Origin of the sequence: Nocardia sp. AB354 (genome assembly GCF_049538315.1) — a bacterium.
Classification (GTDB): Bacteria; Actinomycetota; Actinomycetes; order Mycobacteriales; family Mycobacteriaceae; genus Nocardia; species Nocardia nova.
This window is the reverse complement of sequence record NZ_JBMVFU010000017.1, coordinates 1-55,761: the sequence shown is the minus strand read 5'-3', so window position 1 is coordinate 55,761 and position 55,761 is coordinate 1. Positions and strand designations below refer to the sequence as shown.

The 55,761-nt window shown below is 67.8% G+C and carries 57 protein-coding genes and 1 pseudogene (1 of these 58 only partly in view); 43 read left to right on the top strand and 15 right to left on the bottom strand.

Annotated elements, in window-relative coordinates; genetic code table 11:
- The 8 genes from ACPCUW_RS23465 to ACPCUW_RS23430 all read left to right on the top strand — a co-directional run.
- Positions 1–529, top strand: the 3' portion of a protein-coding gene (locus ACPCUW_RS23465) for an NAD(P)H-dependent oxidoreductase (protein WP_195075168.1). It extends 35 nt beyond the left edge of the window; the window shows 529 of its 564 coding nt (coding positions 36–564); its start codon lies off the left edge, out of view; the stop codon is at positions 527–529.
- Between the two features lie 171 nt (positions 530–700).
- Positions 701–823: a type B 50S ribosomal protein L36 gene (ykgO, locus tag ACPCUW_RS23460; RefSeq protein WP_036504093.1), complete on the top strand. Its 123-nt coding sequence runs from the start codon at positions 701–703 to the stop codon at positions 821–823.
- A gap of 478 nt (positions 824–1,301) precedes the next feature.
- Positions 1,302–1,535, top strand: a complete 234-nt coding sequence (locus ACPCUW_RS23455) for a redoxin NrdH (RefSeq protein ID WP_030515663.1) — start codon at positions 1,302–1,304, stop codon at positions 1,533–1,535.
- A gap of 48 nt (positions 1,536–1,583) precedes the next feature.
- The gene (gene nrdI / locus ACPCUW_RS23450; RefSeq protein WP_051756104.1) at positions 1,584–2,087 is read left to right on the top strand and encodes a class Ib ribonucleoside-diphosphate reductase assembly flavoprotein NrdI; all 504 of its coding nucleotides are present in this window, start codon (positions 1,584–1,586) and stop codon (positions 2,085–2,087) included.
- 35 nt (positions 2,088–2,122) lie between these two features.
- Positions 2,123–4,228 carry a class 1b ribonucleoside-diphosphate reductase subunit alpha gene (nrdE, locus tag ACPCUW_RS23445; protein ID WP_423427200.1) on the top strand — a complete coding sequence of 702 codons (2,106 nt, stop codon included), beginning with the start codon at positions 2,123–2,125 and terminating at the stop codon, positions 4,226–4,228.
- 35 nt (positions 4,229–4,263) lie between these two features.
- Positions 4,264–5,025 carry an NUMOD3 domain-containing DNA-binding protein gene (locus ACPCUW_RS23440; protein ID WP_423427120.1) on the top strand — a complete coding sequence of 254 codons (762 nt, stop codon included), beginning with the start codon at positions 4,264–4,266 and terminating at the stop codon, positions 5,023–5,025.
- 349 nt (positions 5,026–5,374) lie between these two features.
- Positions 5,375–6,928 (top strand): magnesium transporter, encoded by a 1,554-nt coding sequence (mgtE, locus tag ACPCUW_RS23435; RefSeq protein WP_423427118.1) that lies wholly within the window; start codon positions 5,375–5,377, stop codon positions 6,926–6,928.
- Positions 6,929–7,229: 301 nt separating this feature from the next.
- Positions 7,230–7,898 carry an alpha/beta fold hydrolase gene (locus ACPCUW_RS23430; RefSeq protein ID WP_423427116.1) on the top strand — a complete coding sequence of 223 codons (669 nt, stop codon included), beginning with the start codon at positions 7,230–7,232 and terminating at the stop codon, positions 7,896–7,898.
- 27 nt (positions 7,899–7,925) lie between these two features.
- Here ACPCUW_RS23430 and ACPCUW_RS23425 read toward each other — a convergent pair whose 3' ends face one another.
- Entirely contained in the window at positions 7,926–8,324 is a 399-nt protein-coding gene (locus ACPCUW_RS23425; RefSeq protein ID WP_423427114.1) for a GNAT family N-acetyltransferase, read from the bottom strand.
- A 505-nt stretch (positions 8,325–8,829) separates the two neighbouring features.
- Between ACPCUW_RS23425 and nrdF the strand changes: the two genes are divergently transcribed.
- The 3 genes from nrdF to ACPCUW_RS23410 all read left to right on the top strand — a co-directional run bounded on the left by nrdF (position 8,830) and on the right by ACPCUW_RS23410 (position 11,190).
- Entirely contained in the window at positions 8,830–9,792 is a 963-nt protein-coding gene (gene nrdF, locus ACPCUW_RS23420; protein ID WP_030515669.1) for a class 1b ribonucleoside-diphosphate reductase subunit beta, read from the top strand.
- 328 nt (positions 9,793–10,120) lie between these two features.
- A complete protein-coding gene (locus ACPCUW_RS23415; RefSeq protein WP_064906124.1) occupies positions 10,121–10,624 on the top strand; it encodes a hypothetical protein in 504 nt (167 codons plus the stop codon).
- Positions 10,625–10,695: 71 nt separating this feature from the next.
- On the top strand, positions 10,696–11,190 hold the full coding sequence (locus ACPCUW_RS23410; RefSeq protein WP_423427113.1) for a hypothetical protein: 495 nt from the start codon (positions 10,696–10,698) through the stop codon (positions 11,188–11,190).
- A 16-nt stretch (positions 11,191–11,206) separates the two neighbouring features.
- On the opposite strand, the gene ACPCUW_RS23405 is transcribed toward ACPCUW_RS23410, so the two are convergent.
- Positions 11,207–12,283: an ABC transporter substrate-binding protein gene (locus ACPCUW_RS23405; RefSeq protein WP_423427112.1), complete on the bottom strand. Its 1,077-nt coding sequence runs from the start codon at positions 12,281–12,283 to the stop codon at positions 11,207–11,209.
- Positions 12,284–12,482: 199 nt separating this feature from the next.
- Between ACPCUW_RS23405 and ctaD the strand changes: the two genes are divergently transcribed.
- The 8 genes from ctaD (at position 12,483) to ACPCUW_RS23365 (ending at position 21,936) form a co-directional block, all read left to right on the top strand.
- Complete coding sequence (gene ctaD, locus ACPCUW_RS23400; protein ID WP_062963242.1) at positions 12,483–14,219, top strand: cytochrome c oxidase subunit I; 1,737 nt, start codon at positions 12,483–12,485, stop codon at positions 14,217–14,219.
- Positions 14,220–14,439: 220 nt separating this feature from the next.
- The gene (gene serB, locus ACPCUW_RS23395; protein ID WP_423427110.1) at positions 14,440–15,693 is read left to right on the top strand and encodes a phosphoserine phosphatase SerB; all 1,254 of its coding nucleotides are present in this window, start codon (positions 14,440–14,442) and stop codon (positions 15,691–15,693) included.
- On the top strand, positions 15,693–16,508 hold the full coding sequence (locus tag ACPCUW_RS23390) for an aminoacyl-tRNA hydrolase (protein ID WP_423427108.1): 816 nt from the start codon (positions 15,693–15,695) through the stop codon (positions 16,506–16,508). Before serB ends, ACPCUW_RS23390 begins: the two co-directional genes overlap by 1 nt.
- Before the next feature lie 192 nt (positions 16,509–16,700).
- Positions 16,701–17,531 (top strand): ABC transporter ATP-binding protein, encoded by an 831-nt coding sequence (locus ACPCUW_RS23385; protein ID WP_063015655.1) that lies wholly within the window; start codon positions 16,701–16,703, stop codon positions 17,529–17,531.
- A gap of 93 nt (positions 17,532–17,624) precedes the next feature.
- Positions 17,625–18,458: an NUDIX hydrolase gene (locus ACPCUW_RS23380; RefSeq protein WP_063015654.1), complete on the top strand. Its 834-nt coding sequence runs from the start codon at positions 17,625–17,627 to the stop codon at positions 18,456–18,458.
- A gap of 237 nt (positions 18,459–18,695) precedes the next feature.
- The gene (locus tag ACPCUW_RS23375) at positions 18,696–19,460 is read left to right on the top strand and encodes an enoyl-CoA hydratase-related protein (protein WP_423427107.1); all 765 of its coding nucleotides are present in this window, start codon (positions 18,696–18,698) and stop codon (positions 19,458–19,460) included.
- 36 nt (positions 19,461–19,496) lie between these two features.
- Complete coding sequence (locus ACPCUW_RS23370) at positions 19,497–20,474, top strand: class I SAM-dependent methyltransferase (RefSeq protein ID WP_030515679.1); 978 nt, start codon at positions 19,497–19,499, stop codon at positions 20,472–20,474.
- 187 nt (positions 20,475–20,661) lie between these two features.
- Positions 20,662–21,936, top strand: coding sequence for a THUMP-like domain-containing protein (locus ACPCUW_RS23365; RefSeq protein ID WP_423427105.1), 1,275 nt, complete (start codon positions 20,662–20,664; stop codon positions 21,934–21,936).
- On the opposite strand, the gene ACPCUW_RS23360 is transcribed toward ACPCUW_RS23365, so the two are convergent.
- Positions 21,920–23,365, bottom strand: coding sequence for a PQQ-binding-like beta-propeller repeat protein (locus ACPCUW_RS23360; RefSeq protein WP_423427103.1), 1,446 nt, complete (start codon positions 23,363–23,365; stop codon positions 21,920–21,922). The genes ACPCUW_RS23365 and ACPCUW_RS23360 overlap by 17 nt on opposite strands.
- 78 nt (positions 23,366–23,443) lie before the next feature.
- Here ACPCUW_RS23360 and ACPCUW_RS23355 point away from each other — a divergent pair, with 78 nt between their 5' ends.
- Positions 23,444–24,187: an acyltransferase gene (locus tag ACPCUW_RS23355; RefSeq protein WP_039779969.1), complete on the top strand. Its 744-nt coding sequence runs from the start codon at positions 23,444–23,446 to the stop codon at positions 24,185–24,187.
- A gap of 29 nt (positions 24,188–24,216) precedes the next feature.
- Here ACPCUW_RS23355 and ACPCUW_RS23350 read toward each other — a convergent pair whose 3' ends face one another.
- Positions 24,217–25,230: an RNA polymerase subunit sigma-70 gene (locus ACPCUW_RS23350; protein WP_423427101.1), complete on the bottom strand. Its 1,014-nt coding sequence runs from the start codon at positions 25,228–25,230 to the stop codon at positions 24,217–24,219.
- A 126-nt stretch (positions 25,231–25,356) separates the two neighbouring features.
- Here ACPCUW_RS23350 and ACPCUW_RS23345 point away from each other — a divergent pair, with 126 nt between their 5' ends.
- Entirely contained in the window at positions 25,357–26,010 is a 654-nt protein-coding gene (locus ACPCUW_RS23345) for a dihydrofolate reductase family protein (RefSeq protein WP_423427100.1), read from the top strand.
- A 10-nt stretch (positions 26,011–26,020) separates the two neighbouring features.
- The gene (locus tag ACPCUW_RS23340; RefSeq protein ID WP_423427098.1) at positions 26,021–26,560 is read left to right on the top strand and encodes a DUF1697 domain-containing protein; all 540 of its coding nucleotides are present in this window, start codon (positions 26,021–26,023) and stop codon (positions 26,558–26,560) included.
- A 228-nt stretch (positions 26,561–26,788) separates the two neighbouring features.
- Here ACPCUW_RS23340 and ACPCUW_RS23335 read toward each other — a convergent pair whose 3' ends face one another.
- Positions 26,789–27,454: a TetR/AcrR family transcriptional regulator gene (locus tag ACPCUW_RS23335; RefSeq protein WP_423427096.1), complete on the bottom strand. Its 666-nt coding sequence runs from the start codon at positions 27,452–27,454 to the stop codon at positions 26,789–26,791.
- A 95-nt stretch (positions 27,455–27,549) separates the two neighbouring features.
- On the opposite strand from ACPCUW_RS23335, the gene ACPCUW_RS23330 reads away from it, so the two are divergent.
- Positions 27,550–28,254: an SDR family NAD(P)-dependent oxidoreductase gene (locus ACPCUW_RS23330; RefSeq protein WP_063015649.1), complete on the top strand. Its 705-nt coding sequence runs from the start codon at positions 27,550–27,552 to the stop codon at positions 28,252–28,254.
- Between the two features lie 75 nt (positions 28,255–28,329).
- On the opposite strand, the gene ACPCUW_RS23325 is transcribed toward ACPCUW_RS23330, so the two are convergent.
- A complete protein-coding gene (locus tag ACPCUW_RS23325; protein ID WP_423427094.1) occupies positions 28,330–29,625 on the bottom strand; it encodes an NAD(P)/FAD-dependent oxidoreductase in 1,296 nt (431 codons plus the stop codon).
- Between the two features lie 111 nt (positions 29,626–29,736).
- Here ACPCUW_RS23325 and ACPCUW_RS23320 point away from each other — a divergent pair, with 111 nt between their 5' ends.
- Positions 29,737–30,594 carry a LysR family transcriptional regulator gene (locus tag ACPCUW_RS23320; protein WP_063015687.1) on the top strand — a complete coding sequence of 286 codons (858 nt, stop codon included), beginning with the start codon at positions 29,737–29,739 and terminating at the stop codon, positions 30,592–30,594.
- Positions 30,595–30,663: 69 nt separating this feature from the next.
- On the opposite strand, the gene ACPCUW_RS23315 is transcribed toward ACPCUW_RS23320, so the two are convergent.
- The 5 genes from ACPCUW_RS23315 to ACPCUW_RS23295 all read right to left on the bottom strand — a co-directional run bounded on the left by ACPCUW_RS23315 (position 30,664) and on the right by ACPCUW_RS23295 (position 34,885).
- Positions 30,664–31,311: a GTP-binding protein gene (locus ACPCUW_RS23315; RefSeq protein ID WP_081879507.1), complete on the bottom strand. Its 648-nt coding sequence runs from the start codon at positions 31,309–31,311 to the stop codon at positions 30,664–30,666.
- Positions 31,286–31,636 carry a DUF742 domain-containing protein gene (locus tag ACPCUW_RS23310; protein WP_423427092.1) on the bottom strand — a complete coding sequence of 117 codons (351 nt, stop codon included), beginning with the start codon at positions 31,634–31,636 and terminating at the stop codon, positions 31,286–31,288. The genes ACPCUW_RS23315 and ACPCUW_RS23310 overlap by 26 nt, the downstream gene beginning before the upstream one ends.
- The gene (locus ACPCUW_RS23305) at positions 31,633–32,061 is read right to left on the bottom strand and encodes a roadblock/LC7 domain-containing protein (RefSeq protein ID WP_051024835.1); all 429 of its coding nucleotides are present in this window, start codon (positions 32,059–32,061) and stop codon (positions 31,633–31,635) included. The genes ACPCUW_RS23310 and ACPCUW_RS23305 overlap by 4 nt, the downstream gene beginning before the upstream one ends.
- Complete coding sequence (locus ACPCUW_RS23300; protein WP_423427090.1) at positions 32,061–33,554, bottom strand: sensor histidine kinase; 1,494 nt, start codon at positions 33,552–33,554, stop codon at positions 32,061–32,063. Before ACPCUW_RS23300 ends, ACPCUW_RS23305 begins: the two co-directional genes overlap by 1 nt.
- Positions 33,555–33,832: 278 nt before the next feature.
- A complete protein-coding gene (locus ACPCUW_RS23295) occupies positions 33,833–34,885 on the bottom strand; it encodes an aminoglycoside phosphotransferase family protein (protein ID WP_423427089.1) in 1,053 nt (350 codons plus the stop codon).
- A 113-nt stretch (positions 34,886–34,998) separates the two neighbouring features.
- On the opposite strand from ACPCUW_RS23295, the gene ACPCUW_RS23290 reads away from it, so the two are divergent.
- Positions 34,999–35,406, top strand: a complete 408-nt coding sequence (locus ACPCUW_RS23290) for a DUF1707 domain-containing protein (RefSeq protein WP_423427088.1) — start codon at positions 34,999–35,001, stop codon at positions 35,404–35,406.
- Between the two features lie 99 nt (positions 35,407–35,505).
- Here the strand turns inward: ACPCUW_RS23290 and ACPCUW_RS23285 are convergent, their stop codons facing one another.
- Entirely contained in the window at positions 35,506–36,465 is a 960-nt protein-coding gene (locus ACPCUW_RS23285; protein WP_030515696.1) for an electron transfer flavoprotein subunit alpha/FixB family protein, read from the bottom strand.
- 41 nt (positions 36,466–36,506) lie between these two features.
- A complete protein-coding gene (locus tag ACPCUW_RS23280; RefSeq protein WP_030515697.1) occupies positions 36,507–37,292 on the bottom strand; it encodes an electron transfer flavoprotein subunit beta/FixA family protein in 786 nt (261 codons plus the stop codon).
- Positions 37,293–37,502: 210 nt separating this feature from the next.
- Here ACPCUW_RS23280 and ACPCUW_RS23275 point away from each other — a divergent pair, with 210 nt between their 5' ends.
- The 8 genes from ACPCUW_RS23275 (at position 37,503) to ACPCUW_RS23240 (ending at position 45,735) form a co-directional block, all read left to right on the top strand.
- Positions 37,503–38,318 carry a class I SAM-dependent methyltransferase gene (locus ACPCUW_RS23275; protein ID WP_030515698.1) on the top strand — a complete coding sequence of 272 codons (816 nt, stop codon included), beginning with the start codon at positions 37,503–37,505 and terminating at the stop codon, positions 38,316–38,318.
- Positions 38,315–39,886, top strand: a complete 1,572-nt coding sequence (locus tag ACPCUW_RS23270) for a 1,4-alpha-glucan branching protein domain-containing protein (RefSeq protein ID WP_423427086.1) — start codon at positions 38,315–38,317, stop codon at positions 39,884–39,886. The genes ACPCUW_RS23275 and ACPCUW_RS23270 overlap by 4 nt, the downstream gene beginning before the upstream one ends.
- A complete protein-coding gene (locus tag ACPCUW_RS23265; RefSeq protein WP_030515700.1) occupies positions 39,883–41,145 on the top strand; it encodes a glycosyltransferase family 4 protein in 1,263 nt (420 codons plus the stop codon). Before ACPCUW_RS23270 ends, ACPCUW_RS23265 begins: the two co-directional genes overlap by 4 nt.
- A gap of 51 nt (positions 41,146–41,196) precedes the next feature.
- Positions 41,197–41,838, top strand: a complete 642-nt coding sequence (locus ACPCUW_RS23260) for a PadR family transcriptional regulator (RefSeq protein WP_063014434.1) — start codon at positions 41,197–41,199, stop codon at positions 41,836–41,838.
- 46 nt (positions 41,839–41,884) lie between these two features.
- A complete protein-coding gene (locus ACPCUW_RS23255; protein ID WP_423427085.1) occupies positions 41,885–42,874 on the top strand; it encodes an ATP-binding cassette domain-containing protein in 990 nt (329 codons plus the stop codon).
- Complete coding sequence (locus ACPCUW_RS23250; RefSeq protein WP_423427084.1) at positions 42,871–43,632, top strand: ABC transporter permease; 762 nt, start codon at positions 42,871–42,873, stop codon at positions 43,630–43,632. Before ACPCUW_RS23255 ends, ACPCUW_RS23250 begins: the two co-directional genes overlap by 4 nt.
- Before the next feature lie 178 nt (positions 43,633–43,810).
- Positions 43,811–44,707: a GNAT family N-acetyltransferase gene (locus ACPCUW_RS23245; protein WP_305779937.1), complete on the top strand. Its 897-nt coding sequence runs from the start codon at positions 43,811–43,813 to the stop codon at positions 44,705–44,707.
- Positions 44,704–45,735, top strand: a complete 1,032-nt coding sequence (locus ACPCUW_RS23240; RefSeq protein ID WP_423427082.1) for a lysophospholipid acyltransferase family protein — start codon at positions 44,704–44,706, stop codon at positions 45,733–45,735. Before ACPCUW_RS23245 ends, ACPCUW_RS23240 begins: the two co-directional genes overlap by 4 nt.
- Positions 45,736–45,752: 17 nt before the next feature.
- Here the strand turns inward: ACPCUW_RS23240 and ACPCUW_RS23235 are convergent, their stop codons facing one another.
- Complete coding sequence (locus tag ACPCUW_RS23235) at positions 45,753–46,436, bottom strand: PAS and ANTAR domain-containing protein (protein WP_423427080.1); 684 nt, start codon at positions 46,434–46,436, stop codon at positions 45,753–45,755.
- Between the two features lie 731 nt (positions 46,437–47,167).
- On the opposite strand from ACPCUW_RS23235, the gene ACPCUW_RS23230 reads away from it, so the two are divergent.
- The 3 genes from ACPCUW_RS23230 to ACPCUW_RS23220 are packed head-to-tail and all read left to right on the top strand — an operon-like array spanning position 47,168 to position 50,435.
- Positions 47,168–48,382 (top strand): PP2C family protein-serine/threonine phosphatase, encoded by a 1,215-nt coding sequence (locus ACPCUW_RS23230; protein WP_245921578.1) that lies wholly within the window; start codon positions 47,168–47,170, stop codon positions 48,380–48,382.
- A 47-nt stretch (positions 48,383–48,429) separates the two neighbouring features.
- A complete protein-coding gene (locus tag ACPCUW_RS23225) occupies positions 48,430–49,992 on the top strand; it encodes a sensor histidine kinase (RefSeq protein ID WP_423427197.1) in 1,563 nt (520 codons plus the stop codon).
- The gene (locus tag ACPCUW_RS23220; RefSeq protein ID WP_030515710.1) at positions 49,989–50,435 is read left to right on the top strand and encodes a response regulator; all 447 of its coding nucleotides are present in this window, start codon (positions 49,989–49,991) and stop codon (positions 50,433–50,435) included. The genes ACPCUW_RS23225 and ACPCUW_RS23220 overlap by 4 nt, the downstream gene beginning before the upstream one ends.
- Before the next feature lie 36 nt (positions 50,436–50,471).
- On the opposite strand, the gene ACPCUW_RS23215 is transcribed toward ACPCUW_RS23220, so the two are convergent.
- On the bottom strand, positions 50,472–50,840 hold the full coding sequence (locus ACPCUW_RS23215) for an STAS domain-containing protein (protein WP_062963217.1): 369 nt from the start codon (positions 50,838–50,840) through the stop codon (positions 50,472–50,474).
- Between the two features lie 233 nt (positions 50,841–51,073).
- Here ACPCUW_RS23215 and ACPCUW_RS23210 point away from each other — a divergent pair, with 233 nt between their 5' ends.
- The 7 genes and pseudogenes from ACPCUW_RS23210 to ACPCUW_RS23180 all read left to right on the top strand — a co-directional run.
- On the top strand, positions 51,074–51,502 hold the full coding sequence (locus tag ACPCUW_RS23210; protein WP_063910781.1) for a hypothetical protein: 429 nt from the start codon (positions 51,074–51,076) through the stop codon (positions 51,500–51,502).
- Positions 51,492–52,289, top strand: a complete 798-nt coding sequence (locus ACPCUW_RS23205; protein WP_063014558.1) for an RNA polymerase sigma factor SigF — start codon at positions 51,492–51,494, stop codon at positions 52,287–52,289. Before ACPCUW_RS23210 ends, ACPCUW_RS23205 begins: the two co-directional genes overlap by 11 nt.
- A gap of 99 nt (positions 52,290–52,388) precedes the next feature.
- Complete coding sequence (locus tag ACPCUW_RS23200) at positions 52,389–52,886, top strand: ATP-binding protein (RefSeq protein WP_393527446.1); 498 nt, start codon at positions 52,389–52,391, stop codon at positions 52,884–52,886.
- Positions 52,887–53,073: 187 nt separating this feature from the next.
- The gene (gene msrA / locus ACPCUW_RS23195) at positions 53,074–53,541 is read left to right on the top strand and encodes a peptide-methionine (S)-S-oxide reductase MsrA (RefSeq protein ID WP_228794851.1); all 468 of its coding nucleotides are present in this window, start codon (positions 53,074–53,076) and stop codon (positions 53,539–53,541) included.
- Positions 53,542–53,547: 6 nt separating this feature from the next.
- Complete coding sequence (locus tag ACPCUW_RS23190; protein ID WP_423427077.1) at positions 53,548–54,051, top strand: nitroreductase family deazaflavin-dependent oxidoreductase; 504 nt, start codon at positions 53,548–53,550, stop codon at positions 54,049–54,051.
- 147 nt (positions 54,052–54,198) lie between these two features.
- The gene (locus tag ACPCUW_RS23185) at positions 54,199–55,491 is read left to right on the top strand and encodes a transcriptional regulator (protein WP_423427075.1); all 1,293 of its coding nucleotides are present in this window, start codon (positions 54,199–54,201) and stop codon (positions 55,489–55,491) included.
- Between the two features lie 117 nt (positions 55,492–55,608).
- Positions 55,609–55,761, top strand: a pseudogene (locus tag ACPCUW_RS23180) (aldehyde dehydrogenase); the annotation flags it as partial.

Genomic DNA, 55,761 nt, shown 5'->3' with positions numbered 1-55,761 from the left:
CTTGCGCGCCGGTTCGATCAACCGGCAGCTGGCCGAGGCTGCCGCCCAGACCGCACCGGAAGGTGTCGAGGTCGATATCTACGACGGTCTCGGAAATGTTCCGTTCTACAACGAGGACATCGACGTACCGGGTCAGGTGCCGGCACCGGCGCAGGCGCTGCGTGACGCCGTCGCCGCCGCCGACGCCCTGGTGCTGTTCGTCCCCGAATACAACGGAACGATCCCGGCCGTGCTGAAGAATGCGATCGACTGGGCCTCGCGGCCCTACGGCGCCGGTTCGATCAAGGACAAGCCGGTGGCCGTGATCAGCGCCTCGATCAGTCAGAACGCCGCGAAGTGGGCGCACGGCGACACGGTGAAGGCGGTAGGTGTGGCCGGCGGCACCGTTGTGGAGAGCGCGCACCTGCACTTCGGCACCATCGGCCAGCGCTTCGGCGAGGCGCATCCGCGCGACGACGCCGAGGCTCTGACCCAGCTCGCCGCCGCGGTCACCGAACTGGTCGCGGCGCGGGAATCGGTCAACGCCTGAGCCCGAGACGGTAACCGGCTCGAGCCGTTCCGAGGGGCCGCACCCGATGGTGTGGCCCCTCGGTGGCGTCGGGGGCCATCGGCTGCGAGGGGCGGCGACGTGACCGGCGTCCTAACGCTCCCGTAGCACACCTCTATAGGATATGAAAACCATTTCCAATAGGAGGTCGTCATGAAGGTCCGGAATTCACTGCGTTCGCTGAAGGACAAGCCGGGCGCTCAGGTGGTGCGACGCCGTGGCAAGACCTATGTGATCAACAAGAAGGAGCCGCGGTTCAAGGCTCGCCAGGGCTGATCCGGCTCGGCTGCGACACGCCGAAGTAGCCGCCGAATGCCGCGTTCGTTCCCCGGAACGGGCGCGGCATTCGATCGTTTCGGATGTGCCCAGACGGGCCTGTTGAGATCCCTGTGGCCGATGTGACGAGAGGTGGTATTGGGTTTGCTGAGAGAGAGCTGCGACATGAAATCGTGATCTGCGCCACTGTCGTGTCGGGTTGCGAATCAACTGTCCTGGTACTTACGGCCGTCGAATTTCATCTTTGTGGTTCGCAACATGTCGTGTTGTATGAATCTGTCGGCCACTAGGTGTAGTGTCTACGGCACTGGAAGGGGAGACGGATTCCGAGCCGATCACAGCACTGTGATCACCGGTGGTGCCCCTACTTCCAGGGGTTTGCGCAGTACCAGATGGATCGTGCTCAGTACGGATGCTCACAGCAGATGGCGTACCGATTCAAGGCTGCATCGGATAAGGCAAGGAGAGAGGGTCACCCATGAGTATCACGGTCTACACCAAGCCCGCTTGTGTCCAGTGCAACGCCACCTACCGCGCGCTCGACAAGGCCGGTGTGGAGTACGAGGTCGTCGATATCTCCGAGAACCCCGAGGCCCGCGACTATGTGATGGCGCTGGGATATCTGCAGGCCCCCGTCGTCGTCGCCGGCGACGAGCACTGGTCCGGTTTCCGTCCGGACCGCATCAAGTCCCTGGTGACCGCCGCGGCCTGATCCGCTCCGGTCACCGTTCGTCCGACGAGCAGAGTAAGGGGGAGTGGGATGGCTGGGTTGTCCGGGGAAGGAACCCAATCGACGCCCGCTCTGGTCTACTTCTCGAGCGCGTCGGAGAACACACACCGCTTCGTCGAACGGCTGGGTTTGCCGGCCGTTCGCATTCCGCTCCACACCGCCGATTCGCTGCGCGTCGACACGCCCTATGTGCTGATCTGCCCCACCTACGGTGGCGGCCGGCACGTGTTCGACGCGCAGCGCGGCGAGGGGGCAGCCGGTCGCTCGGACAAGGAATTCGTCCCCAGGCAGGTGGCGAAATTCCTCAACGATCCGCATAATCGTGCGCTGTTGCGCGGGGTGATCGCGGCCGGCAACACGAACTTCGGCGATACGTATTGCTATGCGGGAGAGGTCATCTCGCGCAAATGCGGGGTGCCGTACCTGTATCGCTTCGAACTGATGGGAACCGCCGAGGACGTCGAGCGCGTCCGAGAGGGATTGGGATTGTTTTGGCAACGACAACAGCACCGGCCGGAAAGACGGCCCGCCTAGAGCGCCCGGTCAGCACCGAGACCTCGACCGAGGGCCTGGACTACCACGCGCTCAACGCGATGCTGAACCTGTACGGACCGGGCGGTGAGATCCAGTTCGACAAGGATGTCGCCGCCGCCCGGCAGTACTTCCTGCAGCATGTCAACCAGAACACCGTCTTCTTCCACAACCTCGACGAGAAGCTCGACTACCTCGTGGAGGAGAACTACTACGAGCCCGAGGTTCTCGACCAGTACAGCCGTGCGTTCGTCAAGAAGCTGTTCCAGCAGGCCTACGCCAAGAAGTTCCGGTTCCCCACCTTCCTCGGCGCGTTCAAGTACTACACGTCCTACACGCTCAAGACCTTCGACGGGAAGCGCTATCTCGAGCGGTTCGAGGACCGGGTCTGCATGGTCGCGCTGACCCTGGCCGCCGGCGACGAGATCCTCGCCCAGCAGCTGGTCGAGGAGATCATCGACGGCCGCTTCCAGCCGGCCACCCCGACGTTCCTGAACTCGGGCAAGAAGCAGCGCGGCGAACCGGTCTCGTGCTTCCTGCTGCGCATCGAGGACAATATGGAGTCCATCGGGCGCTCCATCAACTCGGCGCTGCAGCTGTCCAAGCGCGGCGGCGGAGTCGCGTTGCTGCTGAGCAACATTCGCGAGCACGGCGCGCCTATCAAGAAGATCGAGAACCAGTCCTCCGGCGTCATTCCCATCATGAAGCTGCTCGAGGACTCCTTCTCCTACGCCAATCAACTCGGCGCGCGTCAGGGTGCGGGCGCGGTGTACCTGCACGCGCACCACCCCGACATCTACCGCTTCCTCGACACCAAGCGGGAGAACGCGGACGAGAAGATCCGCATCAAGACGCTCTCGCTGGGTGTGGTGATCCCCGACATCACCTTCGAGCTGGCGAAGAAGAACGAGGACATGTACCTGTTCTCGCCCTACGACGTCGAGCGCATCTACGGCGTGCCGTTCGCCGACATCAACGTCACCGAGAAGTACTACGAGATGGTCGACGACAAGCGCATCCGCAAGTCGAAGATCAACGCCCGCGAGTTCTTCCAGACCATCGCCGAGCTGCAGTTCGAATCCGGTTACCCCTACATCATGTTCGAGGACACGGTGAACCGGGCCAACCCGATCAAGGGCAAGATCACCCACTCCAACCTGTGCTCGGAGATCCTGCAGGTCTCCACGCCGTCGGTGTTCAACGACGACCTGTCCTACGCGGAGGTCGGCAAGGACATCTCCTGCAACCTGGGCTCGCTCAATATCGCCAAGGCGATGGACTCACCGGATTTCGGGCAGACCATCGAGGTCGCGATCCGGGCGCTGACCGCGGTCTCGGATCAGACCCACATCTATTCGGTGCCCTCGATCGAGCAGGGCAACAACGAATCCCACGCCATCGGCCTGGGCCAGATGAACCTGCACGGGTATCTGGCGCGCGAGCGGGTCCACTACGGATCCGAAGAAGGTGTGGACTTCACCAACATCTACTTCTATACCGTCGCCTATCACGCGGTGCGGGCCTCCAACAAGCTCGCCATCGAGCGCGGCACGGCCTTCGGCGGCTTCCCGGAATCCAAGTACGCCAGCGGCGAATACTTCGACAAGTACACCGAACAGGCATGGGAGCCGAAGACCGATCGCGTGCGGGAGATCTTCGCCGAAGCGGGCGTGCACATCCCGACCCAGGAGGACTGGCTCGAGCTGAAGGCCTCGGTCATGGAGCACGGCATCTACAACCAGAACCTGCAAGCGGTGCCGCCGACCGGGTCGATCTCCTACATCAACCACTCCACCAGCTCGATCCACCCGGTGGCGTCGAAGATCGAGATCCGCAAGGAAGGCAAGATCGGCCGCGTCTACTACCCGGCCCCCTACCTGACCAACGACAATCTCGAATACTTCGCCGACGCCTACGACATCGGCTACGAGAAGATCATCGACACCTACGCCGCGGCCACCCAGCACGTGGACCAGGGCCTGTCGCTGACCCTGTTCTTCAAGGACAGCGCCACCACCCGCGACGTCAACAAGGCCCAGATCTACGCCTGGCGCAAGGGAATCAAGACCCTGTACTACATCCGCATCCGGCAGATGGCGTTGCAAGGGACTGAAATTGAGAATTGCGTTTCCTGTATGTTGTGATGTGTAGCACATAGAAGACTCGATGCGGGGGGTCGATGGGTAAGCCGAAACATGGTGTCATCTACGGAGTTCGCCTCCGCACCGAGTACGACTATCGCTATATAGGGTTGACGACGAAGTCGGAGCATGTACGGCTCCGGCAACACTTCAAGGAAGCCGGTGCGGGTCGCAAGACGCCGTTTTACGACTGGCTGCGCAAACAGGACCGAGATGCCGTCATTGCGGATGTCCTGGACTGGGTATACGGCCTCCAGGATCTGGGACGCGCTGAGATCGCGTGGATCGCTTATCTACGGAAAGAAGGCCAGCCACTCCTCAACCTTTCCGAGGGCGGACTGGGGCCAGTAGGCGTGATCTGGACCGCGGAAATGCGGGAGGCCGCGCGGATTCGGTCGACCGGCCGTCAGGGTGTGAGTCGTTTCGGCGAAGAGAATCCGTTTTTCGGGCGTACGCATTCGGCGTCGCAGCGCGTGAAATGGTCGATGGACCGCAAAGGCTCTTTTCAGGGTGAAGCGAATCCCAACTTCGGGTTCGGCGCCGCGCACCCGGGATTCGCCCATGCTATGCCGGAAGAATCGCGTCGGCGTCTTTCGGAGATGCGCATGGGCGCAGGAAACCCGAACTTCGGGCGGACCGCCAGTGCCGAGACTCGGGCGAAGATGTCCGCCGTCCGGAAGGGGCGGCCGATGCCTTCGAGCAGGCGCAATGCCCACACGCGACATCACACGAACAAGGGTGTCTTCAAGGAGACATGTCGATATTGCGTCGAGGATACGGCCGATACGAAGGACGAGTGAGGGAGGCGGCGGCCGTACTGATCACCCCTCGCTCGGTACATGCGCGAAACCGAAGTTTCGAGGTTCGGCGCGGCGGCGGTTGGGGGTGTAGCCTGCATGCGGGCGCTGTGCGTCCGGGCGATGACCAGGCGACGATGCGGGTCATCGGGGTGCCGGGAGGGCATCGAAATTCTCTGACGGTGTAGTGCGGGCGATGAGGAGGTGGGTGGCTGTGCGTAGCGAACCCCCGAGTCGAAGGCCGCGCGGCGCCGTCCTCCTGTTCTGCCGGTAGAGCTTTCGGTGGCGAGGTCGGTGCCTCGCGGTGTGATCCGTGATCCCGTACCCACTCGCAGTATGCCGAGGTTCTGTCATGTCGACCGATCTGTTCTTTGCCGCGCCCGCACGCCCGGATGTCCCGGATGAGGGTCGTCCGGCCACCGAGTCCGGGCTGTACACCGCCGGAGCGGAAGCTGGTCGAGCGTCTGCCGACGAGAAACACGCCACCGAAGCGGGGGTGCACGACACGTGTGCCGCCGACGCAAGCGGACACGATGCGGCCCGCATGGCGGAAACGGCTGTCGCCGAACAGCATTCGGATCACGACTCGCTGCGCGACCTCATCGACGACCGCCGCGTCGACGCCGCGCTGACCTGGCTGGACGACCACGCCCCGCACCGGATCGCCGACGAACTCGCGCGCATGGACGCCGTGCACGCCGGCATCGCGTTCCGGCTGCTGGACAAGGACCGTGCGCTGGCGGTGTTCGAGGAGCTCGAGCCGGTGGACCAGCAGCAGATCCTGTCCGGGATGCGTGATCAGAGCTTCCGGGAACTGGTGGAGGGGATGGACCCCGACGACCGCGCCCGGATGCTGCGCGAGGCCCCCGCGACGGTCGCCAAGAAGGTGCTGGCCGGGCTGAGCCCGCGCGAACGGCGGATGACCGCGGCGCTGCTCGGCTATCCCGAGGGATCGGTCGGTCGCTACATGACTCCGGAAGTCGTTGCGCTGCACTGTGATCTGACCGTCGAACAGGCGCTGCGGGTGGTTCGGGCCAAGGGCGCGCACGCGGAGACGGTGTACACCCTGCCGGTGGTGGACGGCGGTCGCCGGCTCACCGGCGTGGTCGAGATGCGGGAACTGGTTCTCAGCGATCCGGAGACGATGCTGACCGAACTCGTCGTCACCGCACCGGTTTTCGCCCGCGCGACCGACGCCGCGGAGAAGGCCGCGCGGCTCATGCGCGAGACCAACCTGATCAACCTGCCGGTCGTCGACAGCGAAGACCGGCTGGTCGGACTGCTGACCATCGACGACGCGGTCGAGGTCATCGAGGCGGCCGACAGTGAGGATGTGGCGCGGCAGGCCGGCGCCAGCCCGTGGTCCGGGCACTACATGGCCGCCGGTGTGTTCCAGCTGGCCCGCTACCGCGCGATGTGGTTGCTGTTGCTGCTGGTCGCGGCCACCCTGACGGTCACGGTGACCGACGCGTTCGAGGCGACGCTCGCCCAGGCCGCGCATCTCGCGTTGTTCATTCCGCTCCTGATCGGCGCGGGCGGCAATGCCGGTGCGCAGGCGGCGACCTCGTGTGTGCGGGCATTGGCCGTCGGCGAGGTGCGGGTGTCGGATCTGCTGAAGGTCATCTGGCGTGAGTGCCGGGTCGGTCTGGTGCTGGGGTCGATGCTCGCGGTGGTCGGCATGGTGATCGGCGCGGCGTTCGTCGGCGCGCAGATCGCGCTGGTCGTCGGCATCACCCTGGTGATCATCTGTGGCTGGGCCGCGACCATCGGCGGCACGATGCCGTTGCTGGCCAAGAAATTGCGCATCGACCCGGCGGTGATCTCCGCGCCCATGGTGACGACGCTGGTCGATGCGACCGGGCTGGTTATCTACTTCACGACGGCGAAGCTCGTCCTCGGCATCTGAGTCGGGACCGCGGGCGGCGACGGTACCGTCCGCTGTCGACGACAGCCGTCCGCGATGCTCGCCGGGGGTACCCGTCGCCGGGGCGTGGTCGTACGAGCGATCCGGGAAGATGGGGCGAAACCGATTCGGCGGCAATGCTTTACGGTACGTCGTGAATGATCGGGCGACGTTGGCGGCGAACAGGTACTGGATGGCCTTCTCTCGGTAGCAAGCCACCCTCCCAGCCGGTGAGACTGTCTCCACGCGAAGTGATTCCGAGGTGGCGTGCCTCGATGCCGCAGTGGGAGAGAAGGAAAAGCGCATGACGACATATGTTCTGGTGCCCGGCGGGTGGAAGGGCTCCTGGTCGTTCGAGGCGGTGGTTCCGCTGCTGGAGCGCGCCGGTCATACCGTCCACGCCCTGACCCTGACCGGTCTGCGGCCGGACGACGATGACGCGACGGTCGCGACCGCCAACCTCGACACCCACGCCGACGACGTCGTGCGGTTCATCGACCGCGCCCACCTGACCGATGTGACGCTGGTCGGGCACAGCTACGGCGGGATGGTGATCGCCGCTGGCGCCGACCGTGCCGGCGGCCGGATCGCGCGCCTGGTGCATCTCGACGCGTACGTCCCCCGGGACGGCGAATCGTGCTGGTCGGCGATGAACGACTACTTCCGGCGGGTGATCGCCGACGGCGCCGCGAACACCGGTTATGCCGTCCGCCCACCGGGCAACGGCGATCCGCGCCGCCGCCCCCACCCGCTCGCCTCGTTCCTGCAAACAATCCGGCTCACCGGCGCATTCGCCCGAGTTCCCCGCCGGGAGTTCGTCTACTGCTCGGGCTGGGAAGACCGCACCCCCTTCGCCGAACAGCGCACCCGGCTCGAAGCCGACCCCGGGTGGGTGGTCCACGACCTCCCCACCGGCCACGATGCCATGCACGAGGCTCCGGAGGCCGTCGCCGAACTGCTGCTGAGCGAGTGAAATATGCATACATCGCCGATGCGCTCATCAGTTCAGTCGTAGGAGACCGGCGTCGGTGGCTCCGAAACCGCATGCATCGCGGTAGAAGCTGCGCAGATGTGGTTCGTAATCGACGTGGAGCCATTCGATTCCGAGCTCGCGCAGGTCGCTGACCAGGGCGTTCACCAGGCCGGATCCGATGCTCTGCCGACGGAGATCCGGGGCGACCGCGGTGTCGAGGAGGAACGCGTGGCTCCCACCGTCCCACGCCGCGTGCACGAACCCGACGAGTCGAGCACCCACGAACGCGCCGACCCATGACCGGCCGTGCCGTTCCAAGCGCGCCTTCCAGGGCACGACGGTCCGGTCACCGCCGAATGCATCCGCGTGCAGCCGCGAGAGGGCCTCGTCGTCGACGGCGAAACGTATGCGGAGATCAACGGTCATGAGGCATCCTCTCGGAGCAAGTGGCGCGATGAACCCGGGGGCGTCATCCCGGCAGGCGGTATCAACTGTGTTGTAGCGCGAACTTTTCGTGCAAACCTCCATGAGATTGTGAGAAAACCGCTGAAGCCGAGGAGGTTTGCACGATTAGTGCGCCGCCCGCATGCGTTCACCGCCGCCGGTCGGGGCGCTGAGCCCGGTCGGGAGCACCTGCCAGCCTCATCGATGTCCGCCGGAATGTGCTCTGCGGGGATCGACCGGCACGTCCCGGTATTGGATCGCATTAGCAAACTCTCGGCATCGTTGCTGCGATGGTGGCGGCGGCAGTAGCCTGTGCATCGCGCGCTCGTCATTCGCTCTCGGCCGCGGTGTGGAACTTCCCACCCCGGAACGCATTTGCCCAGGACATGGGAGACACAAGCCCTTGTGTTGTGCTGAGCGGCGGCCCACTAGGAGTAGTGTCCGAGCGTACAATGACCGGCGAAGCGGGAAGGGTGAGTGAGCGGGCGTGAAGCTGATCGATCGAGTGTCTGCGATCAACTGGAATCGGGTGCCCGACGAGAAGGATGCCGAGGTCTGGGACCGGCTCGTCGGCAACTTCTGGTTGCCGGAGAAGGTTCCGGTGTCCAACGACATTCCGTCGTGGAACACGCTGAACGCGCACGAGAAGCAGTTGACCATGCGCGTGTTCACGGGGCTGACCCTGCTGGACACCATTCAGGGCACCGTCGGCGCGGTGAGCCTGATTCCGGACGCGCGCACCCCGCACGAAGAGGCGGTGCTGACCAACATCGCGTTCATGGAGTCGGTACACGCCAAGAGCTACAGCTCCATCTTCTCCACGCTGTGCTCGACCCGCGAGATCGACGACGCCTTCCGCTGGTCGGAGGAGAACCCGAATCTGCAGCGCAAGGCCGAGATCGTGCTCGAGTACTACCGGGGCGACGAGCCGCTCAAGCGCAAGGTGGCCTCCACGCTGCTGGAGAGCTTCTTGTTCTACTCCGGGTTCTATCTGCCGATGTACTGGTCCTCGCGCGCCAAGCTCACCAACACCGCCGACCTGATCCGGCTGATCATTCGTGACGAGGCCGTGCACGGCTACTACATCGGCTACAAGTACCAAAAGGGGCTCGAGGACCTCACCCAGCCCGAGCGCGACGAACTCAAGAACTACACCTTCGAGCTGCTGTTCGAGCTGTACGAGAACGAGGTCGAATACACCCAGGACCTCTACGACGAGGTCGGCCTCACCGAGGACGTCAAGAAGTTCCTGCGCTACAACGCCAACAAGGCGCTGATGAACCTCGGTTACGAGGGCCTGTTCCCGCGCGACGAGACCGACGTCAACCCGGCCATCCTGTCGGCGCTGTCCCCGAACGCCGACGAGAACCACGACTTCTTCTCCGGCTCCGGTTCCAGCTACGTGATCGGCAAGGCGGTCAACACCGAAGACGAGGACTGGGAGTTCTGAACTCGGTTCGACCATGAAGGGCCCGGACGCAGACTTCTGCGTCCGGGCTTGTTCGTTCTGGGCTCCTGGGACCTTGCCGAGCCCAGCCGCGCGAGTCTCCCCTAGGAGGAGGCGGCAGGCTGAGGCTCGTGAACGACGAGACGATGCTGACGATCGGCGCGCCGGCCGAGCGGACGGGGCTGACGGTCAAGGCGATTCGGTTCTAGGCGGATCGGGGGATCGTGGCGCCGACCGGCCGTAGTCGCGGCGGATATCGGCTCTACGATGCCGAGGCCTCCGCACGCCGGGAACTGGTGCGAACGCTGGGGCTTCGACATCGTTGTCGTACATGAGCGCAATCGGTTTCGAGCACGCACGGTTGGTGCATATGGACCGCGGCACGCGACAGTGGGTGAGTGTCAAGGTCTTTCGCATCGACCCGGGAGCGTCAACGCCGGAGTTGCTGGCGGCGCTGCTCGCGCATCGGCAGTATCGCGACCACTACGCGGGGGGACTTCCCGAGGAACAGGGTGAGCACCGCATGCACGGGCCCTATCGCCTGGAATGCATCACCCTCGATTCGTTCCGGCCGATCGAGACCGAGGGCGCCGTGGCGATCGTGCGAGGGTGGGCGGCCGCGGGTAAGCCGGTGTCAGCCGGAACGCAACGTGATCTCGACATGTTGGTCTACCCGGCCCTCGCAACTCCCGAGCTGTACGAATTATCCGATTTGCATTCAACCGCTGAACACGACTGGGGATGGGTGGTGGGTCATCTCGCAGGCTTCCACGAACTGATCGCCATCGACAGAATCAGGTGCTCACTGGCGTTGCTGGTCGCCTCGGACGACTGACCGCCATGCATTGCCGCGCGGCGGGGGTGGGGTGGGTGTCGATCGGGCCGACCGCTCGGTATGATTCGAATATGTGTTCGAGTGCCGGGGGTGTGTCGTCGGAGGGGGCGGGCGATGGGTTCTCCGGCCGGGCGCCGCGACGGCTTCCGGACGGTGTCCCGCGGACCGAGGGGACCGAACCGCAGCTGCAGTATCCGAACGAGACCGGCTATTACTACCGGGTGCTCGTGCAGCCGCCGAAACCGGTGTGGGTGCGGTTGGATGCGATTCTCATCCGGGATCCGGGCGCGCCCCGGCACGTCAACGGGGCGGGGCTGGATATGACAGGGGAGCGGCCGGGGACATTGACCCACTGGGTCCCCTCGTTCAGTGGCGAGTGGCTGGGGCGGGTGAATTTCTCGGTCTGTTATGCGGACGGGCGGACGCCGCTGCACCTGACCGACCAGTTGGTGCCGGCCTACGCATTGCGTCCGCGGGCGGCAAGCGACGATCCGCGCCGCACCCCGGCGAATCCGTCGGATGCCGACGAGCGGATGGCCGGTGAAACTGGCCCCGAGCTGCGATGAACCGATACGCGCTCGCTCAGTCGGTGACGTACCCGTTCAGCGTCTTCCGTAGGTCGTCGAGGATCGCCCGCGCGGCGGTGAGCCCGGAACCGTGCCAGAGGTCGTCCTCGACGGCGAAATCGCGCTTGTCGGCGACGGCGCCGAGCTCTTTCCAGTCGTCGCCCTTCATGATTGATTCGCCGTGGCTCTGACCGTCGGGGCCGTCGAACATCAGATAGATGATGTCGCCCTCGATCTTGTTGCGGTCGCTCTCGGTGGCGAGGCTGTCCACCGTGAACGAGCGATCGCGCTGGGCGCCGGGCCGCTGCACACCGGCGTCGGCGAGCACCTGCCCCGCGAACGTGTCGGTGCCCTGAACCTGAATGTCCTTGGGGGAGAAGCGGATCACCGATGCCTGCGAGAAATTGGCCGCGATCGATGCTCCGGTTTCGCGGGCGTCCGTGCGGTAGTCCGCGAGCGCCTTCGCGCCGGCCGAACCGCGGCCCAGGGCGTCGGTGTAGGCGGTGAAATCGTCCTGCCAGCCGCGGTGGTCGACCAGTACGGTCGGGGCGACGCCGCGCAAGGCGGCGAGATCCCCGTCACCCGCGGCGCCCAGGATCAGATCCGGTTGCAACGCGGAGATTTTCGCCGGGTCCACCGCCCCGGAGGTCCCCACGCTCGGGATCTTCAGCACGCCGGTGCCCAGATAGTTCGGTTGCGGCGCCGGGCCGGGTTGCGTGGTCGCGCCGACGACCCGCTCCCACAGGCCCACGGCACAGACCGCGTCCAGCGCCGCGGTGTCCAGGACGACAATGCGTTTCGGATCCGCGGGCACCTGGGTGCCCGCCACCGTGCGCGTGCCCGACGCCTGATCGGGGGCGGTGGGCAGGGCGCAGGCCCGGGTGGTGTCGCGCTCGATGCCGACCACGCTCGCACCGCCGATATTCGTGGTGGTCCGGACGATCGAACTCGATGCGTCGTCACCCCCGGTGCCGCACCCGGTGACCAGGGCGACCACCGCGCCGACGGCCGCACCGCCGAGCGAGAGCCGGCGCGCACTGGTGCGCTTGCGGGTCTTGGGCTTTCGGGTGGAGACGCGTTCGCTCACCGGCATGCAGCGTAGGGTACATGCGCCCGTGTGCAGGGTCGTTGCGGCACCGTCCGCGCGGCGAATACGACAGAGAGTAGGACCCCGTCGGACGCCTGCGACGCCACGGTTTACGATGCCTCTAGCGCAAGCCACCGTCGTTTCGTCATGTGCCGGAACGCACGAGCGTGCGAAACGAGCAGAAGGCACACCTTCAGGAGGATCAGTGACTGCTGTAGAGCCCCAGCCAGTCCCCAAGCTGGAAGCGACACGGCCGTATCCGGCACGACTGGGCCCGAAGGGTTCGTTCATCTACAAGGCCGTCACCACCACGGACCCCAAGGTCCTCGGTGTGATGTACCTGGTGACCGCGATGTCGTTCTTCATGATCGGCGGCCTGATGGCCCTGCTGATGCGTGGTGAGCTCGCTCGTCCGGGTCTGCAGTTCCTGTCGCCGGAACAGTTCAACCAGCTGTTCACCATGCACGGCACGATCATGCTGCTGTTCTATGCGACCGCGATCGTGTTCGGCTTCGCCAACATCGTGCTGCCGCTGCAGATCGGTGCGCCCGACGTCGCCTTCCCGCGTCTGAACGCGTTCAGCTACTGGCTGTACCTGTTCGGCGCGACCATGGCGACCGCGGGCTTCATCACCCCCGGTGGCGCCGCCGACTTCGGCTGGACCGCCTACACCCCGCTGTCGGACATCGTGCACTCCCCGGGTGTCGGCGGCGACCTGTGGATTCTGGGTCTGGCCGTCTCCGGTCTGGGCACCATCCTCGGTGGTGTCAACATGCTGACCACCGTCGTCTGCCTGCGCTGCCCCGGTATGACCCTGTTCCGGATGCCGATCTTCACCTGGAACATCGCCGTCACCAGCGTTCTGATCCTGCTGGCCTTCCCGCTGCTGACCGCCGCGCTGATGGCGCTGGCCTACGACCGGCACCTGGGCGGCCACATCTACGACCCGGCCACCGGCGGTTCGCTGCTCTACCAGCACCTGTTCTGGTACTTCGGCCACCCCGAGGTGTACATCATCGCGCTGCCGTTCTTCGGCATCGTGTCCGAGATCTTCCCGGTCTTCAGCCGTAAGCCGATCTTCGGTTACACCACCCTGGTCTACGCGACGCTGGGCATCGCGGCGCTGTCGATCGCGGTGTGGGCGCACCACATGTACGCCACCGGCGCGGTGCTGCTGCCGTACTTCTCGTTCATGACCTTCCTGATCGCGGTTCCGACCGGTGTGAAGTTCTTCAACTGGATCGGCACCATGTGGAAGGGGCAGCTGACCTTCGAATCACCGATGTTGTTCTCGGTCGGCTTCCTGGTCACGTTCCTCTTCGGTGGTCTGTCGGGCGTCATCCTGGCCAGCCCGCCGCTGGACTTCCACGTGTCCGACACCTACTTCGTGGTCGCGCACTTCCACTACGTGCTCTTCGGCACCATCGTGTTCGCCACCTTCGCCGGAATCTACTTCTGGTTCCCGAAGATGACCGGCCGCATGCTGGACGAGCGCCTGGCGAAGTGGCACTTCTGGGCGACCATGGTCGGCTTCCACACCACCTTCCTGGTGCAGCACTGGCTGGGTAACGAGGGCATGCCGCGTCGTTACGCGGACTACCTGCCGACCGACGGTTTCACCGCCCTGAACACCGTCTCCACGATCGGCGCCTTCATCCTCGGTGCCTCGACGCTGCCGTTCATCTGGAACGTCTTCAAGAGCTACCGCTACGGCGAGGTCGTGACCGTGGACGATCCGTGGGGCTACGGCAACTCGCTGGAGTGGGCCACCACCTGCCCGCCGCCGCGGCACAACTTCTACGAGCTGCCGCGGATCCGGTCCGAGCGTCCGGCGTTCGAGCTGCACTACCCGCACATGGTGGAGCGCATGCGGGCCGAGGCGCACGTGGGCTGGGGCTCGAAGTCCCATCACGTGGCCGAGCTCGAGAAGGTGTCGAGCTAGTACCCCGCTTCGAAGAGAGCAGTCCCGGCGCGGCGGCCGTCCAGTGCGACGGCCGCCGCGTTCGGCGTTTCGGGGGTGCCGCGCCGGGTCGGCGGTGCGGCAGTGACCCCGGCGACCGGTGCGCGCCGGTGGCCGCACCCGACCTGAGAGAATGTCTGCTGGCCGTCGCGGACCGCGATCGCCGCGGAAGTGGAGCTGTGACGAAGAGATGGAGTTGCGCGTGGGCACGTCCGAGTCCGATCGTGGCACTGCCACCGAGACGACGGTGCTGATCACGGTCACCGGACCCGATAAACCGGGCGTGACCTCGGTGCTGCTGGCGGCGCTGTCCCGGCACGGCGTGAGCCTGCTGGATGTGGAGCAGGTCGTGATCCGGGGCCGGCTGACCCTCGGGGTGCTGGTGACGAGTCCGGGCGATCCGGAGGATCTGCAGGATCAGCTCGAGGACGCGATGGCGACCGTCGGCATGCAGGTCGACGTCGAGATCGGCGCCAATTCGGTCTCCGGGGCGCCGCTGTCCACACACGCGGTGGTGGTGCTCGGCAGTCCGGTGACCGCTCGCGCGTTCAGCACCATCGCGCGCACTCTGGCCGCCCAAGAGGTCAACATCGACTCCATCCGCGGTATCGCCGACTACCCGGTGACCGGTCTCGAACTGATGGTCACCGCACCGCCCACCGAGGACGCGCTGGCCGAGACCCGCCTGCGCACGGCGCTGGCCGAGGTCGCCGCGAAGGAGAAGGTGGACGTCGCCGTCGAGCGCGCGGGGCTGGCCCGGCGGGCGAAGCGGCTCATCGTCTTCGACGTCGACTCCACCCTGATCCAGGGCGAGGTGATCGAGATGCTGGCCGCCCACGCCGGTGTCGAGGAGGAGGTCCGCAACGTCACCGAGGCCGCGATGCGCGGGGAGATCGACTTCGCCGAATCGCTGCGTCAGCGCGTCGCCACCCTCACCGGACTGGATGAAACGGTGATCGATCAGGTCGCCGAGCGGATCGAGTTGACCCCCGGCGCGCGGACCACCATTCGCACCCTGCGCCGCCTCGGATTCCGGTGCGGTGTGGTCTCCGGCGGATTCCGTCAGGTGATCGAACCGCTGGCGCACGAGCTGGAACTGGATTTCGTGCACGCCAACACCCTCGAGGTGGTCGACGGCAAGCTCACCGGTCAGGTCATCGGCGAGATCGTCGACCGGCCCGGAAAGGCGGTGGCGCTGCGGCGTTTCGCGGCCGAGGCGGGCGTGCCGATGGAACAGACCGTCGCGGTCGGCGACGGGGCCAACGACATCGACATGCTCAACGCCGCCGGCCTCGGTATCGCCTTCCAGGCCAAGCCCGCGCTGCGGGAGGTCGCCGACACCGCGTTGTCGCATCCGTTCCTGGACGCGGTGTTGTTCATTCTCGGGGTCACCCGCGATGAGGTCGAGGCCGCGGACGCCCGAGACGGACTGCTGCGCCGAGTGCCGCTGAGCTGATGACCGAACCCGAGATCGACGCGCCCGAGGGCGCCGCACCGCCACTGCTGCTGGATTCGGGTTTCCGTGCCCGGCATGCGGAATTGGCGCTGGGTTACGGGGGTGGCGGCGATCCGGACGATCCCGCGCAGGTGCAGGCGATGCAGATGGTGCTGCACATACCGAAAGCCGAACCACCGCGCCGCAGTGCGGTACTCGAGGCCGCGGCCGCCGCGGCCGTGGCGCTCTGCCTGGACCCGCGGGTGGGTCCGGACGGTGAGTGGCAGGACCGCTATCTCGCGTGGAAGCGCTCGCGTATCCGGAAGGTCGCGCGCCGGGCCCGTGGCGCACAATGGCTCGCGGCCAGCGAGGTGGACGGCGTCACGCTCGAGGTGGACGGCGCCGAGGCGCGCGCCCTGGTGCCCGGTCCGGTCGGCGACATCGACCAGCGCATTCGCAGACTGCAGATCGGGGGCACCGATCTCGAATCGGACGAGCCCGGTCCCGTGGACCCGGAACTGCCCGTGCTGTGGGTGAATTCGGCCCTGAGCATGACCGTGGGCAAGGCGGCGGCGCAGGTCGGTCACGCGAGCATGTTGCTGGCCGGTGCGCTTCCGGTGGAACAAGCCTTCGCCTGGGCGCAGCGTGGATTCCGCTGCGCCGTCCGGGACGCGGAGCCGGATCTCTGGGCCCGCCTGTGCGCCCGAGTGAACGGTGGCGACGGGCTCGAGACGATCGCCGCCGTGCGGGATGCCGGGTTCACCGAAGTCGCGCCCGGATCGATGACGGTGATCGCGATGGCGCCGCCGATGAGCCCGCTCGACGACGCGGCGTAGCGCGGCGCGACCACCCACCGCACCGAGCCGAGGCCCGGCGTGCCGTGGCGTGTCGAGCGCCGTAGGGTGCTCAAACGTGCGGAATGTCACTGCGGCAATGGCCGATTCGGATCGTGGGGGAGCGGGTGGCCGACTATGACGGATAGCGTGCACACCGACCACGTTGGCAACGGATCGAGCGCGTCGGCAAAGATGGAGCTCGTGCCGCAACCGGATCCCGATCTGCTCATCGATTTCAACGAGGTGACCGTCCGGCGTTCGGGCCATACCCTGGTGGGTCCCGTCACCTGGCAGGTGGAGCTCGACGAACGCTGGGTCGTGCTCGGCCCCAACGGCGCCGGTAAGACGTCGCTGCTGCGGATGGCCGCCGCCGAGCTGTATCCGACCTCGGGGTCGGCCACGCTGCTGGGCGAAGTGCTCGGCAAGACCGACATCAGCGAACTGCGGCCGCGCATCGGCCTGTCGTCGGCGGCGGTGGCCAGCCGGATCCCGGTGGACGAGAAGGTGTCGGATCTGGTGGTGTCGGCGGGGTACGCCGTGATGGGCCGCTGGCGCGAGCGCTACGACGATGTCGACACCGACCGCGCCGTCGACATCCTGGAAAGCCTGGGCGCCGAACACCTTTCGGACCGCGCCTACGGAACCCTGTCCGAGGGCGAACGCAAACGCGTTCTCATCGCCCGCGCTCTGATGACCGATCCCGAACTGCTGCTGCTCGACGAGCCGGCCGCCGGGCTCGATCTGGGTGGCCGCGAGGAACTGGTCGAGCAACTGGGCGATCTGGCCGCCGACCCGGATGCTCCGGCGACCGTGCTGGTCACCCATCACGTCGAGGAGATTCCGCCCGGCTTCACCCACGCGCTGCTGCTCAACGAGGGCGATGTGATCGCACAGGGCCTGCTCTCGGACGTGCTGACCGCCGAGAACCTCAGCGAGGCCTTCCGCCAGTCCATCGCCCTCGATCGCATCGACGGACGGTATTTCGCGCGGCGCTCGCAGCGTTTCGGCCGCCACCGCGCCTGAGCCGGTTCCCGGCGCCTGTTCCCGCAGTGCGCACCGGTGCCGCATTCGGGCACCTGCTGCCGATCGGAACCAAGCGCGCGTTATGGTGCGATTGTGAGTGAATCTGTTGCGGAAACCCCGGCCGAGCCACCGGCGCCGAAGGACGCTTCGACCGTCGTGCTCGTGCGTGACGGCGCATCCGGACCGGAGGTATTCCTGCAACGACGGGTCAAGGCGATGGCCTTCGCGGCCGGCATGACCGTCTTTCCCGGTGGCGGTGTCGACCGCTCCGATGCCGACGCGGAAATCGGCTGGGCCGGGCCGGACCCGACGTGGTGGGGTCGTCGTTTCGGAGTCGACCGCGCTCGCGCGCAGGCGCTGGTGTGCGCCGCGGTACGGGAGACCTTCGAGGAATGCGGTGTGCTGCTGGCGGGCCCGACCGCCGACACCGTCGTCTCCGATACCGTCGCCTACCGCAGTGCCCGGGAGAAGCTCGAGCGCCGCGAACTGTCGTTCGGCGATTTCCTGGCGAACGAGAATCTGGTGCTGCGCGCTGATCTGCTGCGCCCGTGGGACAACTGGATCACGCCGGTGGTGGAACCGCGGCGCTACGACACCTACTTCTTCGTCGCCGTCCTGCCGGAGGGGCAGCGCGCCGACGGCGCGACCACCGAGGCGCACGAGGTGGCGTGGCGGACTCCGGCGCAGGCGCTGGACCGCTGGCGGGCCGGCGAGGACGTGCTGCTGCCGCCGACCTGGACGCAGCTGAGTTCGATCGCCGAATTCGCCTCCACCACAGAGATTCTCGCGGCCGAGCGCGCGATCAGCCCGATCATGCCGGTCTTCGAGCCGGTCGACGGTCAGCCGATGCTGCAGTTCCCGAACAACCACCGGTATTTCGCCGACATGCCGGACGCGTCCCGGTTGCAGGGTTCGAAGCGAGACTGAGCCGGCGGTACGACCGGACTCACTCAGCCACAGGGCAAGGGCCGAGTCGCGAGCTGCTACCCGGCGCCGATCGCGGTGCGGTGGGCTCGTCTCGGGGACCCGTTTCGCCTCGCGGGTCGGGTCGGCAGCGTCTCGTCGCACTACCGGCGGCCCGGACGGCGACGCGCCGGCGGTCCGACACCGGCGCGAACATCCCGACGTCGGAGGTGTCCCGGCACGCACAGTAGGCTCGCCGCCGTGGCCGAATTCGTGACCGTGGACCGTGTCGAGGCGGGAATCGCCGTACTGCGTTTCGCCCGGCCGCCGCTGAATCTCATCGATCTGCAGCTGGCGCTGGAGCTGGCCGCGGCCGCCGCGGACCTCGCGGCGGACGACGAGGTGCGGGCCGTGATCGTCTACGGCGACGAGCGAATCTTCAGCGCGGGCGACGACATGGCCGAACTCGCGCGCTGGACGCCCGCGCAGGCCGACGCCGTCGCCGCGGATCTGCAGCAGGCACTGGGCTGCCTGGCCCGGATTCCGCAGCCGACGATCGCCGCGATCACCGGGTACGCGGTCGGCGCGGGCCTCGAGCTCGCTCTGGGCGCTGACCGCCGGCTCATCGGTGACAACGTCAAACTCGGCCTGCCGCAGATTCGGGCGGGCCTGATCCCGGTGGCGGGCATCCGCCGGCTGGGACTGCTCGTGGGCCCCGGCCCGGCCAAGGATCTGGTGTACACCGGCCGCTACGTCGATGCCGAGGAGGCGCCGGCGATCGGGCTGGTCGACGAGGTGGTCGCGCCCGACGACGTCTTCGCCGCGGCGCTGCGGTGGGCGCGGCAGTTCACCACCGGCCCGGCGCGCGCGCTGGCCGCGGCGAAACGGGTCTTCGAGGCCGGTCCGCACGGCCTCGACCGCGCCCGCGGCGAGTGGGCGGAGCTGTTCGAAACCGAAGATCGCAGCGTAGGAACACGTTCTTATTCGGCGTCCGGTCCGGGCGTCGCGGAATTCCTGGGCCGCTGACCCACTCCGCGTGATCACTCGATACGCTGTGCCACCATGACCGCACGTCTTGACGACCCCGCGCCGAACCCGCACGCCACCGAGGCCGAGGTCCAGGCCGCGCTCACCGACAACAAGCTCGCGCAGGTCCTCTACCACGACTGGGAGGCCGAGACCTACGACGACAAATGGTCCATCTCCTACGACGAGCGCTGCATCGAGTACGCGCGCGGCCGCTTCGACGCCGTCGCGCCGAATGCGCCGCTGCCGTACGAGCGGGCCCTCGAACTCGGTTGCGGCACCGGCTTCTTCCTGTTGAATCTGATGCAGGCCGGAGTGGCGAAAACCGGTTCGGTGACCGACCTTTCGCCGGGCATGGTCAAGGTCGCCACCCGCAACGCGCAGAACCTGGGGCTGGATGTCGACGGCCGCGTCGCCGACGCCGAGACCATCCCCTACGAGGACAACACCTTCGACCTGGTCGTGGGACATGCTGTGCTGCACCACATTCCGGATGTCGAGCAGGCGCTGCGGGAATGCCTGCGGGTACTGAAGCCGGGCGGCCGTTTCGTGTTCGCCGGTGAGCCGACCACCATCGGCAACTTCTACGCCCGCAAACTCGGCCAGATCACCTGGAAGGTCACCACCGAGGTGACCAAGCTGCCGTTCCTGTCCGACTGGCGGCGACCGCAGGCCGAACTGGACGAGTCGTCGCGGGCCGCGGCCCTGGAGGCCGTGGTCGACCTGCACACCTTCGATCCCTCCGAGCTCGAGCGGATCGCCCGCAGCGCCGGTGCGGTGCAGGTGCACGCCGAGACCGAGGAATTCGCGGCCGCGCTGTGGGGCTGGCCGGTGCGTACCTTCGAGGCGGCGGTGCCGGAGGAGAAGCTCACCTGGCGCTACCGGATGGCTCAGTACAAGGCGTGGCTGGGCCTGAGCAAGCTCGACGAGAAGGTGCTGCGCCACGTGGTGCCGCGCCAGTTCTTCTACAACGCCATGATCACCGGCGTGAAGCCGGGCGCCGCCGGAAAGTAGTGGGCGGCAGGCTGTCTCGCGTGCGGACCGGCTACGCTGCCGGTCCGGCGCGGACCGTCTCGACGGGCGTGGGGTGCATGCTCCGGCCCTCGGCGGTGCCGGTGTCCTACCGGCGTGCGGTCTCTGCTCGCTCGATACTCGTTGCGGCTCAGTCGGTCTCGCCTGTGCGGCGGCCGGAGCCGCGCTGATGGGGTATTCGTTCACAGCGGAAGACGTCGGCTTTCTGGACAGTGCGGCGGGCCGGGACGCACTGTCCGTGGTCGGGGAACACGCGCTGACGCCCGCGACGATGCTGCGCGACCTCGAGGTCCTGCGCCGCGACTACGGCGAGCGTACGGCCGCGCTGGTGGAGACCGTGCAGCTGCGCCGGCGGGCGGCCGCCAAACTCGACGACGCGGCCGAATGGCTGTTCACCGACGACGCTCTGCAGCAGGCGACGCCGAGTCTCGTGGCCCGACATCGGGCCCGGCGGCTGGCGGGGCGTCCCGTCCACGACATCACCTGCTCGATCGGCGCGGAACTCGCCGCGCTGCGGCGGGAATGCCCGGCGGTGCTCGGCAGTGATCTGGACCGGGTGCGGCTGGCGATGGCCGCGCACAATCTGGCGGATGCGCCGAATGTCGCACTGGCACAGGCCGATGCGCTGCGGCCGTGCAGTGCCGGCGCCGTGGTGATCGCCGATCCGGCGCGGCGCGCGGGAGGCCGGCGCACCCACGATCCGGCTCAGCTGCAACCGCCGCTACCGCAGCTGCTGGCCGTCTACCGCGACCGCGATCTGGTCGTGAAATGCGCTCCCGGACTGGATTTCGACCGTTTCGCGCAGCGGCGCCCGGGCGCCCGACCCTTGCCCGCGCGAGCCGACCGGACGGCCGCGGACGGGTACGCGGGCCTTTCGTGGGACGGTGAGGTCGAGGTGGTCTCCCTCGACGGCGCCGTGCGCGAAGCCTGCCTGTGGTCGCGCGGGCTCACCGAATCCGGGGTGACCAGGCGGGCGACGGTGCTGCGCAGCGACGGTTCCTCGTGGTCGCTGACCGATGCCGAGCCCGACGACCTTCCCGACCGCGAGCCCGGCACCTGGCTCGTCGACCCGGACGGCGCGGTGGTCCGGGCCGGCCTGGTCCGCCACTACGCCGCGAGATACGGCCTGTGGCAGCTGGATCCGCGCATCGCCTATCTCACCGGCGAGACGGTGCCGGCGGATGTGCGCGGTTTCCGCATCCTGGACCGGCTGGAATTCCGGGAGAAGCCGTTGCGCGCCGAACTGCACCGCCGCGACTGCGGTCCGCTGGAAATACTGATCCGCGGCGTCGACGTCGATCCCGATGCCCTGCGGCGCCGGATCAAACCGCGTGGCAGCACCCCGCACACCGTGGTGATCACCCGGATCGGCCGCACCGCAACGGCATTCGTCTGCGAAACCCCGCGCGTGGGGCCGGCGGCGAACTCTACCGATCCGGTGTGAAGGCGAACAGCTCGCCGATCCGGGTGCCGACCACGACCTGGCCGTCGGGTCCGATCGCGGTGGACACCGTCGTGCCCTGCGCACCCGGCAGTGCGGCGGAGGCGATCGTCTTACCCGACTTCGTCTCGAAGGTCAGCAGATGCAGCGCATCGCCCATCGGCACCACGACGTAGCCGGTATCGCCGGCCGTCTGCACCGGACGGCCGCGCAGGGTGAGATCCTTACGTTCCCAGGCGATCTCGGCGCGGTCGCCGTTGTCGTGCAACGCCAGCAGATGGCCGTCGTCGCCGCCCGGAATCAGCAGCCCGTCGAGTTCGGAGATGCCGCCGCGCGGGGCGAAGCCCAGCGGCTGCGTCCATTTCGTACGACCGTCGGCGGTGTCGACGGCGAGCAGGCGACCGCTGTTGTCGCCCACGTACAGCGTCTTCCCGTCCGACGACAGCGTCGGGCTGGTCGCGCTGCCGTCGGTGAGGATGTCGACGCTCCAGTCCTGGGTGACCTTCTTGTCGGCGTAGTGCAGCGCCACCACGGACGCCGCGGGCGCGCCGGTCCGCCAGGCGGTCAGATAGAAGCGGCCCGAATTCGGATCGAGCGCCGACACATTCGCCACCGCGCACTGCGGACCGCCGACGGCGCAGTCGTCGATACCCTGCCCGTCCGCCGGGCGCGTGACATTCGGGTGCGCGAGGAAGTCGGGGTCGCCCAGCACCTGATAGGTCGACACCTCGCGGTCGCCGGTCTGCCGGTCCAGGACGTCGACCTGACCGGACTGCGAGACCGACAGCACGGTCCCGTCGTGGGTGAACTGCACCGAGACCGGAACGCCGGCAACGGGAGTGCGCCAGCGCGGCTGCCCCAGCGCGTTGAACGAGAACACCGCGCCGTCGTCACCGACGTACACATTGCTCGCCCCGTCGACCGCCGAGGCCGCGGCGACGGCATCCGGTCCCAGCGCATTGCAGAAGCGCTTGCGCCCGGTGGGCATCTGGAACGAGAAGATCATGCCGGTGGTACCCGGCTTGCCGACACAGTCGGTGGTGGTGCGGGAGGTGACGAACAACTGGCCGTCCGGGCCGATCGTGGTCGCATTCGCCAGCGGGCCGCCGATCGGTCGCGACCAGCTCAGACTCAGATGCCGGGCGCCGGTGACGGGACTCGCGCCGCTGTTGCGGGCATCGTGGAAGGCCGACTGCCAGCCCTTGCCGGAACCGACCTTGATGTCGTCGACGGTGCTGCTGCCGCATCCGGTCAGCGCCAGGAGGCCCAGGGCGCCCACCGCCGCGATCGCGCGCCACGGGACGCCGCCCCGAATTACCGAGTGGCGCAACGTCGTCGGGTGGTGTCCGCCGCGGTCGTGCTCGCTGCGCTCGGGTCGCCGACTGCCGCTTCGCACCTGCTGCACTCCCATCTGTTCGTAACGGGCCTGCACGAGACTACGCTGGTACCTCGATCAGGTGACCACCGAGGTAACCGTCGCCCGAGGAAAGGGAGCTGGCCCGTGACGAGCATGTGGGGCGCACCGTTGCGTTCGCGTTGGCGGGGTTCGCGCCGCCGGGATCCGGAGCAGGCGCGCTTTCTGACGATGGCGTCGCTGCGCTGGGTGCTCGCCAATCGGGCGTACACGCCGTGGTATCTGGTGCGGTACTACCGGCTGTTCAAATTCCGGCTGGCGAATCCGCATATCGTGCTGCGCGGCATGGTCTTCCTGGGCCGCAATGTCGAGATCCACGCCACCCCCGAGCTCGGCCGCATGGAGATCGGCAAATGGGTGCATATCGGCGACGGCAACGCGCTGCGCTGCCACGAGGGCTCGCTGCGCATCGGCGACAAGGTCGTCTTCGGTAAGGACAACGTCGTCAACACCTATCTCGACATCGAGATCGGCGAGTCGACCCTGGTCGCCGACTGGTGCTACATCTGCGACTTCGACCACCGGATGGACGATGTGACGATGCCGATCAAGGATCAGGGCATCGTGAAGAGCCCGGTCCGCATCGGCCCCGACACCTGGATCGCGGCCAAGGTGACCGTGCTGCGCGAGACCCGGGTGGGCCGCGGCTGCGTGCTCGGCGCCCATGCCGTCGTGAAGGGGGAGATCCCCGACTTCAGCATCGCCGTCGGCGCCCCCGCCCGGGTGGTCAAGAACCGCAAGAAGGCCTGGGACGACGCCGCCGAGGAGCGCGCCCGGCATGCCGCCGCGCTGGCCGATATCGAACGCAAGAAGGCGGGAGTCGGCGCCGGATCGGACTGATCCGCCGGACCCGTATTCCTCTCGTACCGCTATCGGCTCGGCAGCGTGCGCGCCAGCCCGAACCACGGCAGCACCGTGCTCTCGAATCGGGTCAGGGCGCTGATGCGCTCGCCGGCGAGCGACAGGACGTACAGGCCGGTGCCGTAACTGCTGCCGTCCGGGCCGCGCAGGTAGGCGCCGAACGCCGGTTGGCCGTTGGCCCGCGTCGGTACCAGGTCGAATCGCCGCCCGGCGGCGAAGATGCCGGCGCAGAAGCGGGTGGCGACCTCGCGGCCCACGTATTCGAACGGAATCGGCGGCATCGACATGAAGACGTCGTCGGTCAGCAGTCGCACGAGCGCGTGCACATCGGCCGATTCCCACGCGCGCGCGAATCTCGCCACGATCGCCTCCTCGTCGGCCGATCCCGGTGCCGGTGACCGGCCGATCGGCCGGCGCCGCTCGAGTGCCACCCGGGCCCGGGTGAGGGCACTGTTGACCGAGTCGACGGAGGTGTCGAGCATCCGGGCGGTCTCGGCCGCACGGAATCCGAGGACATCGCGCAGGACGAGGACGGCGACCTGGCGCGGCGGCAGCAGTTGCAGCGCGGTCACGAAGGCCAGCGAGACGGACTCGCTCAGCTCGTAGCGTGCCTCCGGGCCGGGCGGCGCCTGCTCGAGCAGTGCGTCGGGACAGGGCTGCAACCACACGACCTCGCCGAGCCGTGACGGCTCGGGCGGTTCGACGTTCGGCACGTCCCACTCCTTCGCCCGGCGCCGGCCCGCGGCCCGGCGCGCGTTCAGGCACCGGTTGGTGGCGATCCGGTACAGCCAGGTGCGCAGCGAGGAGCGCTCCTGGAATGCGCCGATGCCCTGCCACGCGGCCAGCATCGTGTCCTGCAAGGCATCCTCGGCATCCTGGAGCGAGCCGAGCATCCGATAGCAGTGCAGCTGTAGCTCCGTGCGGTACGGCGCGGTCAACGCCCGGAACGCCGCACCGTCGCCCGCCCGCGCCCCGGCCATCAGATCGCCGATCGCCACCATGTCGTCATCTCCGTCTGTCATGACACACCTCCACCGAATATCGACACCGCGGCGACGGTGAATGTGTCGGTCCGAACGCGACCATTTCGGCCGATGCGGCGGTGTCTGTCTCTGTAGCAGTCCCGCCACCCACAAGAGGAGTACGCCATGGCAAAGATCGTCGTCTTCGAGAACGTGTCGCTCGACGGAGTGACCCAGGATCCGACCGGTGCGGAGGGTTTCAGCGACGCGGATTGGCGTGCGGCGCTGTCGCCGGACGACCGCGCGGAATGGGCCCGGCTGATTCACGACGATGTGCTGGACGCGCAGGCGCTGCTGCTGGGCAGGCGCAGTTACGAATACTTCGCTGCCCGGTATCCGCTGCGCACCGGCGCGACCGCGGACCGCATGAACGGTCTGCCGAAATACGTTGTGTCCGCGACGCTGTCGGATCCCCAGTGGAACAACACGACCGTGCTGCGAGGTGATCTCGCCGAGCAGGTGGCGAGGTTGCGACACCTCGTCGACGGCGAGATCCGGGTCTACGCGAGCACCGAACTGGTGCACGCGCTGACCGGCCACGGCCTGGTCGACGAGGTACGACTGGCGGTATTCCCGGTGGTGATGGGCGCGGGGAGCCGGCTCTTCGCCTGCGCCGACGGCTCGGCACCGGTCTCGCCGCGCCCCTTGCGGCTCACCGGGGTTCGCGCGGTCGGCACGGGTCTCGTGCACCTGACCTACGCACGCCTGCCGGACGCGTCCGCCGGACAGCCCGATCGCCGGGACGGCCGAACCGGCATTCCTGTCGGTGACGCCGGGTAGCCTTCGGCTCATGAACCGGTATGCGGCCTGGTTGCGGGGGATCATGCCCAGCAACCCCAACATGCGCAACGAGAAGTTGCGGGCGGTCTTCGAGGGCCTCGGCTACGAGGGGGTGGGATCGGTGCTGACGAGTGGGAACATCGTCTTCGGCAGCATTGAAACCGATATCGCCGCAATGGAATCGCAGATCCAGGCGGCGTTGCAGGCGGAGCTCGGCATCGGCGGCGGCACCATCATCCGCAGCCGGGAGGAGCTGCAGAAGCTGGTCGACTCCGATCCTTTTCCCGGCCTCACACATGCGCGCGGCACCTATCTCACCGCGACCTTCGTGAAGGATCGAGCCGGGTCCGCTCCGCCGGAGCTGCCCGGCAACCTGGAGTCGGCCGTGCGCATCGTGCGCTTCGACGAACCGGCGCGGGCGCTGCTGGCGGTCATCGACAACTCGGTCGCGGGCACGCCGAACCACATGTCGTGGCTCGAGACCGTCTACGGCAAGGACATCACCACCCGCACCTGGCTCACGGTGCAAAAAGTGCTGGCCAAGCTGTAGTTTTTCCTTCCTGAGGTCTTGACTGGAGAAAAATCAGGAGGAAACTAGGTGATACACCGGAACACCGGAAATCATCACGGAGTCGAACGAGACGTCGAACGACTCGCGGAGATGGTTTCCAGGATCTGGCCAGGCCCCCGGCAAGTCAGTCGAATATCCGGAACCGACAGCGACGACTGAGGTTCAGGTATCGATGGAGACTACCGGGGACTGCTGTGTTCGGGGGTCTCAACCGAGAGTCATTGCCGCGCGGACCTGTTCGGGGTCGAGCGCGCGTCCCGGCAGGGGATGGGCGGCCTCGGCGCGTAAGCCGTCGAGCAGGACCGTCAGATGCCGGCGCCACGCCTCGGGGGCGACCTCGCGCACGCCGTCGGTCGCGCGCACCACCGACCACAGCAGGAGGCCGAGATCGGCTTCGGTGATGTCGCTGCGCAGCTGCCCGGCCTCCTGCGCTCGCGTCACCAACCGCTGGAACAGGGTGTGCCCCTGCTGTTTCGCCACCTCGATCGGACTGTCGGCGGGCAGCGAATACACGCAGATATCGGTGAAGCCGCGATCGCTCGCCTGCCACTGCGCCAGCTTCGTCAAGTGGTCGACCAGCCCCGTCCACGGGTCGGCCGTCCGCAAGGCCTCCTCCGCGCTGCGGCCCGACTCGACGACCAGGTCCAGTAACGCGTCGCCGATCAGCGCCTCGCGGGTGGGGAAGTGGTTGTAGAGCGTGCCGATGCTGACCCCCGCGTCGCGTGCGATCTGATTCAGCGAAGCGTCGAGGCCCTCGGCCGTGAACCGCCGCCGGGCCGCCGCGGCGATCTTGTCCCGATTGTCCCGGGCGTCCCGACGCCGCGGGCGCGCGCCGGCCGCCGTTTCCCCGGTACTCGCCACCTTCTCGACCATGACCTCACACTAACAACTTGAAAACCCACTCGACTTAGCCTTAACTTGAGAATGTACTCAACTTGAGTGCCTTCTCGAGTTATGGAGGTTCGGTCATGCCACATCTGGCAGTGTTCGGCGCGGGTCCCGCGCTCGGATTGTCGGCGGCGCTGCGATTCGGCCGTGCGGGCTATTCGGTGACGCTGATCGCGCGCAACGCGGACACACTCGAACGGTTGCGGGCGCGGCTGGCGGCCGAGGGGATCGAGGTGGACGTCCTGCTCGCCGACCTCACCGACGACGCCCGGATCGACTACGCACTCGCCGAATTGCGGAGTGCGCACGGACTTCCGGACGTGGTGGTCTACAGCCCGGGTGATGTGAGCCGGCTACCCGTCGATGCCTTGTCGCTGGACGCGGACACCCTGCGCACGTGGTTGCCGATCAACCTGACCACGCCGGTGCGCATCATGCACGCGCTACTGCCGGCGATGACGGCCCGCGGGTCGGGCGCCGTCCTCATCGCCCAGGGCGGAGCGGTGCGCGAACCGCAAGCGGCGCTGGCCAGTTCGAGCGTGCCGCAGTCGGCCTTGCTCAATTACCTGTACGCGATCGACCAGCAGGTCCGACCGAGCGGTGTGCGGGTGGGCGCTCTGCTCATCACCCGCCTCATCGAAAACAGTGCGGCGCAACAGTTGTTCGATTCCGGCCATTTCGCCTCGGTGGAACCGAACGACGTGCGGCGAGTCCATCCCGATGCTCTTGCCGAGGATTTGTTCGCCATGGCCACCACCGAGGCCGCCGTCGAGCGAGCGGCCTGAACCCGGGACCCGGGAGCCACGCGTTCCGGCCCGCATCGTTGTCGCGGGCCGGAAGGGGGATTCGGTCGGGTGACGCTACGCCGCTCGTCGATTCTCGGGAACCGGCGCCGCCTGCTGCGGCTTGTCGCTCTCGTCGAAGCCCGGGCGGCCGGTACCGATGAACGCCACCAGCCAGGAGAGGACCGCGACGAAGCGGTTACGGAAGCCGACCAGATAGAACAGGTGGACGGCGAGCCAGGTGGCCCAGGCGATGGTGCCGGTGAACTTCACGCGGTCGTTGAGTTTGGTGACCGCGCTGAACCGGCTGATCACCGCCATCGAACCCTTGTCCCAGTACACGAACGGGGTGCCGGGCTGCTTCTTGCGGCGGATGATGTCGGCGACGTGGCGGCCCTCCTGCATGGCCGTCGGCGACTGGCCGGGATAGCCGTTCAGCGAGGTCATATCGCCGATGGCGTAGATATCGGCGTGTCCGCCCACCGTGCAGTCCGGGTTGATGAGAAGCCTTCCGGCACGGTCGGTTTCGCAGCCGGTGGCCTCGGCCAGCAGTGTGGCGAATCCGCCGGCCGCGACACCCGCCGACCACACCACGGTCTCAGCGCCGATACCGCGCTCGACACCGTCCTTGGTCTTGACGGTCACCTTGCCGGCTTCGATGTCGGTGACGAAGGTGTCGAGCAGCACCTCGACGCCGTTGCGGCTCAACGACTTGCGCGCATACTCCGACAGGCTGCCACCGAACGGCGGCAGCACCGCGCCCGCACCCTCCACCAGGGTCACCGAAATCTCCTGGTGGTAGTGGCGTTTCGCAAGCTCCTTGAGCTGACCGGCGACCTCGACGCCGGTCGGGCCCGCGCCGACGACCACGAAGCTCAGCAGCCGTTCCCGGGTTTCCGGATCGGCCTTCGCCGCCTCGGCGAAGACGCGCTCGATCTGTGCTCGCAGCAGTTTGGCATCGTCGATGGTCTTGAGTGAGAACGTCTTCTCCGCGAAATCGTCGCGGCCGAAATACGATTGGGTGGCGCCGGTGGCCGCGATCAGCGAGCCGTAGCGAATCTTGCGTGGCCCCTGCCCGGTCTCGTAGGTGAGGACGGCGGCACCGGCGTCGATATCGACGACCTTGCCCAGCCGCACCTCCGCGCCCTTGTGCCGGCGCAGGATCTGCGCGATCGGCGGAGCGATGTCGGTGGACGGGAGCACACCCGTCGCTACCTGATAGAGCAGCGGCTGGAACAGATGTTCCGGCGTCGCCGAGATGAGAACGTAGTCGATCCCCGATTTGCTGAGCTGCTTCGCGGCGGCGAGCCCGCCGAACCCCGAACCCACGATGACCACATCGGTGGTTTCGATTCCCGCATCCACGTCTTGCATGACAGCCTCCTTCTGTCATGAGTAAACGCGATTCATGCCCTGGATGTTTCGGGGGTCAGGGCGCATAATATTGATGACTCTTATCTAGATCATTCATGAATGGAGATCTTGATGGAACTTCGTCAGCTCACCTACTTCGTCGCGGTGTGCGAGGAGTTGAGCTTCAGTCGCGCCGCTGTGCGCTGCTTCATATCGCAATCGGCTATCAGTCATCAAATCGCGCGACTCGAACATGATCTTGGTGTGCAGCTCTTCGAACGCTCCACGCGCTCCGTTGTCCCGACTGAGGCAACCGTTCGGCTACTTCCCCTTGCGAAACAAATGCTGAGCCTCGAATCCGCTATTCGCGCAGCTGTTCGCGACTCCGGGCCACGAATTCGCCTGGCAGCGAATATGTCTTTCGCAACAAGATCGCTATCCGCGATAGCCGGAGCACGCGAAGCGCATCCGGGTGCCGAAATCGAGTTCGTCATCAAGCCGTTCCGGCAGCGCATCGCTGCGGTCGCCGACGGCGATTGTGATCTTGCTCTCATCCGCGGCAGTGTCGAACAGCCCGGTCTGACGGTCGAACAACTGTGGGTGGAGGACCTCGTCATCGCCGCCTCGACCGCCCACCCGCTGGCCGGCCGCGGTGATGTGACATTGGCCGAATTGGGGAAATATCCGCTGCTGCTGCCCCCGGAGACGGAACAGGTTCTTCTGCACAACGTCGTCCGGCACGCGTTCGCCGAGATACCGACCCGCCCGAGCTACGGCCCGCCGATCCCGCCGGACCACACTGCGACGATGGAGTTGATCAATCGGCCGGACGCCTGGACGATCCTCTACGCCGATAGTGCCACCGAAGGGATCGCCACGCTGAAACTCGCCGGCCGGCCGCTGCGCATTCCGGTGTCGGCCGTACTTCGCGGCGATATCCGGCGCTCACCCATCCTGGTCACCCTGCTGGCCGCCCTGCACAGTTCCTGAAAGCGCAGCTCCTGAAAACGGAGCAACGCCGCACCGGAGGCCGGTACGGCGTTGCTCGGGGTGAAACGGTCAGGGACGCGGTTCGAGCCGGTGGAACAGGAATTCCACCAGCGTGATCAGCGATCGCAGGCAGGTGCCGCGGTCGCGGGCGTCCAACGCGGTCAGCGGGGTGCCCGGTTCCAGGTCCAGCGCATCGCGAATCTCGCTGAGCGGGAAGCGATGCGCACCGTCGAATTCGTTGATCGCCACGGAATACGGCACGCCGCGTTCCTCGAGGATGGAGAGCACCTCGTCGGCCTTGTCGATGCGCCGGGTGTCGACCAGCACCAGCGCACCGAGTGCGCCGTTGGCCAGCTCCTCCCACAACGGCAGGAACCGGCGCTGGCCCGGTGTACCGAACAGATACAGCGCCAGTTGCGGATTGAGCGTTATGCGCCCGAAATCCATGGCCACGGTGGTGGTCTGCTTGCCCGGGAGACCGGCCATATCGTCGATACCGACGCTGGCCTCGGTGATGGTCTCTTCCGTGCGCAGCGGACGGATCTCCGAGACGCTGCTGACGAACGTGGTCTTACCGACACCGAAATTGCCTGCTACCAACAGCTTCACCGACCGCGTGACCGTTTCCGGTACATAGTCGACCGTACGGTCGGTCACAGCGGCGGGTCGTTCGGACAGGGCGGTCGGGCGCTCAGACGGCGAGAGCGCGGAGCCCATTCAGTACCTCCTCGAGCAGGGCGACCTCCGGCACATAATCAGCCGGGGTCGGATTGACCAGATGGCCGCTGTCGAGCAGGTCCGATACCACGATCTTCACTACCGAGGGCGGCAGGTCGAGATATGCCGCCACTTCGGCGAGCGACAGTGCAGCGTGCCGACTGCAGACATTCAAAACCCGGCGCGCGTCCGGACTGGCACCGGGCGTCGGATCCTGTGCTGCCACAACAAGTGTCACCAGGTCGACCGAGCGAGTCGCACGGGTACGCCCGCCCGTGCGTACGTAGGCACGGACCAGGTCGGGATCGCGCCGGTGCTTGCTCATGCCCGATCGCTACCCGGCCTGTGGCGGGGCAGGCTGCCGAGTTCGCGGCCGACTCTCACGGCGAGTTCGTTCATCCGGTGCGCGACCATGCTGACGTCGACATCGGGCATGGTCGACACGCCGATCAGGGCGCCCTCACCGGCGGCGGTGATGAAGATCATGCCCTCGTCGTACTCGGTCATGTTCTGCCGCACCGTATTCGCGGGGCCGCAGAACTCGCTGAGAGCCTTACCCAGAGATCTCAGGCCGGAGGCCGCGGCGGCGAAGCGCTCGGCGTCGTCGAGGGAGATGGCGCCGACGTGGGCGATGCGCAGGCCGTCTTCGGACAGTAGTACGGCGAATCGGACGCCGGGAACGGTCAGATCCTCGAGCATCCACGACAGCTTGTTATCGCCGTCGGTCACAGTGGTGCCGGGTGTGGCCATCAGGATGTCATCCCTTCGGAGTTGTCATGTGCGGCTGCACGTCCGCTGGTGGAACCGGTCTGCCAGGCTTCGGCGATATCGACTCGGGGCAGGGCCGTATCGGTATGCGGCTGTCCCGTATCGGTGCGGGGCCCGCGGGCGGAGGCGGGCAAGGCCACGCTGCGCCGCCGCCGGCGCGGCAGCCCGCCCGGCGTGATCTCGTGCACCGTGGACGACTGACCGGTCGGTGTCGGGTCCGCGGCCGGCAGCGGTTCCGCCTCGGCGACCGGAGCGACCGCGGCAACCGGGGCGACCGCGGCAACCGGGGCTGCGGAGAGGCTCACCGGGGCAGGGGCGGCATTGGCGCTCCCGACCGCGGCGGGTGCCGCGGCGACCTCGATCGGCGTGGAAATCGGTGGCGCCGTAACGCTTTCGAGGTTGTCGGGCCGCGCGGCCAGCAGTCCCTCGGGTACGTAGACCATCGCGCGCATACCACCGTAGATATTGGGTCCGTCGATGTACACGGTGAAGCCGTAGCGGCGGGCCAGCGCGGCGATGCCCGGGAAACCCACCCGCGGGGTCGGGCCCAGTTGGTGGATGTCGACGGTGCGCTCGCCGGCGAGGACCTGGCGGGCCTCTTCCATCTGTTCGGGGTTCATCCGCACGCCGGCGTCGTCGATGATCACCGTCAGGCCGTGGTGGCCTTCCTGGAAGGTGACGTCCACGAAGGAGGTGGGCGGCGAGTAACGCAGCGCGTTGTCCAGCAGGGTGGCCATCGTGTGCACGAGCGGTTCGACCGCACGGCTGATGATCACCCGGTCGAGCTGCTGCGGCCGGATCCGGGTGAAGTCGCGGACGCGGCCGATGGCGCCGCCGACGATGTCGGTCAGCGACTGCTGCGGCCAGCGGCGGCCGGGCAGACCGCCACAGACGATCACGTACGACTGCGCCTGGCGGATCATCTGCTGGACGCTGTGGTCGATGCGGATCAGCGTCTCGTAGACGTCGTCCCCGCGGTGCTGGCGCAGTGCGGCGCTCACCACCTGGCCGACGTCGGCGCCCAGGCTGACCACGGAGGTGCCGAACGCGCGGACCGCGGCGCTGGTCGCCTCGCGGGAGGCGTTCTCGACCTGTTCGCGGATGCTGGCCTCGGTGGCGGAGATCGCCTGCTGCTTCTCGTATTCCAGCTCGTGGCTGGTGCGCTCATGGGTTTCGGCGGCCACTCGGTGCAGGTCGTCGGCGTAACGCTCGGTCAGCCGCTGCAGCAGCTGGGCGAAGCGAGAACCGCCGCGGTCGATGGCGGGCAATTCGACCGTCGATTCGGCGCGGCGCACCGAGTCGGCCACCAAACCCATTGTGGTGCTCGTGAAATGTTCGAGCTCGTCCTCGTGGGCGCGCAATTCCGCCTCGGCACTGCGGGCACGGGCGCGCTGCTGCGACGCGTAATACGCGGCGTACAGAGCTCCCGCGATCGTCAGTATCAGAATGGCGGCGAGGATCCACGAAAGAGTCACGGCGGTAGCTTGATTCATCAGTTCCCTCGGTGCCGGATTTCCGGCCGCTTCGTCCTTTCCAACTCGACGACCGCGATCGGCGCGGCCGGGATAACACTCAGGTCGGACGGCGGGAACGCGGCAGGCAGGATGATACTGCACCTAACCTGGAGGAGACCTCGAAGCGCTTACCGGACAGGCGAATTCAGCATCGACCCACCGGCGGGAGGATCCCGATCGGCCCCAGCACCCGACGACAGCAAAGATAGCAGCAATTCCGTGTGGCAGCGACCGATTCGTTATCTACGGCTCGGTAGGAATATCTTCATCGCCGGTGTTTCGCAATCGTCCTGTTTCGGTGCGGCTCGAGCCACCTCGAAAGATGGCGCAATTCCGCTCAGGGCGGTGGCGACGGCGAGGTGTAACCGCAGGTCAGCGGGCGCGTGATCGTCGACGGCCCAAGATATTTCCTCCATCGCCCGCAGAAACGCCCACCGGCACGCGCGGCCGGGGTCGACGCCGGTGGCCGCGGCCGTATCGGTGACCATTCGTTTCGCGTGCTCGGCGGTCGGCAAGCGCTGAATCCGAATCATGATCAGGAAACCGATATCGAATGCGGCCTCACCGAGATACGGCTTCGGGTCGATCAGCAGCCACGGCTCCCGTTCGGCGGCAACGATATTGCCCAGGTGGGTATCGCGGTTGACGAGGACCGGCGGTCCCTGCGGCCGGGCGAGTTCGGCGCATCGAGCCACCGCGGCGTCCAGTAGGGTGGACGGAACGGCGTGAACCAGTTCGGATTTCGGTTGCCCGAAGCGGACTGACCAGTCGGCGAGCGCAGCGGAAACGGTGGGAATGTCCGGATATCCGTCCGGCAGCGCGACGGGCGGGCGGCGCAGACGCCGGTACAACCGGCAGGCCACATCGACCTTGTCCGCATGTTCGGGCAGGCCTTCCAGGCTCGGGAATCCGGGCTGCGCCAGCAGTGGCGTGCCCGGCCGGGCACACTCGAGCAGGAGGGCGCCGCTACCGGGGTCGTAGTCGTGGAGGCGGACCGCTCCGTCGCCGTCGTAGCAGTACAGGCCGGCCGCCTCGCCGGCGTTCTCCTCGTCGACGACCGGAATCTTCAGCACCGCCACCGAACCGTCGGCGCGGCGGACGGGGGCGGCGTAGGAGTGGGTGCCACCGGCGAAGGCGGCGCCGAGCGAGGTCAGCTGCCACTGCGCGCACAGCGCCTCGACTCGCTCGGGAAGTTCGGTGAGCCAGGTCCGGCCGCGCGCGCCGAAGACCGTGCTCACGGTCTCGACGACCTCGGGTGGGAGTGCGATCGGTGGCCCGGTCGGAGTCGGCACGGCCTCAGCCTGGCCGAGGGCAGCGGAGGAGCGCAAGCGGATTATCGCCTGCCCCAGGTGGTTCCGGGTGATGTTCCCCCGCGTGTGGCGATGGTCGCCTCTAGGCTTGGGCCGTGGGAAACGAGCACGTGCGGGCTTCGGACGCGGACCGGGAGAAGATCGTCGAGCGGTTGCGCACGGCGATGAACGAGGGGCGATTGAATCTCGCCGAATTCGACGATCGGGTCCAGCAGGTCTACGCCGCGCGTACCTACGGGGAGTTGTCGCCGATCCTGTCGGATCTGCCCGCGGTGCGGGAGCGGGCGGGCGCCGCGCGGCCCGGGCGGGTGCCGCCGTGGGTGCTGATCATGTGGACGCCGTGGATCTTCGTCAACATCCTGTGCGTCGTGATCTGGCTGGCCACCGGCGCCGGGTACTTCTGGCCGTTCTGGGTCGCGGTGCCGTGGGGGCTGGCGCTGTGCATACCGACCGTCATCGGCATCACCGTCGGCGGGAACCAGGCGCAGCGGCCACCGGACTGAACAGCGCGGACCGAGCACGCGGACGGAACGCAGACGGCTCGCCGAACCGATACCGCGAGGTACCGATTCGGCGAGCCGTACTCCCTGCAGGGGTCTCGATCAGCCCTTGTGGGTCTTGACCGCCTCGGTCAGCTGCGGCGCGACGTTGAACAGGTCGCCCACGATGCCGTAGTCGCTGATCTCGAAGATCGGCGCCTCTTCGTCCTTGTTGACGGCGACGATGGTCTTCGAGGTCTGCATGCCGGCGCGGTGCTGGATCGCGCCCGAAATGCCCAGGGCCACATACAGCTGCGGCGACACGGTCTTACCGGTCTGGCCGACCTGGAACTGGCCCGGGTAGTAGCCCGAGTCGACGGCGGCACGCGAGGCGCCGACCGCGGCACCCAGCGCGTCGGCCAGCGGCTCGACGACCTTGTGGAAGTTGTCCTCGCTGCCGACGCCGCGACCACCGGAGACCACGATGGTGGCCTCGGTGAGTTCCGGACGGTCGCCACCGACGACGGGCTCGCGGGAGGTCACCTTGGTGACGCCCTCTTCCTGAGCCGGAACCTCGACGGTCACCTTCTCACCGGCGCCGGCCTGCGGAGCCGCCTCGATCGCACCCGGGCGCACCGAGATCACCGGCACGTCGCCGGTGGCCTTGGCGTCCACGGTGAACGCGCCACCGAAGATGGAGTGGACCGCGGTGCCGTCGGACTTGACGTCGATGACGTCGACCAGCAGGCCGGAGCCGATGCGGGCGGCCAGGCGACCCGACACCTCCTTGCCCTCGGCGGAGGCGGCGACCAGCACGGCGGCCGGCGACGCAGACTCGACCAGACCGGCGAGCACGTCGACCTTCGGGGTGACCAGGAAGCCCTCGACGTCGTCGGACTCGGCGACGTAGATCTTCTCGGCACCGGCCGAGGTCAGCGCGTCGGCCAGCTTGTCGGCGGTGCCGGGCGCACCCAGCACGACCGCGGCCGGGGTGCCCAGCGTGCGGGCGGCGGTGAGGAGTTCGGTGGTGACCTTCTTGGGGGCACCTTCGGCGTGCTCGACGAGCACGAGTACTTCTGCCATGTTGCTTCTCCTGAAGTCTGTGGTGATTGCGCTCGGTGGGCTCAGATGATCTTCTGGCCGATGAGGTACTGCGCGACCTGGTTGCCGCCCTCGCCCTCGTCGACGACCTTCTCGCCCGCGGTGCGCGGCGGCTTCGGGGTGACACCGGAGACTGCGGTGCCGGCATTGCCCACGCCGACGGTCGACGGGTCGATGCCCAGGTCGGCCAGCGTGAACGTCTGCACTTCCTTCTTCTTCGCGGCCATGATGCCCTTGAAGGAGGGGAAGCGGGGTTCGTTGATCTTCTCGGTGACCGAGACGATGGCGGGCAGGTTCGCCTCGAGCTTGAATACGCCCTCGTCGGTCTCGCGCTCGCCGGAGATCTTGTCGCCGTCGACGGTCAGCTTGCGCAGGTGGGTGAGCTGCGGGATGCCCAGGTACTCGGCGATGATGGCCGGCACGGCGCCGGCGCGGCCGTCGGTGGCCTCGTTACCGGCGATGACGAGCTCGATGCCTTCGATCTGGCCCAGCGCACCGGCGAGCACCCACGCGGTCTGCACGGCGTCGGAGCCGTGGATGGCGTCGTCCTTGACGTGGATGGCCTTGTCGGCACCCATGGACAGCGCCTTGCGGATGGCCTCGGTGGCGCGCTCGGGGCCCATGGCGAGAACGGTGACCTCGCCGCCCTGGGCTTCCTTGATCAGCAGAGCCTCTTCGACGGCACGCTCGTTGATCTCGTCCAGGATCGCGTCGGCGGCCTCCCGGTCGAGGGTGTAGTCACCATCGCTGAGCTTGCGCTCGGACCAGGTGTCGGGAACCTGCTTGATCAGTACGACGATGTTCGGCATTGGTCTTCGTCGACCTCCTGTTCTGGTGGCACGTGAGGTGGGGTCGCACGATCGGGTGGCCGTACGTCCACGTGAAAAGCTCCGTCACATCTAAAGCTCCGTCCGGGAGATTACCCTACATTAAGTTACTCACGGGTAACTTAGGGTGTGATGTTCTCCATGGCCGGTCCGGGCGCCGGTGTGATACAGACAACCGCTAACGTCGATCCAATGAGTGAGGCTGTCGTCTCCCCGGTGAGCGGGGAGTCTGCCGGGGTGGAGTCGCTGCCACTGACCGGCGAACGGACCGTGCCGGGTATCGCGGAGGAGAACTACTGGTTCCGCCGACACGAGATCGTCTACGCGCGCCTGCTCGAACGATGCGCCGGGGCAACGGTTCTGGAGGCGGGCTCCGGCGAGGGCTACGGCGCGAACATGATCGCCGACGTCGCCACCCGGGTGATCGGCCTGGACTACGACACCAGCGCGGTGGAGCATGTGCGCGCGGCCTACCCCCGGGTCGAGATGATCCAGGGCAATCTCGCCGACCTGCCGCTCGACGACGCCTCGGTCGATGTGGTGGTGAACTTCCAGGTCATCGAACATCTCTGGGACCAGGGCCAATTCCTGCGCGAATGCCTGCGGGTGCTGCGCCCCGGCGGGCAGCTGCTGATCAGCACGCCGAACCGGATCACCTTCTCGCCCGGTCGCGATACGCCCTTGAACCCCTTTCACACTCGCGAGCTGAACGCCGCCGAACTCGCGGAACTGCTGGAGCAGGCCGGATTCCGCGTCGACGTCATGGCCGGTGTCCATCACGGCCCGGCGCTGGTCGCTCTCGACGAACAGTGGGGCGGCTCGTTCATCGACGCGCAGATCGAGCGGGCGCTGGCCGGGGAACCCTGGCCCGCCGAACTGACCGCGGCGGTGGCCGGTGTGCGCACCGGCGATTTCGAACTGCGCCCGGCCCCCGGTTCGGCCGTCCCGGTGTGGGATCCGGAGATCGATGCCAGCCTCGATCTGGTCGCCATCGCGGTGAAGCCGTGAGCGATTCGCGGGCGGTGCCGGGCCGGTTCAGCCTGGTCCTGCATTCTCATCTGCCGTGGCTGGTCCATCACGGCCGCTGGCCGGTGGGTGAGGAATGGCTGTATCAATCGTGGGCGGCGTCCTATCTGCCGGTCGCCCGGGTGCTGAGAACCCTTGCCGCGGAAGGCCGTTCGCATCTGCTCAGCTTCGGCATCACGCCGGTGCTGGCCGCCCAGCTCGACGATCCGCACGCGCTGGCGGCCATGCACCACTGGCTGGGGAACTGGCAGATGCGCGCCGACGAGGCATCGATGGCCGGCAAGCGCGAGCTGGGCCGCTACGAACACGCTCTGGCCGCCGAGGCCCTCGCCGATTTCGAGCAGCGGTGGCGGCACGGCGGTTCGCCGGTGTGGCGGGAGCTGATCGACGCCGAGGCGATCGAACTGTTGGGCGGTCCGCTGGCGCATCCGTTCCAGCCGCTGCTCGACGCGCGCCTGCGTGACTTCCAGTTGCGCGAAGGCCTGGCCGACGCGCGGCATCGCTGGGGACGCACCCCGGCGGGGATCTGGGCGCCGGAATGTGGCTTCACACCGGGGATGGAAAGCGGCTATGCCGCAGCGGGTGTGACGCATTTCATGGTCGACGGTCCGGCGCTGCGCGGCGACACCACCCTCGGCCGGCCCGTCTGGGACAGCGATGTGGTCGCGTTCGGGCGGGATCTGCAGGTCAGCTATCGGGTGTGGTCGCCGAAATCCGGATATCCGGGCCAGGCCCACTACCGCGACTTCCATCACTACGACCACGAGACCGGTCTCAAACCGGCCCGCGTCACCGGCAAGCAGGTCGCGGGTCCGGACAAGGCGCCCTATGATCCCGCGGCCGCCGCAGCGGCGATCGAACGCGATGTGGCCGATTTCGTGGCGACCGTGCGCGAACGGCTGATCACCGAATCCGAGCGGATCGGCCGACCGGCGCTGGTGGTGGCGGCCTTCGACACCGAATTGTTCGGCCACTGGTGGCACGAGGGGCCGCAGTGGCTGGAACAGGTGCTGCGCGCCCTGCCCGAGGCCGGGGTCACCGTCGGCACCCTCGCCGACGCGCGGGCGGACGGATTCGTCGGCGAACCCGTCGAGCTCGCCGATTCCTCCTGGGGTTCGGGTAAGGACTGGCGGGTGTGGGCCGGTGATCAGGTCCGCGACCTGGTCGAACTCAATGCCGAGATCGTGCGTGCGGCCCTGGACACCCTGGACAAGATGGCCGCGCAGTCCGACGGTCTGCGTGATCCGGTCGCCGATCAGCTGCTGCGCGAGGCGATTCTGGCCGTCTCCAGCGACTGGGCGTTCATGGTCAGCAAGGACTCCGCGGCCGGCTATGCCCGCGACCGCGCGCATCAGCACGCGCACGCCGTCCGCGAGATCGCCGGGGCCGTCACCGCGGGCCAACTCGCCAAAGCACGGCAGTTGGCGGCAGGATGGTACGCGGCCGACGGATTCTTCCCCGCTCTCGACGCGCGCCGACTCGACGCACGAGGTACGGACATCCCCGCAGTCGGTCACCGCTCGGCGGGAGCAACAGAAGGACCGGCATGAAGATCTTGATGGTGTCGTGGGAGTACCCACCGGTAGTTGTCGGTGGGCTCGGCCGGCACGTCCATCATCTGGCCGTCGAACTGGCGGCCGCCGGTCACGAGGTCGTGGTGCTGGCGCGCCGGCCGATGGGCACCGACGCCACGACGCACCCCACCCACACCTTCATCGAGGATCGGGTGCTGGTCGTCGCGGTCGCTGAGGATCCGCCCGCCTTCGACTTCGGCGAGGACATGCTCGCCTGGACCCTCGCCATGGGGCATGCGATGGTCCGCGCCGGTATCGCGTTGAGCAAACCGGGTATCGCCGAGGGCTGGACGCCGGATGTGGTGCACGCCCACGACTGGCTGGTCGCGCATTCGGCGATCGCCCTGGCCGAGTACTACGACGTGCCGCTGGTCTCGACCATTCATGCCACCGAGGCGGGCCGCCACAGCGGCTGGGTTTCGGGCCGGGTCAACAAGCAGGTCCATTCGGTCGAGTGGTGGCTCGCCCGCGAATCCGATGCCCTCATCACCTGTTCGACCTCGATGCAGGACGAGGTGGAAAAGCTCTACGGCCCCGAACTGGTGCCGGTGACGGTGATCCGCAACGGAATCGACGTGGGGGCGTGGACATTTCGCGACCGCGCGCCGCGTTCGGGTCCGCCGCGGCTGCTGTACGTGGGCCGGCTCGAATACGAGAAGGGCGTGCAGGACGCGATCGCCGCACTGCCGCGGATCCGTCGCGCACATCCCGGCGCCACGCTGACCATCGCGGGGGTGGGCACGCAGTTCGAATGGCTGCGCGAGCGCGCGCGGGTCCATCGGGTGGCCCGCGCGGTGAATTTCGCCGGCCGCCTGGACCACGCCGAACTACTGGGCTGGCTGCACGGCGCCGACGCGATCGTGCTGCCCAGCCGCTACGAACCGTTCGGCATCGTCGCCCTCGAGGCCGCCGCGGCCGGAACGCCGCTGGTGACCTCCACCGCCGGCGGGCTCGGTGAGCTGGTCGTCGACGGAGTCACCGGCGCTTCGTTCGAACCGGCGGATGTGACCGGACTGGTCGAGGCGGTGACGGCCGTCCTCGACGATCCGATCGCGGCGCAGCAGCGTGCGTACGCGGCCCACGCGCGGCTGACCGCCGATTTCGCCTGGGATGTGGTGGCCGCGGAGACGATTCAGGTCTATCAGGCCGCCAAGCGCCGGGTCCGCAATCCGCTGGGCCGCCCGGTGATCACCGAACGCCCACTGCCGGAACGGGATCCGAACAACCCGCTGTGATCGGCCGGGTCGCGGCGGCGGGTACCGGGCGGCGGGGGCAGAATTTTCGGTATGGCTGTTCCGACGACTCGACTGCTGGTGCTGGCCCTGGTGCGGCTGCTGCAACCCGTGCACGGCTACGACGTGCGGCGTGAGCTACTGTCCTGGCATGCCGACGACTGGGCCAACGTCAAACCCGGATCGGTCTACGGCGCGCTGAACACGCTGCAGCGCGACGGGCTCATCGCCGTAGAGGGCGTGGGCCAGGACGGCGCGCGCCCGGAACGGACCTCGTATCGGCTGACGTCGGAGGGGGAGAAGGTGCTCGCCGATCTGATCCGGGAGGGTCTGTGGTCGGCCGAGCAGCCGAAACATCCGTATCACGCCGCGGTGGCGCTGTTCCCGTTCGCGCCGCGCGGCGATGTGATCGCGGCGTTGCGCAGCCGCATTCTGAAGTTCGAGGCCGATCTGGGCTATTTCGAGCGGGAGGAGCAGCGGATCCTGTCCGGCAGCGGCGATCCGACCGAAACCGAGCCGTATCACGTGGCCGACGCGATCGCGCTGGCCGCCGCCCATACCCGCGCCGACTTGGAGTGGTCGCGAAAAACCTTGCAGCGCATCGAGAACGGCGAGCTGGACGTCTGGTCCTCGGCGCCGTACACCCTCTTCGAGCATCCGCGGGACGACGCCGGAGCCGCAGTTGATCAAGACTGAATAGTAAAGCTTGACTATTTAACCCGTCGTTCCTACCGTGTGCGGTATGGAAACGACGGCTACCGTTCGTGACCGCACCCGCACCTCGGCGATCCGAGTGCGGGGGCTGGCACGGACGTTCACGACGAAAACGGGACCGGTGCAGGCCGTGAACGGCTTGGACTTCGAAGTCCGCGAGGGCGAGATCGTGGGACTGCTCGGTCCCAACGGCGCCGGTAAGACCACCACCCTGCGGATGATCGCGACGCTGCTCGCGCCGACCGCGGGCCAGGCGCGGATCGCCGACGCCGATCTCCGCGAGGCGCCGCGCGAGGTGCGGGCTCGCATCGGGTACGTCGCCCAGGGCGGCATGACCAACGACGACGAGCTGGTGATCGACCAATTGGTCCTGCAGGCAAGGCTTTTCGAGCTGAGCAAGGCCGAGGCGACGGCGAGTGCCGAACACCTCCTGCGGACGCTGGAACTGGACGGACTCGGCCGTCGGCGCTGCCGCGAGCTGTCCGGCGGGCAGCGCCGCCGCGTCGATATCGCGCTCGGCCTGGTGCATCGTCCGCGACTGGTCTACCTGGACGAGCCGACCACCGGGCTGGACCCGCAGAGCCGCGCGAACCTCTGGGAACATGTGCGGCGGTTGCGGTCCGAGGGCACGACGATCGTGCTCACCACGCACTACCTGGAGGAAGCCGACGCGCTGTGCGACCGGATCCTGGTCATGGATCATGGCGGCATCGTCGCCTCCGGCACGCCGGACGAGCTGAAACAGCGGATCTCCGGCGATGTGATCAGCCTCGACATCGCCGACGCACAGGCCGATCTCGCGATCGAGATCGCCGACTCGGTGCTGGAGTTGCGCTCGAAGCTGCGCGCCGACGGACTGGTGCATCTGACGGTGGCGCGCGGCGATGCCGCCGTGGTGCCGCTGCTGCGCGCACTGGACGAGCACGGCATCGTGCCCGGCGCGCTGACCGTGAAACGACCGAGCCTCGACGACGTGTTCCTCACCGTCACGGGGCGTTCGCTGCGGGAGGGAAAATGAGTTTTCTGCGGGAGACCGGGCTGGTGTTCTGGTCGCAACTGCGCACGCAGCTGCGGAACCCGGTGTGGGTGATCATCGGATTGAGTCAGCCCGTGCTGTATCTGGTGTTGTTCGGTCCGCTGGTGAAGGCGGTCGCACCCGCTCTGGGCGCCGATACCGACCCCTGGAAGGTGCTGACGCCCGCACTGGTCATCCAGGTCGGATTGTTCGGTTCCATGTTCGCGGGATTCGCGATGGTGCAGGAACTGCGGGCCGGCGTGATCGAACGCCAGCGCGTCACCCCGGCCCACCGCGGCGCACTGCTGGTGGGCCGGGTGCTCAAGGATATGGTCGTGCTGATCGTGCAGGCGCTGGTCCTGGTCGCGGTCGCGATGGCGGCATTCTCGTTGCGGCCCAGCGTTTTCGGGCTGATCGCCTCGGTGCTGCTGATTTCGGTGATGGCGGCCGGACTGGCCTCGGGGTCGTATGCGCTGGCGCTGTGGGCGCGTTCGGAGGACACCTTGGCGTCGGTGCTCAACAGCGTCTCGGTGCCGCTGATGCTGCTGTCGGGCATCCTGCTGCCGATGAGCCTGGCGCCGCACTGGCTGCGGATCATCGCCGACATCAATCCGTTCCAGCACACCGTCGAGGCCGCGCGGGCATTGTTCCGCGGTGATTTCGCGGTCACCGAGGTCTATCTCGGCACCGGGCTGACGGTTGCGGTGGCCGTACTGCTGATGGTGGTCGGCGCCCGCAGCTTCGCCCGCGAGAACGCCTGACCGCTACTCGTTACCGCCACGCCGGTGCGTCCGACGTGGCGGTTTCGGGCGTGTGGGCCAACTCGGGGGAACGACGCAGTGAACGTTCGGTGTGACGGGGATCTCGTTCACCGGACTGGCATTCGCTCGACACTCGAACGTCGCCGCCTCGCCGAATCGGCCTGGCTTCATCGACACCATGACGCCATCGTCCGTGCTGAACCCGACCCGCACGACAGGCCCAGGGGTGGCGGCGCCACAGTACTCCCTGGTTGTGTCCTCCGATCTCGACCATCGCCGGGCCGCGCAGCGGCTGCGCTACCGGGTATTCGCCGGCGAACCCGGATTCGACATTCCCTTCAGCGCCGAGGGCTTGGACGCCGACCGGTTCGACGAGCACTGCGATCATCTGCTGGTCCGCGACGAGGCCTCCGGCGAATTCGTCGGCTGCTACCGGATGCTGCCGCCGGATAAGGTGCGCGCCGCCGGCGGGTACTACACGGCCACCGAATTCGATCTGAGCGCCATGGATCCCGAAGGGCGCCGGATCGTCGAAATGGGCCGCGCCTGCGTGGTTCCGGACCATCGCAACGGCTCGGTGCTGACGCTGATGTGGGCCGGGATCCTGCACTACATCCAGCTCACCGGCTACGACTGGGTGATGGGTTGCGTCTCGGTGCCGATGCGCGACACCCCCGCCGATCCGCCCGGCGCGAACGTGGCCGCGGTCCGGGATCTGTTGCTGAGCAAGCACGCCGGTGATCCGGCCCGCCGCGTGCGCCCGTACCGCCCGGTCGTGGTCGACGGCCGCGGGCTCGACGAACTGGCCGCCCCGGCCCGGCCGAAACTTCCCCCGCTGCTGCGCGGTTATCTGCGCCTGGGCGCCGAGATCTGCGGTGAACCGGCCCACGACCCGGATTTCGGCGTCGCGGATTTCGTCGCCCTCCTCGGCCTGGAAACGATCAACACCCGCTACCTGGAACGCCTGCAGAGCGCTGCGGGAGCCATGGACGCTCGCGCGTCGGAAGGCACAGACGCTCGCGCGTCGCAAGCCGATGCCGCGCGGGCCCGCGATACGGGCGGAGGAGCACGATGACCGAGACAACCGATTTACGAAGCGGCGCGGACATTGTCGGCCGGACCGCGGCCGCGCCCGCCGGCACGGCAGCGGAGACGCCGTTCGATCCTCGGCCCGTGGCGGAACCGGCGGTTCACGCATGGATGCCCGCGAGTCCGTGCGGCGCCGGCTGTGTGGCCGTGCCCGACACCGCGGGCGCGGTGCGGACTGTTGCACGGATCGCGGGTGTGGTGGGGTTGCTGGTGGCGTTTCCGGTGGTGAACGTGGTGACGCCGGCTGCCCGGCGGACGGCCCTGCATCGCCGGTACGCACGGGCCGTCTTGCGCTGCTGCGGAATCGCTTTGCGCGTCGTCGACGAGCGGGGCGCGGTCGACGAGGGTGCGGTGCGAGTCGAGAGTGCGATGCGCGGCGGTGGCGCCGCGGGTGATTCCGGGCGCGGCCTGCTGGTGGTGGCCGCGCACGTCGGATGGTCCGATGTGCTGGCGTTGGCGGCGGTCTCGCCGATGGGCTTCGTGGCCCGCGGCGATCTGGTGTCGTGGCCGGTGCTGGGGCAGCTGGCCCGGCTCATGCGAGTGATCCCGATCGATCGGGATCGGTTGCGGCAGCTGCCCGAGGTGATCGCGGCGATGTCGGCACGGCTGGCGGCGGGGGAGCGGGTCGGCCTGTTCCCCGAGGGCACCACCTGGTGTGGCCGGGCGCACGGCCGGATGCGACCCGCGCTGTTCCAGGCCGCGGTCGACACCGCCACGCCGGTACAGCCGATCCGGCTGCGCTATCTGAACGGCGCCGGCGAGACGTCGACGGTCCCCGGCTTCGTCGGCGTGGACACCTTCCTCGACTCGGCCCGTCGCATCCTGCGTGCCAAGGGCATCGTCGCCGAACTCGTCCTGCTGCCGATCGAGGAACCGGGCACCGACCGCCACGACCTGGCCGAGCGCTGTGATCGCGCGATCCGCAGCCGCACCGAGGTGCGCATCGACGCCCACGCCACGGCCGTCGGCACCGGCCCCACCCGCGAGATCGTCGTCGCCGAAGCGGTCTCCTGACCGCACCGACCGGCGCCTCAGTCGTGCGGGATCAGGCGGTGGGCGGTCAGGACGATGTGGTCGACGCGGCTGCGCAGGGCGGTGTTCTCCCCGTTCAGGCGGCGGAACTCCTGCACGAACTGCGCGGCCAGATCCCGCAGCTTGGTGTTGGTCTCCTGCGAACGCCAGCTCAGCACCCGGAACGCCTGTTCGGGACTGATGCCGTAGGCCAGCGTCAGCGCGCCCTTCGCCTGTTCGATCACCGCGCGGGATTCGATCACCTCGGGCAGCACCTCCGACAACGCGTCGTTGCGCTCCTCGGCGATCGTCTCGGTGACGTCGACGAAATACCCGCTGGCCCCGACCACCGCGCCGTCGTCGTCGGTGAGTTGTTCGCCGACGACGATGATGTCGTGGGTGTCCCCGTCGGCGTCGACGATGCGGTGCTGGCCGCAGATCGGGTCGCCGGTTTTCACCGAGGTCGCGATGCTGGCCGCCAATTCCTCGCGGTCGTCCGGATGTTTGTGCGATATGAGCAGTTCGGTGGTGGGTTCGGTATCGGCGCCCTGATACCCGTACATCTGCGCTACTTCGTCCGACCATTCCCAGCGCTGATCGGCGAACCAGAATCGGAACCAGCCGACGTGATCGCAGGACTGGGCGCCGAGCACGCTCGTCAGGGGATCGAGCGGCGCGATGCGTGGCGACTGTTCCGTACTCACGTTCCACAGTATCCGCTGTATTGCGGTCGGTTGTTACACCAGGTCGGACGGGATGTGACGTGCCCCGCGCACGCTTTCTGTTTGGTATGAGGGTTTCGGGGCATCTTTCCGTCGGTACACAGGGACATCCAACTCGGAGAGGACCGGGATCAGTCGTGGTTGCGTTGCTCATGGTGATCGGCTCGGTATCACTGATCGTCATTGCGGTGCACGCGGCGGTGGTCGCGGTGTGGACGGCGAAATTGCGCCTTCGGCGCACCTCGGACGCCATCCGCGCGGGGGCGCCTCTCGTAGCGAAAACCGTGGTGCACCAGCCTCTCCTCCGATCTCGGGCTGGTGCCGACGCGACGTCCTGATCGTGGCCTGCCCCATGGCGAGCGCAGCGTGGTCGGCCGGGGTCCGATAGGATCGGCAAGCCTCACGGTCGAAAAACGGGCCGCTGAGCAAGTCGGCGTGCGCTCGGGCCGCCACTTCGTTGATCGGAGGCAGCATTGTCGAAGCGTGCCGTCCCAGGCACGGTTGCTGTTCCCTCGTCGCGGTCCGATGCAGCCGGTGCGCTGCGGGCCGACATCGTGCGACCTCGTCGCATCGGCGACGCGACCCCGCGGCCCCGCCCGGCCGCGGTGATGGAACAGTCCCCGCGGTTTCGCGATGTATCCGGCCGTTCCGCGGGCCACTCGTCCGAGGGTCCCACTTCCGCATCCGTTCGAGACGACGGCCGCGGTTCCACCGTGCGCCCGCCCCTCGACGGCGTCACGCCGCTGGGCACCGCCTCCCCGCTAGGGCAGACGATCCTGCTGGTCGAGGACGACCCCGGTGATGCCCTGCTGGTCGAGGAACTCGTTGCCGACGGTGCGCCCGGTGTGCGCCTGGAACATGTGCGCTCGCTCGCCGAAGCGGGCGCGTGGCTGGCCGCGGGCCTGCCCGACTGTGTGCTGCTCGATCTGAACCTGCCCGACTCCCACGGCTTGGACGCGCTCGCGCAGTTGCGCGAGTACACCGATCAGGTCGCGGTCGTGGTGATGACCGGCCTGGACGAGGAACAGACCGGCCTGGCCGCGATGGCGGCCGGCGCGCAGGACTATCTGGTGAAGGGCCGGGTCGAGCCGGAGTGGTTCGGCCGGGCCGTGCGCTATGCGATTCAGCGCAAACAGGCCGAGCGCACCACCGCGGCGCTGCGCGCGAGCACCATGCGCGCCCAGGAGAACGCCCGCCTGGAACGCGGGCTGCTCCCCAAGCCACTGCTGCGCGGTGCGCCCATCGTCGATGTGGTCTCGCGGTATCGGCCCGGACGCGCGCATTCGCTGCTCGGCGGCGATTTCTACGACGTCGTCCAAGAGGCCGACGGCACGGTGCACGCGCTGATCGGCGATGTGGCCGGCCACGGCCCGGACGAGGCCGCGATCGGCGTGGGTCTGCGATTGGCTTGGCGCACACTGGTATTCAGCGGTATCACCGGGCCCCGACAGCTGCGACTGCTGGAGGAGGTGCTGGTCGCCGAACGCACCGGACCACAGACCTTCGCCACCCTCACCACGCTGTACGCCCCGCCCGGTCGCGGCGCCGTGGAGGTGATCCGCGCTGGTCACCCCGGCATGCTCGTCCACTCGCCGACCGGCACCGAATGGCTGGAGGTGCCCGGCGGACCGGCCCTGGGCTTCATGCCGGGCCGGACGGACTGGCCGGTCACGGAGGTGGCCGTGCCTGCCGGTACCGGGCTGGTGCTGTTCACCGACGGCCTGTTCGAGGTGCGTACCGGTGCGGGCGACTGGCTGGGCGAGGACGGCCTGCTGGCGATGGCGCAAGGGGTGTCGGTCGAACAGCCCGCCCGTTATCTGGACGAACTGCTGGGCCAGGTCGAATCCGCGGCCGCCCCGGCCGGCGGGCTCGACGACGATCTGGCGATCGTCTATCTGCGCTGGCACGGGGGTGAGTGGGTCCGGTGAGCGACGTCCGACACCGCGAGGGGATCGTCGGCCGGCTCACCGCACAGATGTGGTTTCAGCTGGTCCTCGCCCTGATGCTCGTGGTGGTGATCGCCGGTGCGATCGCCGCCGCGCAAGTGATCTCCCATACCGACGCCATCGAAGACCGGCTGCTCGATCGCGCCCAGCCGGCCGCGACCGAGGCCTATCGGCTGCAGGCCGCCCTGGTCAACCAGGAAACCGGCCTGCGCGGCTACGCGATCTCGGCCGATGAGCAGTTCATGCAGCCCTACAACCAGGGTGTCGCCGACGAGGCCACCGCCGCGGGCCGCCTGCGTGAGCTGGCCGCCGGCCGCACCACACTGCTCGACGATCTGGACGCCGTCGAGGCCGCCGCCCAGCGCTGGCGTTCCGAATACGTGCAGCCGATGATCGCGGCGGCGGGCAATGTATCGCCGGCCGAATCCGCCGCCCTGGTCACCCGCGGCAAGGCGCTGTTCGACGAGTTGCGCAAGAAGTTCGCCGCGCAGAACGCGGATTCGGCGGCCGCGATCGCCAACGACCGCCGCGACCTCGATCACGCGCGCACCGTGCGCGACAGCGTGCTGATCGCGGTGGTGGTCCTCATCCTGCTCACCGGCCTGGCACTGACCGTGCTGATCCGGCGGCTGGTCGCTCGCCCGCTCGACGAGCTCACCGAGGCGTCCCGGCGGGTCTCGGCCGGCGAATTCGATCATCACATCGAGGCGCACGGCCCGGCCGACCTGGCCACGGTCGCCGACGCGGTCGAGGAGATGCGCGTGCGCATCGTCTCCGAACTGGGGTCCTCGCGGGCGCAGGAGATGCAGCTCGCCCGGCAGGCCGACGATCTGGATCGCCAGACGGTCCAACTGCGCCGCTCGAACGCCGAACTCGAGCAGTTCGCCTACGTCGCCTCCCACGACCTGCAGGAGCCGTTGCGCAAGGTCGCCGCGTTCTGTCAGCTGCTGGAGAAGCGTTACGGCGATCAGCTCGACGAGCGGGCCAAACAGTACATCGACTACGCCGTCGACGGCGCCAAGCGGATGCAGCGGCTGATCAACGATCTGCTGACGTTCTCGCGCGTGGGCCGGGTGATCGAGGGCAACGAGCTCGTCGCCCTGGACTCGACGCTGAATTCGGCGCTGGACAATCTGTCCGGCGCGATCGAGGAATCCGGCGCGGTGATCGAGCGTCCGGAGCAGTTGCCCGAAGTCGCGGGCCAGCCGACGCTGCTGACGATGTTGTGGCAGAACCTCATCGGCAATGCCGTGAAATTCCACACCCCCGGTACCGCGCCGGTTGTGCACATCGAGTGCGAGCCGGGCGATCACCTGGACGAATGGCAATTCTCGGTGTCCGACAACGGCATCGGCATCCCGCCGGAATTCGCGGACAAGATCTTCGTGATCTTCCAGCGCCTGCACAATCGGGAGGACTACACCGGCACCGGCATCGGCCTGGCGCTGTGCAAGAAGATCGTCGAGTACCACGGTGGCAATCTGTGGATCGACACCGAATACACCGGCGGCGCCCGGTTCCGTTTCACCCTGGCGACCCAGGCCGCCACGCTCGCACCGCTCGAACCCGTATCCGAAGGAGCCGACGCATGACCGCACCGGTGAGCCAGCCCATCGACATCCTGCTCGTGGAGGACGACCCCGGCGACGAGTTGATGACCCGGGAGGCGTTCGAGGACAACAAGATCGGCAATACGCTGCACGTCGCCCACGACGGTCAGGAAGCGCTCGACTTCCTCTACCGGCAGGGGGAATTCGCGCAGGCGCCGCGGCCCGATCTGATTCTGCTCGATCTGAACCTGCCGAAATACGACGGCCGCCAGGTTCTGGAAAAGATCAAATCCGATCCGGACCTCAGCCATATTCCGGTGGTCGTACTCACCACGTCGGCAGCCGAAGAGGACATTCTGCGCAGTTATCGACTGCACGCGAACGCCTACGTGACCAAACCGGTCGACCTGGATCAATTCATCGCCGCGATCAAGCACATCGACGAATTCTTCGTTCAGGTCGTCCGGTTGCCACGACAGCGATGACGCCGGCGGCGAGGAACGCGCCGGGCGGGTGCCGGATCAGGCCGAGGTGGTCTGCTCCGGCGCGGCCAGCGCGTCCGCGACGGTCGGGAACAGACGCAGCAACGCGTCCAGCGCGGTCACCTCGATCGGGCGGCGCACCGCGGGCGACGCGACCACTCGCAGACCGCCCGTCGCGGTGGACTGGGAGGTGGCCAGCAGCACGCTCAGCCCGGCCGATCCGAGGAAACCGACCTCGGTCATATCCAGCACCACGGCGGTGGGCTCGGCCTGCAGCGCCCGGTCGAGAGCCGATTGCAACTCCGGCGCGGAATTCATGTCCACCTCACCGGCCACGGTCACGACCACGGCCGAACCTTCCGTGCGCTGCTCGGTGCGCAGCAGCGGTGACACCCGCTCGCCGCTCATCGGGCCGACCCCAGCGCGAGGCGATTCGTACCGCATTTCGCCACTTCGATACCTCCGGCGTATTCCGATCTGCGCCGCTGTCCGCGGCGTGGCGACGATTCGCCGCTGACCAACATACCCGTTTCGGCGCGATACGAACGGGGGCCGTCACCGCGATCGGAGGGCCTCCGGCGGGCGCTCGCGTACGCTGTGAAATCGTCTCGCGGCACGATATTTGGGAGCAAGGAATGGGCATGGTCGAGAAAGTGTCCCCGGACGCGGGGACCACTGCGGTCGGATTCCAGGTGCCGGCCGATGCGGCGCAATTGATGATGGTCCGGGCGTTGACCGAAACCGTCGCTCTGGTCGCCGATTTCGGTATCGACGAGGCCACCGATATTCGTCTCGCCGTCGACGAGGTGGTCAGCGCGCTGATCGTGGACGCGGCCGCCGGTTCCGTGATCGATTGCGCATTCACCGCGAGCGAGAACACCATGGACGTGCGCGTCGCCGCCGTCACCACGACCGCGGGTGGCCCGGACACCAACAGCTTCGGCTGGCACATCGTCTCGACTCTCACCCAGTGGGTGAAGACCGAGAGTTCGGACTACGACGCAGCCGTGGGCGGGCACCCGACCGTCGTCGAGTTCCGCTGGGCACGTGGCGGAACAGATGTCGACTGAGAACGGTACCGGCACCGCCCGCCACCCCGACGGTTACGACGACGTCGCACCGCTGTTCGTCGAGCTCGCCGCCCTGCCCGAAGACGATCCGGAGCGCGACCGGCTGCGCGAACGAATCATCAACCGCTGCCTGCCACTGGCCGAGCACATCGCGCGCAAGTTCAGCGGGCGCGGCGAGAACTTCGAGGATCTCCTGCAGATCGCCCGGGTCGGCCTGGTCGCGGCCGTCGACCGGTTCGATCCCTCGCAGGGGTCGCCGTTCCTCGCCTTCGCGGTGCCGACGGTGATGGGCGAGGTGCGCCGCCACTTCCGCGATCACACCTGGGCGCTGCGCGTGCCCCGGCGGATCAAGGAGATCCAGACCGCGCTGGGCCCGACCGTGGAGTCGCTGTCGCAACGGCTGGGCCGGATGCCGCGGGCGCGCGAGATCGCCGAGGAGATGGACGCCGATCTGGGTGAGGTGACGCAGGCACTGATCGCCCGCAACGCCTACCAGACCCAGTCGCTGGACACGCCGACCTCCGACGACGACAGTCGCTCCGGGAATGCGATCCTCGACACTCTGGGCGACGTCGATCCGACCTTCGGTGCGATCGATGACACTCTGACCGTGAAGCCGCTCATCGATGCCCTGCCGGAGAAGGAGCGGTACGTGCTGACCATGCGTTTCTTCGGCGGAATGACGCAGGAACAGATCGCGCACGAACTCGGCTGTTCCCAGATGCAGGTCTCGCGGATCCTGACCAGAACGCTCAAACAGTTGCGCGAGAAGGCGCTGCGCGACTGAGGTAGGCCGACGGCGCCGCATGGCGTACGGGAAAGGGGGTATCGCGGATGCCGAGGAGATCATCGAGTGGAGATCATCGGTTGCGATCGGAATGAGGACATGAGCGGATTTCCAGATCCCCCGGGCGACCCCGCCCCAGGGCCCGCGATACGCGAGCCGCACCCGCTACAGGTGGCCCCCTTCGAGGCGAATTTCCCGTCGCAGGCCGACCGGATCGCCGAGGTGCGCCACGATCTGCGGGCCTGGCTCGAGCGCGGGGGAGTCGGCTCGGAACAGATCTACGACCTGTTGCTGGCGGTGGACGAGGCGTGCACGAACGCCGTGGAACACGGCTACCGCGACGCCACCGGCATGGTCGGGCTGCGTGCTGAGATCAGCGGCTCGGACCTGTACCTGACCATCGTGGACCACGGCAGCTGGGAACCCCGTGCCGAGGTTCCGGATCCCGTGCGCGGGCGGGGACTGGCGATCATGCGCGCCCTGGTGCGCGACGTCGAGATCACCACCGGCGCCGACGGGACCCGTGTCGCCATGCGCGCCGAAATCGCTTCGGCGCCAACGCGTTCGGAGACGACCGCAGGGCGCGACCGGGGATAGTCCGTTAATCCGCCCGGAGAGCGGGTATGCGGAATACGGAAGGCGGCCGAGGCGAGCGCCGCGGCGGGACTTTTCGGGCCCGCACCCGGGTTGTACCGGTGCGAGACTGGGGGCGGGGACCCGATCCGAAGGAGGAAGCGTGACCGACACGCGCAAGGCGATTCTGGCAGGCGGATGCTTCTGGGGTATGCAGGAGCTGATCCGCAAGCAGCCGGGTGTGATTTCCACGCGCGTCGGATACACCGGCGGGCGCAACGATCATCCCACCTACCGCAATCATCCGGGCCACGCCGAGGCCGTGGAGATCGTCTACGACCCCGCGCGCACCGACTACCGGGCGCTGCTCGAGTTCTTCTTCCAGATCCACGATCCGTCGACGAAGGATCGCCAGGGCAACGACATCGGCAGCAGCTATCGGTCCGCGATCTTCTATCTCGACGACGAGCAGAAGGCGATCGCGCTCGACACCATCGCCGATGTGGACGCCTCCGGTCTGTGGCCGGGCAAGGTGGTCACCGAGGTGACCCCGGCGTCCGATTTCTGGGAGGCCGAACCCGAGCACCAGGACTACCTGCAGCGCTATCCGGAGGGCTACACCTGCCACTTCCCCCGGCCGGGCTGGAAGCTGCCCAAGCGCGCCGCGACCTCGCAGTAGGCCGTCATGTCGGATCGCACCCGTCACTCACGTATCGGTAACCCGCTGTCCGCTCTCGGACGGGCGATCGCGCGGATCCCGTGGGTGATGCGCACCGGTCCGGTCGTCGTCCTCCTGGAACGCATCATCCGCAGGCTCACCCGCGGCCGCCACGGAGTGCTCGATCTGGCGGGTCTGCCGTCGATGGAGTTGACGGTGCGCGGACGTAAATCCGGGTTGCCGCGGACGGTGTCGCTGCTGTACGTCCCGGATGGGCCCGAGCGGTATCTGCTGATCGGGTCCAACTGGGGGCGGCCGGAGCATCCGTCCTGGTCGGCGAATCTCGCCGCGGCCTCCGATGCCGAAATCCACAGCGGCGGTAAGCGAATCAAGGTGCGGGTCCGGCAGCTGAGCGGCGCCGAACGCGAGGAGGCGTGGGCCCGCGCGGTGGCCTATTGGCCCGGATACACCATGGAGCAGCGGCTGGCGGGCGCGCGCCGGTTCCGGCTGTTCGAACTGACGCCCATCTGAGCCGGGTTCGATCGTCCGCACCGGCCGGTTTCGCTCCCGCGACGAGCCGACCTGCTGGACAATGGGGCCGAGCCGACGATGTGCGGCCCGGCCCCAGGCGCCGCCGGAACGCACGGTGCGGACCGAGCGGCGACGGGTGAGATGCGGATGCGATCAGGACACGACAGTGCTCTGCTGCGGCGACGCGCGGCACTGGAACGGCAGTGGGCGCGTTGGGTTCCGAGCCCGCGCGATCTCCCGGCGAGCCCGGCCGTGTGTCCCCTCGAATCCGGCCCCGCCGCCTCCGACGCACCGGATGCCGACGCCCCCGATGCCGAGGCGGCGCAGCCCCGGGCCGATGTGGCGCAGTCCTGGGTGCGCTCGCGCGCGTTCGTCGATCCGGCCACCGACTGCGCGCCCGCCGTGGCCGGCGATGTCGCGTCGAAATGGGCCGATTCGCCGCTGCGCGGCCCCATCGCCGAACTCTCCGATCAGCTGCACAGCATCACCCACGACGCCGGATTCGTCGCCGCCGTCACCGACGAAGCGGGAACCATCCTGTGGTCCGACGGCGGCCAGGTGATGCGCCGCCGCGCCGAGCGGGTCGGTTTCACGCCCGGCGGTCGCTGGGACGAGAACCACATGGGCACCAACGCGCTGTCCCTGGCGTTGCACACCGGCCGCCCGAGCAGCGTGTTCTCCGCCGAACATCTGGTCGAGGCACTGCACGGCTGGGTCTGCTACTGCGCGCCGATCCGCGCTGCCGACGGCCGCCAGCTCGGTGTGCTGGATCTGTCCACCACCTGGGATCGCTCGCACCCGCTGGCCATGTCCACGGTGCTGTCGCTCACCGCGGCGGTGGAGGCGAAACTGCAAGGCGGCGTGGCGAATACGACACCCGGGGTGCGACTGGAATGTCTCGGCGGCGCCGCGCTGACCCGGGGCGGGCGGCCGCTGCGCCTGCGCCGCCGGTTGCTCGAGATCCTCACCCTGCTCGCCCTCGAGCCCGACGGCTACACACCGGAACGGTTGCAGCTGGCCGTCTACGGCGACCGGCCCACCGGTTCCAGCACACTCAAGGCCGACGTCTCGCATCTGCGCCGCGCGACCGGCGGCGATATCAGCAATCGGGTCTATCGGCTGACCACACCGGTGTCCTGCGATGCGACCGATATGCTCGCCGCCCTGGCCGCCGGGGACATCGCCACCGCCGTGCGGCTGTATCGCGGCCCGCTGCTGCCGGGCTCGCAGACCCCGGGCGTCGTCGAATGGCGCGAATATCTGGAGGTCGGTATCCGCACCGCGGTGCTCTCGGCCGGCGAGGCCGAATACGCGCTGGACTACGGCGCCAAAGCGCCCGGTGACATCGAGATCCACGAACACGCGCTGCGGCTGCTGCCCGCTCGCGACGCGCGCCGCGCGGTGGCCGTCGCGCGTTTGCACAGCGCACTGCGAAGCTGATGGCGACGCGCCCCGCGGCATTCAACCTTCTGCCAACCCTCGGGGCTCATAGTGGTCCACATCACGACGTCCCCTGTCGTGATGCGACCCTTCGTGACTCATCGAGGAGCACCCGTCATGATCTACGCCAAGCCCGGCGCCGAAGGCAGCATCGTCTCCTACGCCGACCGCTACGACAATTTCATCGGTGGCGAATGGACGGCACCGGTCGAGGGCAGATACTTCGAGAATCCGTCGCCGGTCGACGGGGAGACCTTCTGTGAGGTGGCC

Coding starts and splice junctions, on each gene's coding strand:
- ACPCUW_RS23285 (WP_030515696.1), bottom strand. CDS start 36,465: ATGGCAGAAGTACTCGTGCTCGTCGAGCACGCCGAAGGTGCCCCCAAG.
- ACPCUW_RS23335 (WP_423427096.1), bottom strand. CDS start 27,454: ATGGTCGAGAAGGTGGCGAGTACCGGGGAAACGGCGGCCGGCGCGCGC.
- ACPCUW_RS23430 (WP_423427116.1), top strand. CDS start 7,230: ATGACGACATATGTTCTGGTGCCCGGCGGGTGGAAGGGCTCCTGGTCG.
- ACPCUW_RS23245 (WP_305779937.1), top strand. CDS start 43,811: ATGACGCCATCGTCCGTGCTGAACCCGACCCGCACGACAGGCCCAGGG.
- ACPCUW_RS23280 (WP_030515697.1), bottom strand. CDS start 37,292: ATGCCGAACATCGTCGTACTGATCAAGCAGGTTCCCGACACCTGGTCC.
- ACPCUW_RS23330 (WP_063015649.1), top strand. CDS start 27,550: ATGCCACATCTGGCAGTGTTCGGCGCGGGTCCCGCGCTCGGATTGTCG.
- ACPCUW_RS23320 (WP_063015687.1), top strand. CDS start 29,737: ATGGAACTTCGTCAGCTCACCTACTTCGTCGCGGTGTGCGAGGAGTTG.
- ACPCUW_RS23385 (WP_063015655.1), top strand. CDS start 16,701: ATGGAGCTCGTGCCGCAACCGGATCCCGATCTGCTCATCGATTTCAAC.
- msrA (WP_228794851.1), top strand. CDS start 53,074: ATGCAGGAGCTGATCCGCAAGCAGCCGGGTGTGATTTCCACGCGCGTC.
- ykgO (WP_036504093.1), top strand. CDS start 701: ATGAAGGTCCGGAATTCACTGCGTTCGCTGAAGGACAAGCCGGGCGCT.
- ACPCUW_RS23310 (WP_423427092.1), bottom strand. CDS start 31,636: ATGAGCAAGCACCGGCGCGATCCCGACCTGGTCCGTGCCTACGTACGC.
- ACPCUW_RS23340 (WP_423427098.1), top strand. CDS start 26,021: ATGAACCGGTATGCGGCCTGGTTGCGGGGGATCATGCCCAGCAACCCC.
- ACPCUW_RS23410 (WP_423427113.1), top strand. CDS start 10,696: ATGTGTTCGAGTGCCGGGGGTGTGTCGTCGGAGGGGGCGGGCGATGGG.
- ACPCUW_RS23185 (WP_423427075.1), top strand. CDS start 54,199: ATGCGATCAGGACACGACAGTGCTCTGCTGCGGCGACGCGCGGCACTG.
- ACPCUW_RS23275 (WP_030515698.1), top strand. CDS start 37,503: ATGAGTGAGGCTGTCGTCTCCCCGGTGAGCGGGGAGTCTGCCGGGGTG.
- ACPCUW_RS23265 (WP_030515700.1), top strand. CDS start 39,883: ATGAAGATCTTGATGGTGTCGTGGGAGTACCCACCGGTAGTTGTCGGT.
- ACPCUW_RS23260 (WP_063014434.1), top strand. CDS start 41,197: ATGGCTGTTCCGACGACTCGACTGCTGGTGCTGGCCCTGGTGCGGCTG.
- ACPCUW_RS23365 (WP_423427105.1), top strand. CDS start 20,662: ATGGGGTATTCGTTCACAGCGGAAGACGTCGGCTTTCTGGACAGTGCG.
- ACPCUW_RS23225 (WP_423427197.1), top strand. CDS start 48,430: ATGTGGTTTCAGCTGGTCCTCGCCCTGATGCTCGTGGTGGTGATCGCC.
- ACPCUW_RS23325 (WP_423427094.1), bottom strand. CDS start 29,625: ATGCAAGACGTGGATGCGGGAATCGAAACCACCGATGTGGTCATCGTG.
- ACPCUW_RS23425 (WP_423427114.1), bottom strand. CDS start 8,324: ATGACCGTTGATCTCCGCATACGTTTCGCCGTCGACGACGAGGCCCTC.
- ACPCUW_RS23255 (WP_423427085.1), top strand. CDS start 41,885: ATGGAAACGACGGCTACCGTTCGTGACCGCACCCGCACCTCGGCGATC.
- ACPCUW_RS23210 (WP_063910781.1), top strand. CDS start 51,074: ATGGTCGAGAAAGTGTCCCCGGACGCGGGGACCACTGCGGTCGGATTC.
- ACPCUW_RS23240 (WP_423427082.1), top strand. CDS start 44,704: ATGACCGAGACAACCGATTTACGAAGCGGCGCGGACATTGTCGGCCGG.
- ACPCUW_RS23350 (WP_423427101.1), bottom strand. CDS start 25,230: ATGACAGACGGAGATGACGACATGGTGGCGATCGGCGATCTGATGGCC.
- ACPCUW_RS23205 (WP_063014558.1), top strand. CDS start 51,492: ATGTCGACTGAGAACGGTACCGGCACCGCCCGCCACCCCGACGGTTAC.
- ACPCUW_RS23250 (WP_423427084.1), top strand. CDS start 42,871: ATGAGTTTTCTGCGGGAGACCGGGCTGGTGTTCTGGTCGCAACTGCGC.
- ACPCUW_RS23370 (WP_030515679.1), top strand. CDS start 19,497: ATGACCGCACGTCTTGACGACCCCGCGCCGAACCCGCACGCCACCGAG.
- ACPCUW_RS23390 (WP_423427108.1), top strand. CDS start 15,693: ATGACCGAACCCGAGATCGACGCGCCCGAGGGCGCCGCACCGCCACTG.
- ACPCUW_RS23415 (WP_064906124.1), top strand. CDS start 10,121: ATGAGCGCAATCGGTTTCGAGCACGCACGGTTGGTGCATATGGACCGC.
- ACPCUW_RS23315 (WP_081879507.1), bottom strand. CDS start 31,311: ATGGGCTCCGCGCTCTCGCCGTCTGAGCGCCCGACCGCCCTGTCCGAA.
- ACPCUW_RS23440 (WP_423427120.1), top strand. CDS start 4,264: ATGGGTAAGCCGAAACATGGTGTCATCTACGGAGTTCGCCTCCGCACC.
- ACPCUW_RS23405 (WP_423427112.1), bottom strand. CDS start 12,283: ATGCCGGTGAGCGAACGCGTCTCCACCCGAAAGCCCAAGACCCGCAAG.
- ACPCUW_RS23355 (WP_039779969.1), top strand. CDS start 23,444: ATGTGGGGCGCACCGTTGCGTTCGCGTTGGCGGGGTTCGCGCCGCCGG.
- ACPCUW_RS23190 (WP_423427077.1), top strand. CDS start 53,548: ATGTCGGATCGCACCCGTCACTCACGTATCGGTAACCCGCTGTCCGCT.
- ACPCUW_RS23215 (WP_062963217.1), bottom strand. CDS start 50,840: ATGAGCGGCGAGCGGGTGTCACCGCTGCTGCGCACCGAGCAGCGCACG.
- mgtE (WP_423427118.1), top strand. CDS start 5,375: ATGTCGACCGATCTGTTCTTTGCCGCGCCCGCACGCCCGGATGTCCCG.
- ACPCUW_RS23220 (WP_030515710.1), top strand. CDS start 49,989: ATGACCGCACCGGTGAGCCAGCCCATCGACATCCTGCTCGTGGAGGAC.
- ACPCUW_RS23345 (WP_423427100.1), top strand. CDS start 25,357: ATGGCAAAGATCGTCGTCTTCGAGAACGTGTCGCTCGACGGAGTGACC.
- ACPCUW_RS23455 (WP_030515663.1), top strand. CDS start 1,302: ATGAGTATCACGGTCTACACCAAGCCCGCTTGTGTCCAGTGCAACGCC.
- ACPCUW_RS23200 (WP_393527446.1), top strand. CDS start 52,389: ATGAGCGGATTTCCAGATCCCCCGGGCGACCCCGCCCCAGGGCCCGCG.
- nrdI (WP_051756104.1), top strand. CDS start 1,584: ATGGCTGGGTTGTCCGGGGAAGGAACCCAATCGACGCCCGCTCTGGTC.
- ACPCUW_RS23305 (WP_051024835.1), bottom strand. CDS start 32,061: ATGGCCACACCCGGCACCACTGTGACCGACGGCGATAACAAGCTGTCG.